Annotated in this window: 41 protein-coding genes and 1 tRNA gene; 22 read left to right on the forward strand and 20 right to left on the reverse strand. The window is 51.6% G+C overall.

The window, feature by feature from the left end; genetic code table 11:
* Both E1189_RS23960 and E1189_RS14845 read right to left on the reverse strand, forming a co-directional pair.
* Positions 1-392 (reverse strand): hypothetical protein (locus E1189_RS23960; protein ID WP_196221452.1); only part of this gene is annotated, 392 nt, incomplete at its 3' end.
* Positions 393-396: 4 nt separating this feature from the next.
* A complete protein-coding gene (locus E1189_RS14845) occupies positions 397-1,188 on the reverse strand; it encodes a methyltransferase domain-containing protein (protein ID WP_155161114.1) in 792 nt (263 codons plus the stop codon).
* A 148-nt stretch (positions 1,189-1,336) separates the two neighbouring features.
* Between E1189_RS14845 and E1189_RS14850 the strand changes: the two genes are divergently transcribed.
* The 10 genes from E1189_RS14850 (at position 1,337) to dnaE (ending at position 14,808) form a co-directional block, all read left to right on the forward strand.
* Positions 1,337-2,479 carry a protein kinase family protein gene (locus E1189_RS14850; RefSeq protein ID WP_155161115.1) on the forward strand — a complete coding sequence of 381 codons (1,143 nt, stop codon included), beginning with the start codon at positions 1,337-1,339 and terminating at the stop codon, positions 2,477-2,479.
* 142 nt (positions 2,480-2,621) lie between these two features.
* On the forward strand, positions 2,622-3,983 hold the full coding sequence (gene rseP / locus E1189_RS14855; protein WP_155161116.1) for a sigma E protease regulator RseP: 1,362 nt from the start codon (positions 2,622-2,624) through the stop codon (positions 3,981-3,983).
* Positions 3,984-4,027: 44 nt separating this feature from the next.
* The gene (bamA, locus tag E1189_RS14860; protein WP_155161117.1) at positions 4,028-6,358 is read left to right on the forward strand and encodes an outer membrane protein assembly factor BamA; all 2,331 of its coding nucleotides are present in this window, start codon (positions 4,028-4,030) and stop codon (positions 6,356-6,358) included.
* A 120-nt stretch (positions 6,359-6,478) separates the two neighbouring features.
* Positions 6,479-6,979 carry an OmpH/Skp family outer membrane protein gene (locus E1189_RS14865; protein ID WP_155161118.1) on the forward strand — a complete coding sequence of 167 codons (501 nt, stop codon included), beginning with the start codon at positions 6,479-6,481 and terminating at the stop codon, positions 6,977-6,979.
* A 3-nt stretch (positions 6,980-6,982) separates the two neighbouring features.
* On the forward strand, positions 6,983-8,050 hold the full coding sequence (lpxD, locus tag E1189_RS14870; protein WP_155161119.1) for a UDP-3-O-(3-hydroxymyristoyl)glucosamine N-acyltransferase: 1,068 nt from the start codon (positions 6,983-6,985) through the stop codon (positions 8,048-8,050).
* A gap of 108 nt (positions 8,051-8,158) precedes the next feature.
* The gene (gene fabZ, locus E1189_RS14875; RefSeq protein ID WP_456238842.1) at positions 8,159-8,617 is read left to right on the forward strand and encodes a 3-hydroxyacyl-ACP dehydratase FabZ; all 459 of its coding nucleotides are present in this window, start codon (positions 8,159-8,161) and stop codon (positions 8,615-8,617) included.
* A gap of 2 nt (positions 8,618-8,619) precedes the next feature.
* Positions 8,620-9,393, forward strand: coding sequence for an acyl-ACP--UDP-N-acetylglucosamine O-acyltransferase (gene lpxA / locus E1189_RS14880; protein ID WP_230460418.1), 774 nt, complete (start codon positions 8,620-8,622; stop codon positions 9,391-9,393).
* An 8-nt stretch (positions 9,394-9,401) separates the two neighbouring features.
* Positions 9,402-10,592, forward strand: a complete 1,191-nt coding sequence (gene lpxB / locus E1189_RS14885) for a lipid-A-disaccharide synthase (protein WP_155161120.1) — start codon at positions 9,402-9,404, stop codon at positions 10,590-10,592.
* Positions 10,589-11,203, forward strand: a complete 615-nt coding sequence (gene rnhB / locus E1189_RS14890) for a ribonuclease HII (protein WP_155161121.1) — start codon at positions 10,589-10,591, stop codon at positions 11,201-11,203. Before lpxB ends, rnhB begins: the two co-directional genes overlap by 4 nt.
* Positions 11,204-11,295: 92 nt before the next feature.
* Positions 11,296-14,808 (forward strand): DNA polymerase III subunit alpha, encoded by a 3,513-nt coding sequence (gene dnaE / locus E1189_RS14895; RefSeq protein ID WP_155161122.1) that lies wholly within the window; start codon positions 11,296-11,298, stop codon positions 14,806-14,808.
* A gap of 13 nt (positions 14,809-14,821) precedes the next feature.
* Here dnaE and E1189_RS14900 read toward each other — a convergent pair whose 3' ends face one another.
* A complete protein-coding gene (locus E1189_RS14900) occupies positions 14,822-14,986 on the reverse strand; it encodes a hypothetical protein (RefSeq protein WP_155161123.1) in 165 nt (54 codons plus the stop codon).
* Positions 14,987-15,364: 378 nt separating this feature from the next.
* On the opposite strand from E1189_RS14900, the gene E1189_RS14905 reads away from it, so the two are divergent.
* Positions 15,365-15,727, forward strand: coding sequence for a PilZ domain-containing protein (locus tag E1189_RS14905; RefSeq protein ID WP_230460419.1), 363 nt, complete (start codon positions 15,365-15,367; stop codon positions 15,725-15,727).
* Positions 15,728-15,807: 80 nt separating this feature from the next.
* Positions 15,808-17,259: an exodeoxyribonuclease I gene (gene sbcB, locus E1189_RS14910; RefSeq protein WP_329602057.1), complete on the forward strand. Its 1,452-nt coding sequence runs from the start codon at positions 15,808-15,810 to the stop codon at positions 17,257-17,259.
* Between the two features lie 25 nt (positions 17,260-17,284).
* On the opposite strand, the gene E1189_RS14915 is transcribed toward sbcB, so the two are convergent.
* The 12 genes from E1189_RS14915 to E1189_RS14970 form a co-directional block, all read right to left on the reverse strand.
* Positions 17,285-17,650: a response regulator gene (locus E1189_RS14915; RefSeq protein WP_155161125.1), complete on the reverse strand. Its 366-nt coding sequence runs from the start codon at positions 17,648-17,650 to the stop codon at positions 17,285-17,287.
* 277 nt (positions 17,651-17,927) lie between these two features.
* Positions 17,928-18,569: a response regulator transcription factor gene (locus E1189_RS14920; RefSeq protein WP_155161126.1), complete on the reverse strand. Its 642-nt coding sequence runs from the start codon at positions 18,567-18,569 to the stop codon at positions 17,928-17,930.
* 548 nt (positions 18,570-19,117) lie between these two features.
* The gene (gene sctU, locus E1189_RS14925; RefSeq protein ID WP_155161127.1) at positions 19,118-20,167 is read right to left on the reverse strand and encodes a type III secretion system export apparatus subunit SctU; all 1,050 of its coding nucleotides are present in this window, start codon (positions 20,165-20,167) and stop codon (positions 19,118-19,120) included.
* A gap of 27 nt (positions 20,168-20,194) precedes the next feature.
* Positions 20,195-20,989 (reverse strand): type III secretion system export apparatus subunit SctT, encoded by a 795-nt coding sequence (gene sctT, locus E1189_RS14930; RefSeq protein ID WP_155161128.1) that lies wholly within the window; start codon positions 20,987-20,989, stop codon positions 20,195-20,197.
* Position 20,990: 1 nt separating this feature from the next.
* Positions 20,991-21,254 carry a type III secretion system export apparatus subunit SctS gene (sctS, locus tag E1189_RS14935; protein ID WP_155161129.1) on the reverse strand — a complete coding sequence of 88 codons (264 nt, stop codon included), beginning with the start codon at positions 21,252-21,254 and terminating at the stop codon, positions 20,991-20,993.
* 13 nt (positions 21,255-21,267) lie between these two features.
* Positions 21,268-21,918 (reverse strand): type III secretion system export apparatus subunit SctR, encoded by a 651-nt coding sequence (gene sctR, locus E1189_RS14940; protein WP_155161130.1) that lies wholly within the window; start codon positions 21,916-21,918, stop codon positions 21,268-21,270.
* 43 nt (positions 21,919-21,961) lie between these two features.
* Entirely contained in the window at positions 21,962-23,101 is a 1,140-nt protein-coding gene (gene sctQ, locus E1189_RS14945) for a type III secretion system cytoplasmic ring protein SctQ (RefSeq protein ID WP_155161131.1), read from the reverse strand.
* Positions 23,102-23,119: 18 nt separating this feature from the next.
* Positions 23,120-23,833 carry a type III secretion HpaP family protein gene (locus tag E1189_RS14950; RefSeq protein ID WP_155161132.1) on the reverse strand — a complete coding sequence of 238 codons (714 nt, stop codon included), beginning with the start codon at positions 23,831-23,833 and terminating at the stop codon, positions 23,120-23,122.
* 15 nt (positions 23,834-23,848) lie between these two features.
* Positions 23,849-24,310 (reverse strand): type III secretion system stalk subunit SctO, encoded by a 462-nt coding sequence (gene sctO, locus E1189_RS14955; RefSeq protein WP_155161133.1) that lies wholly within the window; start codon positions 24,308-24,310, stop codon positions 23,849-23,851.
* A gap of 9 nt (positions 24,311-24,319) precedes the next feature.
* Positions 24,320-25,654, reverse strand: coding sequence for a type III secretion system ATPase SctN (gene sctN / locus E1189_RS14960; RefSeq protein ID WP_155161134.1), 1,335 nt, complete (start codon positions 25,652-25,654; stop codon positions 24,320-24,322).
* Positions 25,655-25,829: 175 nt separating this feature from the next.
* On the reverse strand, positions 25,830-26,348 hold the full coding sequence (locus tag E1189_RS14965) for a type III secretion system chaperone (RefSeq protein ID WP_155161135.1): 519 nt from the start codon (positions 26,346-26,348) through the stop codon (positions 25,830-25,832).
* A 212-nt stretch (positions 26,349-26,560) separates the two neighbouring features.
* Complete coding sequence (locus tag E1189_RS14970) at positions 26,561-27,859, reverse strand: acetyl-CoA C-acetyltransferase (RefSeq protein WP_155161136.1); 1,299 nt, start codon at positions 27,857-27,859, stop codon at positions 26,561-26,563.
* Positions 27,860-28,041: 182 nt separating this feature from the next.
* Here E1189_RS14970 and E1189_RS14975 point away from each other — a divergent pair, with 182 nt between their 5' ends.
* A complete protein-coding gene (locus tag E1189_RS14975; RefSeq protein ID WP_155161137.1) occupies positions 28,042-29,463 on the forward strand; it encodes a 3-oxoacyl-ACP reductase in 1,422 nt (473 codons plus the stop codon).
* Between the two features lie 42 nt (positions 29,464-29,505).
* On the opposite strand, the gene E1189_RS14980 is transcribed toward E1189_RS14975, so the two are convergent.
* Entirely contained in the window at positions 29,506-30,549 is a 1,044-nt protein-coding gene (locus E1189_RS14980) for an AraC family transcriptional regulator (RefSeq protein WP_155161138.1), read from the reverse strand.
* A 198-nt stretch (positions 30,550-30,747) separates the two neighbouring features.
* Between E1189_RS14980 and E1189_RS14985 the strand changes: the two genes are divergently transcribed.
* On the forward strand, positions 30,748-31,590 hold the full coding sequence (locus E1189_RS14985) for a MaoC family dehydratase (RefSeq protein ID WP_196221455.1): 843 nt from the start codon (positions 30,748-30,750) through the stop codon (positions 31,588-31,590).
* 75 nt (positions 31,591-31,665) lie between these two features.
* Complete coding sequence (tadA, locus tag E1189_RS14990) at positions 31,666-32,184, forward strand: tRNA adenosine(34) deaminase TadA (RefSeq protein ID WP_155161140.1); 519 nt, start codon at positions 31,666-31,668, stop codon at positions 32,182-32,184.
* Here tadA and E1189_RS14995 read toward each other — a convergent pair.
* Complete coding sequence (locus E1189_RS14995; protein WP_230460420.1) at positions 32,174-33,016, reverse strand: transglycosylase SLT domain-containing protein; 843 nt, start codon at positions 33,014-33,016, stop codon at positions 32,174-32,176. The two genes, tadA and E1189_RS14995, sit on opposite strands and share 11 nt — an antisense overlap.
* Before the next feature lie 244 nt (positions 33,017-33,260).
* On the opposite strand from E1189_RS14995, the gene purL reads away from it, so the two are divergent.
* From purL to E1189_RS15020, 5 genes are all read left to right on the forward strand, one after another.
* Positions 33,261-37,196, forward strand: a complete 3,936-nt coding sequence (purL, locus tag E1189_RS15000; protein ID WP_155161142.1) for a phosphoribosylformylglycinamidine synthase — start codon at positions 33,261-33,263, stop codon at positions 37,194-37,196.
* 416 nt (positions 37,197-37,612) lie between these two features.
* Positions 37,613-38,101: an outer membrane lipoprotein gene (locus E1189_RS15005; protein WP_230460421.1), complete on the forward strand. Its 489-nt coding sequence runs from the start codon at positions 37,613-37,615 to the stop codon at positions 38,099-38,101.
* A gap of 136 nt (positions 38,102-38,237) precedes the next feature.
* The gene (locus E1189_RS15010; protein WP_155161143.1) at positions 38,238-38,561 is read left to right on the forward strand and encodes a hypothetical protein; all 324 of its coding nucleotides are present in this window, start codon (positions 38,238-38,240) and stop codon (positions 38,559-38,561) included.
* Positions 38,562-38,646: 85 nt separating this feature from the next.
* Positions 38,647-39,486, forward strand: coding sequence for a sulfurtransferase (locus E1189_RS15015; RefSeq protein WP_155161144.1), 840 nt, complete (start codon positions 38,647-38,649; stop codon positions 39,484-39,486).
* Positions 39,487-39,567: 81 nt separating this feature from the next.
* Positions 39,568-40,056 (forward strand): YbjN domain-containing protein, encoded by a 489-nt coding sequence (locus E1189_RS15020; protein WP_155161145.1) that lies wholly within the window; start codon positions 39,568-39,570, stop codon positions 40,054-40,056.
* Here E1189_RS15020 and E1189_RS15025 read toward each other — a convergent pair.
* Positions 40,048-40,317 carry an ACT domain-containing protein gene (locus tag E1189_RS15025; RefSeq protein WP_155161146.1) on the reverse strand — a complete coding sequence of 90 codons (270 nt, stop codon included), beginning with the start codon at positions 40,315-40,317 and terminating at the stop codon, positions 40,048-40,050. The genes E1189_RS15020 and E1189_RS15025 overlap by 9 nt on opposite strands.
* 375 nt (positions 40,318-40,692) lie before the next feature.
* On the opposite strand from E1189_RS15025, the gene E1189_RS15030 reads away from it, so the two are divergent.
* Both E1189_RS15030 and E1189_RS15035 read left to right on the forward strand, forming a co-directional pair.
* Positions 40,693-42,054 (forward strand): class II 3-deoxy-7-phosphoheptulonate synthase, encoded by a 1,362-nt coding sequence (locus E1189_RS15030; protein WP_155161147.1) that lies wholly within the window; start codon positions 40,693-40,695, stop codon positions 42,052-42,054.
* A gap of 62 nt (positions 42,055-42,116) precedes the next feature.
* Positions 42,117-42,193 (forward strand) — tRNA-Pro (locus E1189_RS15035).
* A gap of 110 nt (positions 42,194-42,303) precedes the next feature.
* Here E1189_RS15035 and E1189_RS15040 read toward each other — a convergent pair.
* A complete protein-coding gene (locus E1189_RS15040) occupies positions 42,304-44,148 on the reverse strand; it encodes a hypothetical protein (protein ID WP_155161148.1) in 1,845 nt (614 codons plus the stop codon).
* Positions 44,106-44,418 (reverse strand): hypothetical protein (locus E1189_RS15045; protein WP_196221456.1); only part of this gene is annotated, 313 nt, incomplete at its 5' end. The genes E1189_RS15045 and E1189_RS15040, both read right to left, overlap by 43 nt.

Here is a 44,418-nt window from a genome sequence, read left to right on the forward strand (position 1 = left end):
GAAGAAGAGGAAGCTTTCTTCTTATCCGTAATTAATTGAGGGGGAGTATGGCTGCGTTTCGTGACTAAACCTGAATCAGAATTGCGTCTTCTTTTTTCCACGTCAAATGACGCTTTACTATCTGGAGATCTTTTCCTTGAAATAGAGTGAAATGGCTGCATTTTTGATAATCTCTTCGCTGTTTTCCCTGAATCACTGCAAATATCGACAGCACAAGCCATTTTGGGTTCCATACGTGAAATGGCAGTAGCCGAGGTTTGTGCGGCATCCAAAAAGACAGTCCAGAGAACGTGCAAAAACATGGACAATGCAGCTACTTGCAAACAAGCTTGTTGAGTTAAATGTTGTAGAAAGTATTTCAGGCACAGCAGTGTTGCACTGTTGGTACGCAATCAGTTAGAGCGGTTTCTGGCAGAGATAGTGGATATATCTCGCCATACTCTGATACGGCTCCTGTCGCCCATAAATACTTTCCGCTTCCAGAATATCTTCAAACTTGCTGCGTTTGAGATCGTGTGGGCGCATGTTGTCGTAAATACCTCGAATGCCTGTTCTGGCTTTAATCTCGAACCCTTCCTCGTTTAGCCAGCTCTCTACGTCTTCCGGGTTTTGTGGGTTATCGGGTGTGAGGGTTTTGCCATTGCCTTTCAGGCGTGCACCGGGGTTGTTGGTGTAAACAAAGTTACCCATCATCAGGTGCCGCCAGATAAGGGCGCGCTTGTTGTAAAACAACACAGAGAACCAGCCGCCGGGTTTTACGGTTTTGGCCAGTGTTTTCAATACCTGTTCAGGGTTCTCCAGCCATTCTATAACCGCGTGAAACAGTACCAGGTCACCGGTGCTGCCTGTGTGGTCGGGTAGTTCCTGTATTGGTATGTGGTGCACAGTGAGGTCTGTTGCCGGGCTAATGTCCTGAAAGTTTCTTTCTGCGCGATTGAGCATTTCTCGGGAGATATCACACAGGGTGACTTTATGGGGCTGGCCTTTTGTCAGCTGTGCGGAAAACAGCCCTGTACCGCCGCCTGCATCAATAATCTGGTATGGGGACGCATCAGGGGAGGTCAGCCAGCCGACCTGTGTCTCAATATCTTCGCGAATGAGCGTGGTGCGGATGCGGCCTTTATCGGTGCCGTATATCTGTCGCTCAAAACGCTCAGCGAGAGTGTCAAAGTTTCTGTCTGCGGACACTCGTGGGCTCCTGTTTATAAATGCTGCGCAAGTTTACCGTAATTTGTTTTAACCACTAAGAGTGGTAACAGGTTGCTTAGAGGGGCTGACACCTCTGTGAACGTAGTGACCTGTTCAAGGGTCTTTGGTCTGTTTGCAGGAGAATACTATGGCATCACCTCTTGATTTGTCCTCTCTCAATCTTGGTGGAGTGGGCTCCTCATCTGAAGCTTCCAGAAGAGAGTCTCTTGGGCAGTTTGGTCGAATGGTTTCATCTGTGCGGCGACTCCTGGGTTCCCGCGCGGCGAGTGAGGTTATGAATTCGGCTCCGCTTGCAGAAGGTTTGAAGCGTCAGGCTTTGGCTATTATGACAACCCGCCCGCAAGATTTTGAAGGTGGTTATGCCCGTATCTGGTTGGTAAAAAACGTGCCAGAGGGGGAAGTCGTATACGCAATAAAGGCTGCGAAAAAAGAGTCTGAGGGTACGCCATCCCATGAGATTATGCAGAACGAGCTGTTCCGCGAGGCGGTGGCACTTAAGTGTCTTAAACATCCTAATATTGTGGAGCTTCTGGGTACCTGTCAACACCCCTCCTTGGGGATTATTCTTGTTCAGGGGCTTATGGATGGCAGTTTACATGAGCTTTTTGAAGAGTTGGAGGGTATCCCTGTTACTACTGTTCATCACATAGGATGTGATGTCTCGGCGGGTTTGAGGTTTATTCATCACCAACATTTGACTCATGGCGATCTGCAGGAGGGAAATGTTCTGTACAGGAAGGAAGAAAAGGGTACATTCTCTTTCCGTATCGCTGACTTTGGCTCTAGCTCACGGGTAGGGGAGCGTCGGCCTCCGTCGGGCAATGTGTATTTGCCGCCAGAGGTTTCTTCATACTGGAAGAAGCAATTTTCTGCTCACTTTGTAAGCAAACCTTCTGCATGTACAGAGTCAGATGTGTGGGCTTTCGGTGCCATGATTTTGCGACTTTTACTGGTCGTCTCGCCTGCTGAACTTGGGTTATGGATAAGTCGTCTGGCAAGAATCTCTATAGAGGAAGAGCGTGAGACGGAGGCGCAATGTCTTGAACGCATGTCTGGCCTTGCTGTCAGGGAGCAAAAGCTTTGCCGGGAGCCTGTGCCTGACAATCTGAGGGATTGGGTTCACGGTGTTCTGAGAGCAATGTCGGGATGCCTGAGCCTCAGGCTGGAGAGTCGTCCAAGTATTGATGAGGTGAATCGCAGGCTTCAGGATATATCTCTGCGGATGGTCAGCCCGGGTAAGGACAGGGGGGGTAAACAGAAGGCGGAGTGATATCTTAGTTTCGCTATCGAAAACACTGCTAAGAATTACTACTCATCCGGTTTGCCAGTCCTGGGGTCTATGTGCGAGCATTATTTATCAGTATTTTTTATATTTAGTGTTTTTATAACGATACCAAAGAGATTTGCTCTACATGGATTCGATCCAGACAATTTTTGCTTTTATTGTGACGCTGGGGCTGCTTGTCAGTATTCACGAGTACGGTCATTTTTGGGTTGCTCGCCGCTGCGGTATCAAGGTTATTCGTTTCAGTGTCGGTTTTGGTAAGCCCTTACTCCGCTGGCATGACAAGCTGGGTACCGAATATGTGATTGCTCTGATTCCTCTCGGCGGCTATGTGAAAATGCTGGACGAGCGGGAAGACCCTGTTGCCGAACATGAACGGCATATGTCTTTTAACAGCAAGCCTGTCCTTTCCCGTATTGCCGTTGTAGCTGCCGGCCCTGTCGCTAACTTCCTGCTGGCCATCGTTGCCCTGTGGTTGATGTACATGATCGGGGTGAGGGCGGTCATTCCTGTTGTCGGAGATGTTCTTCCCGACTCTCCTGCGGCCCGTGCCGGGCTGATGGCCAATACCGAAATTACCTCTGTAGATGGGGATGACACCCGCAGCTGGAATGATGTCAATATGGCTTTGCTTAAATCCATCGGGGATACCAAAACCATTGATGTGGTTGTGCGGCCTTTTGATTATCCGGATGCTCCCCCTGAGCCCAAAGGGATTTCTGTGAGTAACTGGTTGACCGGTGATGAGCAACCCAGCCCGGTGCATGGTCTGGGTATTGTACCCTGGTCGCCTGATGTGCCGGCTGTGATTGGACAGATTGTTCCTGGCCAGGCTGCTGAGCGTGCGGGGTTACAGACAGGTGATAAAATTATTGCCATGAACGGTGCTGCAATTCCTAACTGGGAAGAGTGGGTGAAGGGAATTCGCAACAGCTTTGGCAAGACTCTTGATTTAACAGTGGAAAGAAATGGCCAAGGTATTAGTATTGATCTGATCCCCGGGGAAAAATCATTAGCCGATGGAACGAAAATTGGGTACATTGGTGCTGGATCAGGCTCGTTTACGTGGCCTGAAGATTATGTTCGGGAGATTCGCTTTGGTCCGGTTGCTGCGCTGGGAGTGGCAGCACAAGACACGGCGTCGTTATCTTATCTGATGGTGGATTCCCTCCGGAAGATGATAACCGGGCTGGTATCAGTCAGTAATCTGAGTGGACCCATAACCATCGCTCGGGCAGCCGGGGCTTCTATCAAGTCTGGTCTGGAAAGCTTCCTCAGTTTCCTGGCTATGTTGAGCGTAAGTCTTGGCGTTATTAATTTACTGCCTGTGCCGGTACTCGACGGTGGCCACCTGCTGTATCATTTTGTGGAATTGATCAGGGGAAAGCCTTTGTCGGAAAAGGCGCAGATGTTTGGCATGAAAATAGGCCTGGCACTGATACTTGGCGTAATGTTTGTCGCCATTTTTAACGACTTGAGTCGACTGTGACCCTCCCGGGGGATAAAAGACCATTACCTGGAAGAACGGATTCCATGAAGCGATTATTACTGCCACTCGTCGCCGGAAGCATGCTCGCCGGACAGGCCAGTGCTTTTGTAGTCAACGATATCCGTCTTGACGGCCTGCAGAGGGTGTCTGCGGGTACCGTATTCAATATTTTGCCAATTTCCATCGGCGATGATATCAACAGCAAATCCATTGCGGACTCTGCCAAGGCACTGTTCCGCACTGGCTATTTTCAGGATATTCAGCTGGGTCGCGATGGCGATGTGCTGGTTGTCACGATGGTGGAAAGACCCTCGATCAGTAAGATTGAGATTGAAGGCAACAAGGCGATCAAATCAGAAGACCTTCTCAACGGGCTGAAGCAATCCGGCCTTGCAGAAGGTGAAATTTTTCAGCAGGCAACCCTCGAAGCCATCCGTATGGAGCTGGAGCGACAGTATGTTGCTCAGGGCCGTTATGGCGCTCGCATTGAAGCTGAAGTGAAACCTCTGCCCCGTAACCGTGTGGCGATTACCATCAAGGTGCGTGAGGGCAAGGTTTCTACCATCAAGGATGTCAACATTGTTGGCGCTCATGTATTTAAGTCAGAAGAGCTGGCGGATCTGTTCGAGCTGAAACCTTCGAACTGGATGTCCTGGTACTCCAACGATGACAAATACTCCCGGGAAAAACTTTCCGGGGATATTGAGCGACTGCGGTCGTACTATCTGGATCGGGGCTACATCAACTTCAATATCGTCTCCACTCAGGTGTCCATAACGCCCGATAAGGAAGGCGTGTACATCACTCTCAACATTGATGAGGGTGAGAAGTACAAGGTGAATGAAGTTAAGCTGGCTGGTGATCTTGCTGTCGATAAGAAAGAAGTCGAAGCTCTGCTGCTGGTTAAGCCGGAGCAGACCTTCTCCCGCCAGATTATGACCACAACGGAAGATCTGATTACTCGCCGATTGGGTAACGAAGGTTACACATTCGCAAACGTTACAGGTATTCCAACGCCTAACCATGAAAACAACACCGTTGATATCACCTTCTTCGTAGATCCTGGTCGTCGTGCTTACGTTCGTCGCATCAACTTCTCCGGCAATCTGAAGACCGAAGATGAGGTGCTGCGTCGTGAAATGCGTCAGATGGAAGGGGCGTCTGCGAATACTGCCAAGATTGATCAGTCTAAGGCGCGCTTAGGCCGTCTGGGCTATTTCAAACAGGTAGATGTGGAAACCACTCCCGTGCCGGGTTCCGGTGATCTGGTGGATGTGAACTACACCGTGGAAGAGCAGCCTTCCGGTTCTATTACTGCAAGTCTTGGTTTCTCCCAGTCCGATGGTTTGATTCTGGGTGGCTCTATCACTCAGGACAACTTCCTGGGTTCTGGTAACCGGGTGTCCCTGTCTGCGAACTCCAGTAGAACCCGTAAGCTGTATAGCTTCTCGTTTAACGACCCGTACTTCACTGTTGATGGTGTAAGCCGTGGTTATAGCCTGTACTACAGCAAGACCAATTACTCCGACAGTGATATTACCAACTACAACGTTGATACGGTGGGTGGTGATGTCACCTTTGGTTATCCAATCTCTGAAATCACCAGCGTGCGTATTGGTGGTGGTGTTGAGAACAATAAACTGAGAATTGGTTCTGCACCGGCTCTACGAGTTAAAGAGTTTACTGACCGGGAAGGCAGTGACTTCACGAACTTTAAGGCAAATATCGGGCTGTATCAGTCCACTCTGAATAATGGCTTGCTGCCTACCCGTGGCTGGTCCCAGAGTGTGTCTGCGGATGTGGCGGTTCCCGGCAGTGATCTGACATTTTACAAACTGAACTACCGTGGTCAGTACTTCCAGCCTCTGAGCAGAACTTTGACTTTGCGTCTGGCGAGCCGTCTGGGGTATGGTGCCGCTTATGGCAGCACTTACGACCTGCCGTTCTTTGAGAACTACTACGGCGGCGGCTTCGGCTCCATTCGAGGCTACAGGGATAACTCCCTTGGTCCACGGACTCTGCAGAGTAACGGCCAGTACGACCCTATCGGTGGTGACGTGTTAATGGAAGGTACAGCGGAAGTGCTGTTCCCGCTGCCCTTTATCAAGGATCAGCGCCAGTTGAGAACCTCTGTGTTCTTTGATGCCGGTAACGTATTTGAGACCGGTTGTAAGAGCGGCAAAGATTCTAAGGGCAGAGATTACTCCAGTGGCTGCACCAAGCCCTCTTTGTCCGATCTTCGTTACAGTGTGGGTGTTGGTTTAACATGGATCACTCCGATGGGTCCTCTCACCTTCAGCCTTGCGAGAGCACTGAAGGAAGAAGATTTGGACGAAACCCAAGTGTTCCAGTTCTCTCTGGGGGCGCCTTTCTAAGAAAAGCGGTTCACAGGATGACAGATAAGGGGTAGGGCGTTAGTCTTACCCCTTCTCTTTTAGGTAAAGTAAACAAGGTAAATCAGGAGTACCAATACAGTGAATGCAGGAGTGAAAAGCTTGCGCAGTTTGAAAGTTATTGCCATGGCCGCTATTCTGGCCACCCCTCTGGCTCAGGCCAGTGGTATTGCCATTGTTAACTCCCAGAAGGCCTTGCAGGAATCAGCCCCTGCCAAGGCATTTGAGCAGAAGTCACAGGAAAAGTTTTCTGTTCAGGTAGAGAGTCTGAAGACGGCTGAGGCCAGTTTCAAAAAACAAGTCGCTGATTTTGAGCGTGATAAGGCGACAATGAGTGATGCTGAACAGTCTAAAATGCAGCTTGAGCTGAGGCGTAAGCAGGAAGACCTGCAGTATCAGGGCCGTGCTTTACAACAGGAAGTGGCTCAGGCTCAGCAAGCGGAAATCAACCGCCTGGCTCCTAAACTGGAGCAGGCTATCTCAGCTGTTGCTGAATCTGGCGGTTATGATGTGATTATTGAGCAGGCTACTGTTCGTTATGCCAAGCCTGGCCTGGATATCACCGGTAAGGTGATCGAAAAGTTGAACGCGCTGGCGAAGTAATTGATGCAAGTTGAGATAAAGTCTGTAAAACAGTATACGCTGGCCGAGCTGGCTGACGTTTTACGGTATGAGTTACAGGTTGATGTGAAAGGAGATGCCAGCTGTGTCATCAGCGGTATTTCTACTCTTCAGGATGCCGTGCCCGGCACCCTGTCTTTTCTGGCAAACCCTGCCTATGCAAAATATCTGGCGGATACCAAAGCTGATGCTGTGCTGCTAACTCCTGAAGTGGCAGCAGACTATTCCGGCAATGCTCTGGTGATGAAAAACCCTTACCTTGGTTTTGCCAGACTAAGTCGTTTGTTTGAACGAGGCGATGGTGAACAGGTGGGCGTGCATGCTGATGCCAGCGTGGACGAGTCTGCTGTTATTGCTCAAACCGCCTGGATTGGTCCTGGTGCTGTGATTGAGGCAGGTGCTCATGTCGAGGCGGGTGCGCGTGTTCTGGCCAATACTGTCGTCGGTCGCGATTGTGTAGTGGGTGAGGGTACGATCCTTAAAGCCAATGTGACCTTGTGTCACGGTGTAACCATCGGAAAGCGCTGCATCATTCACAATGGAGCTGTTTTGGGTGCTGATGGGTTTGGTTTTGCCAATGACGCTGGCAGTTGGGTGAAGATTGCCCAGCTAGGTGGTGTGATTGTGGGTGACGATGTGGAGATTGGTGCCAATACCACCATTGATCGTGGTGCGCTGGATAATACAATCATCCACGATGGTGTAAAACTGGATAACCTGGTTCAGATTGCCCATAACGTTGAGATCGGTCGTAACACGGCTATTGCGGCTTGCACCGGTATTTCTGGCAGTACGAAAATTGGCAGCGGCTGCACTATTGCGGGTGGCTCCGGCATCGCAGGTCACCTGGATATTGCCGACGGGGTGCATATTGCCGGTATGGCGATGGTGACAAAATCGATTACTGATAAGGGCGTCTGGTCCTCCGGTGGTATAGGCTGTATGCCAGTGAAAGAGTGGAGGCGCAATACTGTGCGTTTCCGCCAGCTGGATGATATGGCCAAGCGTATCCGCAGGTTGGAAAAACAGACAAGTAAGGGTCGTGCGGAGTAAGCGGTCGTGCTCTGATGGCTCTGTTACAAAACCGGCTTTTGCCGGTTTTGTTTTATCTGTCAGATCCCGGTATAAAAGAGTTGGGGATATGAGTGGGAGGGACTCTCTATGGATCAGCATGCTATGGAAATGAATGTTGAGGATATTCAGGCACTGTTGCCCCAGCGTTACCCTTTTTTGCTGGTGGACCGTGTCGTTGGCTTTGATCTCGAGAAAAGAACAATTGACTGTTACAAAAATGTCACCGCTAATGAAGAGTTTTTCAACGGACACTTTCCCGGGCATCCTGTTATGCCTGGTGTGTTGATTATCGAGGCCATGGCTCAGGCTGCAGGTATACTGGGTTGTAAAATGACCGATAGAAAGCCGGGAGAAAATTCGGTTTACTATTTTGCTGCAGCAGATAATGTACGTTTCAGACGAACGGTTGTACCCGGTGACAGGTTACAACTGACGGCTCAGTTTGTGGCAGAAAAAAGAGGGATATGGAAATTTTCCTGTCAGGCCCATGTTGATGGTACACTAGCGAGTTCTGCTGTTATTACTTGTGCGAAAAAGGAAATCTGACCTTGATCGACTCCCGTGCCATTATCCATCCATCCGCGCGGTTGGCCGATGATGTTGAGGTAGGACCATTCACCACCATTGGCCCAGATGTAGACATCGGCTCTGGTACGAAGATCCATTCCCATGTTGTCATCAAAGGCCCAACGACAATTGGTCGAAACAACACCATTTACCAGTTCTCATCTGTTGGTGAAGATTGCCAGGACAAAAAATTCCGTCCGGGCGAGCAGACTCGCCTGGAAATTGGTGACAACAACATCATTCGTGAAGGTTGTACTCTTCACCGCGGAACCATTCAGGACAACAGCCTGACCAGAATCGGTCATGGCAACCTGTTGATGGCCTACGTACATGTGGCTCACGATTGTATCGTGGGCGACAACTGCATTCTTGCCAATAACACCGCCCTGGCAGGTCACGTTGTTGTGGATGACAATGTTATTCTTGGCGGGTTTACCACGGTTCACCAGTTCTGCCGTATTGGTCAGGGCAGTATGTCTGGTGCTCAATCCGCAGTGTTCAAGGATATTCCGGCCTATGTGATGGTGAGCGGTAACCCAGCCAAACCTCACGGTATGAACTTCGAAGGTATGCGCCGCCGTGGCTGGAATGATACCAAGATTCGCTCTCTGCGAAATGCTTACAAGACGGTTTATCTGCGTAACCTGAAACTGGATCATGCGAAGGAAGAGCTGCAGGGGATGGCTGATCAAACCCCTGAAATCCAGATTCTTCTCGATAGTATTCAGACATCTACCCGCGGAATTGTGCGCTAAATCATTTTATGTCTGATACACGACAAACCAGAACATTTGCCATTGTTGCCGGAGAAGCCTCCGGCGATATTCTTGGTGCCGGCCTGATCCGCGAACTGAAGCATCGCAATCCGGATGCTCGTTTTGTGGGTATTGGTGGGCCGCTGATGATGGCGGAAGGTTTTGAAAGCTTGTTTCCCATGGATCGCCTGTCGGTGATGGGTTTGGTGGAAGTCCTTGGTCGTTTGAAAGAGCTGCTGGGTATTCGCAAATCCCTGCGTGATGGTTTTATTGCTGATCCGCCCTCTGTTTTTATTGGTATCGATGCGCCGGACTTTAACCTCCCTCTTGAGCGAAAGCTGCGAGATGCAGGTGTTGCCACCGTTCACTATGTCAGTCCGTCCGTATGGGCGTGGCGTCAGAAGCGAGTATTGAAGATCCGCGAAGCTGTGGATCACATGCTTTGCCTGTTGCCATTCGAAACCGAGGTTTACGAAAAGCACGGCGTACCTGCGACGTTTATCGGACACTCGCTGGCGGATCAGATTCCCATGGAAGAAGATTCTACCCCCGCTAGAAATGCGTTAGGCTACACCACCCACGACAGAGTGGTTGGTGTGCTTCCCGGCAGTCGTGGTGGTGAGGTCAAGAAGCTTGCGCCACTGTTTCTTGAGGCTGTAAAGCTGATGCTGGATGCTCACCCTGAGCTGAAGTTTGTTGTTCCCTGCGCTAATGCCTCTCGTCGCTCCCAGATAGAAGGGTTTTTGCTGGCGCGAGATGATAACCTTCCCGTCAAGCTTGTGGGTGGCCAATCCCATGAGGTGATGGCAGCTTCGGATGTATTGTTGATGGCCTCTGGGACCGCTGCCCTGGAAGGTCTGCTTCACAAAAAGCCGATGGTCATCAGCTATCGGGTGAATGGACTGACTTACTGGATTATGCGTCGTCTGGTGACTATTGATCGTTTCTCCCTGCCCAACCTTCTGGCAGGCAAAAACGAAGATGGTTCTCATAAGGATATTGTCCCTGAAATTATTCAGGATGATGCGACCCCTGAAGCGCTGGCTGAGGCCACTCTGACCTGGCTGGATAATGCTGATAAGAGTCAAGCTCTGGTAGAAGAGTATCGACGTATTCATGCCCTGCTCAAACAAGACGCCAGTGCCCGTGCTGCCGACACTGTGATGGGTGTTGTGGAAGCCAAAGAGGCAAGTTTATGAGTGAGTGGGTGCAAACCGGGCTGGATTTCTGCCAAGCTTCCGAGCAGGAAATTATTGCCGGTGTGGATGAAGTCGGCCGTGGCCCTCTGTGTGGGGCGGTTGTTACGGCAGCTGTGATTCTTGATCCAAACAAACCCATTGTTGGGTTGAATGACTCCAAAAAGCTCAGCGAAAAAAAGCGCGATGCACTCTTCGATGAAATTCGCGAGAAGGCCTTAGCATGGGCTATTGGCCGCTGCGAAGTGGAAGAGATTGATAAACTCAATATTCTTCAGGCCACTATGGTGGCTATGCATCGTGCGGTGAGCAGATTGTCTGTGAAGCCAACACTGGTGCTGGTGGATGGTAATCGTACCCCTGACTTCGGTATCCCTGCCCGCGCCGAGGTAAAAGGTGATGGTCGTATTGCTGAAATCTCTGCCGCTTCCATCCTCGCAAAAGTAGTACGAGATCGGGAAATGGTGGAGCTGGATAAACAGTATCCCGGCTATGGTATTGCTGGGCACAAGGGCTACCCTACCAAAGCTCATATGGAAGCTTTGAAAACCCTCGGCGTTACGCCTATTCATCGTCGTTCATTCAAACCTGTGCGTGAGTGTCTGGAAGTCTGAGTCTCTTTCCTCTCAGGTCTTGATACCCATACGCAAATTCAGTGTCTACTGGTATGATTGACGGAATTACTGTTAATCATTCCGAGACCTCAATGTCAGCCCATCCCTCCCAATTTGTTCACCTGCGTGTTCACAGTGAATTCTCACTGATTGACAGCCTCGTGCGCATTAAGCCTCTGATTAAAACCGTGGCCGAAATGGGAATGCCTGCCATAGCCATGACGGATCAGGCCAATATGTGTTCCCTTGTGCGCTTTTATCAAGGGATGCAGGGGGCTGGTATCAAGCCAATTTGTGGCTGTGATGTGTGGGTGGAAAATATTGTTCCCGAGGAACCACCCACCCAGCTGGTGCTGCTGTGCATGAACACCACAGGTTATAAGAACCTGCTGGAGCTGGTGTCTGATGGCTTTCAGAAGAACCAGCATCAGGGCAAATCCATTCTTAAGCGTGAGTGGATTCTGGAGCGCAATGAGGGTTTGATTGCGCTGTCCGGTGGCCGCCGGGGAGAGATTGGCCAGGTGTTGTTGGGTACTAATCCTCAGCTGGCCAACGATTTGATGGAGCAATGGCTCCAGGCGTTTGGGGATCGCTTTTATCTGGAGCTGCAGCGCACCAGCCGCCCTGGTGAGGAAGAGTATCTCCATGGGGCCGTTGATCTGGCTATTCGCATGGATGTGCCGGTTGTGGCTACCAATGATGTGATGTTCCTGTCCCAGTCGGACTTTGAGGCCCATGAGGCTCGGGTGTGCATTGGTGAGAGTCGGACGCTGGATGACCCCCGCCGCCCCAAAAATTATTCTGATCAGCAGTATCTCAAATCTGCTGATGAAATGTGTGAGCTGTTTGCGGATATTCCCGAAGCTGTTGCTAATACCGTTGAAATTGCCCGCCGCTGTAGTGTGGATGTGCCACTGGGTACTTACTACCTGCCTGATTTTCCTGTGCCTGAAGGCAAAACCATGGACGAGTTCTTCCGTGAGTTTTCTGCAAAAGGTCTGGAAGATCGTCTGAGATATATTCTTGACCCCAATGCTGACGACTATGAAGCGCGCCGGAAGGAGTATTACGACCGTCTGAACTTCGAGCTGGATATTATCCTGCAGATGGGGTTTCCCGGCTACTTCCTGATCGTAATGGACTTTATCCAGTGGGGTAAGGATAACGGCGTACCGGTCGGCCCAGGCCGTGGTTCCGGTGCCGGTTCTCTGGTGGCCTACGCCCAGAAAATCACCGACCTTGATCCACTCCAGTATGACTTGCTGTTCGAGCGATTCCTGAACCCGGAACGGGTCTCCATGCCCGACTTTGATATCGACTTCTGTATGGATGGTCGGGATCGGGTGATTGACTACGTAGGACAAACCTACGGCCGTAATGCGGTATCCCAGATCATCACCTTCGGTACTATGGCGGCCAAGGGTGTTGTGAAGGATGTCGCCCGTGTGCAGGGTAAATCCTACGGTATGGCGGATAAGCTCTCCAAGCTGATTCCCTTTGAAGTGGGGATGACGCTGGCCAAGGCTTTCGATCAGGAAGAGAACCTGCGGGAGTTTCTTGAAAACGATGAAGACGCCCGTGAAGTTTGGGAGATGGCTCTCAAACTGGAAGGTATTACCCGTAACGTAGGTAAGCACGCCGGTGGTGTGGTTATCGCCCCCACCAAACTCACCGATTTTGCGCCGCTCTACTGTGATGAGAGCGGTCAGGGCTTGGTTACCCAATACGATAAAAACGATGTGGAAACCGCGGGTCTGGTGAAGTTTGACTTTCTGGGTTTGCGCACGCTGACCATCATCGACTGGGCCTTGAAGATGATTAACCCCCGTCTTGAACGCGAGGGTAAGGAACTGGTGGATATTATGCAGATCGATCTGGAAGATCCGGCTTCCTATGATCTGCTTAAGGCGGCGGAAACCACGGCAGTGTTTCAGCTGGAATCCCGGGGTATGAAGGATTTGATCAAGCGCCTTCAACCTGACTGCTTCGAAGATATCATCGCACTTGTAGCCCTGTTCCGTCCTGGCCCTCTGCAGTCCGGCATGGTAGATAACTTTATCAACCGTAAGCACGGGCGGGAGAAGATTTCCTATCCCGATGTACAGTGGCAGCACGAGTGGCTACAGCCCATTCTTGAACCTACCTACGGCATCATCCTGTATCAGGAACAGGTTATGCAGATTGCTCAGGTGCTGGCGGGCTACACGCTGGGTGGTGCAGATATGCTGCGCCGGGCTATGGGTAAGAAGAAGCCTGAGGAGATGGCGAAACAGCGTGCCGGCTTTGAGGCCGGTGCCGTAGCTCAGGGGATTGATGGCGAGCTGGCCATGAAGATCTTTGACCTTGTGGAGAAATTCGCGGGTTACGGCTTTAACAAGTCTCACTCTGCTGCCTACGCACTGGTGTCCTACCAGACTCTGTGGCTGAAGAAACACTTCCCGGCAGAGTTTATGGCGGCGGTTATGTCTTCCGATATGCAGAACACCGATAAGGTAGTAACGTTTATCGAAGAGTGTCGGAACATGGAGCTGGAAGTGCTGCCGCCGGATGTGAACAGTGGTGACTACCTGTTCGATGTAAACCGTGAGGGGCGCATTGTTTATGGCTTGGGTGCTATTAAAGGTGTGGGTGAAGGCCCGATTGAAGCTATTGTTGAAGCCCGTAAGGCCGGTGGGTCATTTAAAGACTTGTTTGATTTCTGCCAGCGTATTGATACCAAGAAGGTGAACAAGCGCTGCCTGGAGGCTTTGATTCGTTCTGGTGCCTTTGATGCTCTGGGGCCTTGCACGGGTAAGAAAGAGCTAAACCGCAACCGTGCCGTTCTGGATGCCTCCATGGAGGAGGCTGTGAAGGCGGCGGATCAGTCGGCCCGCAGTGCGGCTGGTGGTCTGGGTGACCTGTTTGGTGGCCTCGCTCCTTCTGAGGATGAGAACGCTTACGATAAGTACATGCAGGCGCGGGAATGGCCAGATAAGGAACGCCTGAAAGGGGAGAAGGATACCCTTGGCCTGTACCTCACCGGTCACCCCATTGATGAGTATGAGAAAGAAATTCGCCATTTTGTGCGCAACCGTATCTCTGATCTGCAACCAGCCCGGGACAATATCAATATTGCCGGTCTGATTGTGAATATGCGGGTGATGAAGAACAAGCGCGGTGACAAGATGGGCTTTCTGACCCTGGATGACCGCTCTGGCCGCATTGAGGTGTCAGTCTTCTCCGATACCTTTGCCAAGCATCAGCATCTTCTGGTGAAGGATACGCTGGTGGTTGTGGAAGGTGAGGTAAGCTTTGATGACTATTCGGGTTCTATTAAGGCGAATGCCCGTCGGGTGATGAGTCTTGTTGAAGCACGCAGTCAGTATGTGAAGGAGCTGGAGGTTGGCATGGATGAAGCTGACTGTTCCGGTAACTTTATAACCGATCTTCAAAGGCTGCTGTCAGATCATGCTGGGCCTACGCCTGTGGTGATTCACTTTGAGAAGGAAGATGCCCGGGGGCGGATTCAGTTGGGCGATGGTTGGTGCATTTCTCCCGGTGATGAGCTCGTGCAGTTGCTTCGGGATCGTTATGGTAAGGAGCGAGTGAAGGTTCTTTACTCTTAGGTTGTTTGGGTACTTACCTGTTAAGTAACTTGCTTTTCAGATCTTCATAGCGGGCAAATTCACAGGTTCCCAGCTCTGCTACATAAGCTGGTGTGATGGCTGCACAGGCTGTCAGAAAAGTGCTGAGCAGCAGAATTATAGCTCGATCTGTTGAGCTGGTTTTCTGATTCGCTGGCATAGTCTCTCTGTTTCCTGCAAAGGGTAAGATGTTGCTATTTGTCGGGATGGTATCATCTTGCAGGGCGGTTAATCTGAGTGTACTGGGCGGTGAGTCATGATTATGAGTAATTTATTTTTCTGGAATGGATAACCACCTTTCTTATTCCTATTTCTAATTGCTTTCTACTTTCTGGAATGAATTCTCCATCATCTAGAAAAAACAGTTTTAAATGACTGGTTGGGGGCTGCTCTAATCTTCAGAGTGAAGTAACCGCAGTACCCCGCTTCCCGTGGGATGTTCGAGAGTCCCGGGAAGCTTTCAGGGGTGGTTGTATGGCCAGCACAACCACAAATCTGGTGGCGCAAATTGTCCGAATGCAGCAGGGATGTTTCGGTGATGTCAAAAAAAGCGTTCACACAGGCACCATTGCCTTTCCACAGTGACAACCTCAGCAGTTATCTGAAGGTGTATAACCGCCGTACGGGAAGGGAGCTGGGTTTTCTCGGTAATATCAGTCGCAATGGTTTGATGCTGATTACCCGCTGGCGCATGCAGACCGAAGCCGAATTCAATATGCGCATTATTTTGCCTGAACCGCTGTTAGGTAAAGAATATGTGGATTTTGATGCGCGATGCCAATGGTGTCGCCCGGATGTTGATGCGGAAAGTTTTGATTCCGGTTATATCGTTCTTACCAGTGGTGTGAACTATGACTTGCTCATCTCCGCTTTGCAGCACTACTTCTCTTTCTCTCAGTAGTGATTTCTCAATAGCTTTTTCTGATTAGCTTCTCCTGAAGTGATAAGCTGGAGTGGTTATCTTCCTGATGGTATTCCGCTGTGGCGCAAACTTTTTTCTGGTACGACTTCGAGACATTCGGCGTAAACCCCGCCAAAGACTGGCCCTGTCAGTTTGCCGGTATTCGTACAGATGCCAACTTCAATGAAATTGGTGAACCCATCAATATTTACTGTCGTCTTCCAAATGATCAGCTCCCCCACCCGGAGGCCTGCCTTGTGACAGGTATTCTGCCAGAGGAGGCGAATGAAAAAGGGGTGTGCGAGGCCGAATTTATTGATCGCATCAATCAGGAGTTTTCCGTTCCCAATACCTGTGTGTTGGGCTACAACACCCTTCGTTTTGATGATGAGGTAACCCGCCACAGCCTCTATCGCAATTTTCAGGACCCTTATGCCCGTGAGTGGCAGAACGGTTGTTCACGGTGGGATCTGATTGATGTTGTCAGGCTGTGCGCAGCTCTCAGGCCAGACGGCATTCACTGGCCTGAGCGTGAGGATGGTACTCGTAGCTTTAAGCTGGAAGAGCTGACCAAGGCGAATGGTATTGCCCATGAAGGCGCTCACGATGCTCTGTCTGATGTGCGGGCAACCATTGCCATGGCTCGCCTGCTGAGAGAAAAGCAGCCTCGCTTGTTTGATTATGTGTTGAATAACCGGCTGAAGTGGCAGGTGGCGAAGCAATTGGATACAGTCAGCTCGCGGCCCAAGCCAGTCATTCATATCTCGGGCAAATATCCGGCAGTCAAACACTGTCTGGCGATGGTGGCTCCTCTGGGGGCGCATCCGACCAATAAGAATGAAGTGGTTGTGTATGATCTCTCCGTTGATCCTCAGTCGCTTCTGGAGTCGTCAGCCGAAGATATCCGCTACCGTATGTTCACCTCATCTAAGACTTTGCAGGAAGAGGGGCTGGAGCGCATTCCTGTGAAAACCATTCGCCTGAACCGTTGCCCGATTATCGTGCCCTGGAAAACCGCTGGAGCAGAAGACTGCGAACGCATTGGGCTGGATCAACAGCTCTGGCAGAAACATTATAAGCAGCTGTTTCAGAGTGCAGAGCAAGTGGCACAGCTAAGGCAGAAAATGGCGGAAGTATTTCTGGGCGGGGAGCAGCGTGAGGGCAGTGATGATCCGGATCTGATGCTTTACAGTGGCGGCTTCTTTAGTAATGAAGATCGGGATCTAATTGGCCGAGTAAAAAATACTCACCCCGGTGAGCTGGCAGGGTTAAATCTGCCGTTTTCCGATGGGCGGCTGTCAGAAATGCTGTTTCGCTATCGCGGAAGAAACTGGCCCGACCTTCTTGCAGGGCAGGATGCACAGGATTGGCAGAGTTTTCGTAGAGAACGGCTTGTGGAAGGAGAGGGTTGGAATCTTCAGTTGTTCTTTGAACGCATCGAGCAGTTAGCCCAGGATGCGGATAACCCAAAGAACATCGAAATACTGAACCGTCTTGCGGATTACGGCAGGCGTCTTGCTGAGGATTTGTGAGCTGTGAAGGATTCTGCCTGAGGTCTCAGGCAGAAATGCTAGCAATATATTCAGCCAGTCGGCCGTGAATAACCGGTTTTTCAATATAATCAATGGCTCCAGCCTGGATGGAGGCGACGGCTCCGTTCAGGTCGTGCTGCTTGCCCAGTACAATAACAGGAATACCGACATTGGTGATGTGGGATACCTTCTCGCAGATAGACGAGCTGCACAGGGCATTCGACATAATCAGATAGCTGGGCTTGTGGCTATCCAGGCTGTTCTCCATATCTTCCCAAGACGAAAAACAGCGCAGAGTCAGCTGGCCCTTTTCGCAGAGGGACATGATGGCACTGGTTACGGCCTGATCGTTTTCCAGTAGGAAGACGCATGAGCCTTGTGCGTTGTTCATAGTGTATTCCTGAGTAATTAACAGCGGTCCGGAGGTAAGTGAACGTCCTGTTGTCTTGAATGCTCCAGAGAGTCCTTTATCACCGACGCGCTAATCATAGAGGCTGCTGCGGGCAGAGAACTATCGTTGTTTTTACCCAGCACCGTGCGATAAGCCGTTAAGATAATCAGGTAGGGGTGGAGTAGGCTGTTGAAGAACAGAAGAGCAACGCACCAGTACTGCAAAAAGGCAGTACTGGAAGCAGATCGGGACAGGTTTTCAGATAACCGCTTAAGTATTACTTAAAACGGAAATCCTCTTTCAGGTGATCTTTTACCTGCATAACCTGACGAACCAGATGAGCCAGAGACTTGGTGCCCATCTTTTCCATTACGCGGGAGCGGTGGATTTCAACAGTACGCTGACTCAGGTTGATGTCGGCCGCGATAACCTTATTGGCCTTACCTTCAACAACATGGTGCAGAACTTCACGCTCACGTTCAGTCAGAGTAGACAGGCGACGCAGGATTTCTTTGTGCTCCAGCAGTTCGGCACGCTGTTGAGTGTCCAGCTTCAGAGCGTCATTGATAAGGTCCAGCAGTTCCTGATCACGGAAAGGCTTCTGGATAAAGTTCATGGCACCGTCTTTGATGGCTTGAACAGCCATGGGAACGTCACCGTGACCAGTAATGAAGATGATAGGCAGAATGCAGTGCATATCGTTCAGCTTGCTCTGCAGTTCCAGGCCGCTCATGCCTGGCATTCTGATATCCAGCACGATGCAGCCAGGACGGTTTTCATCGTAAACTTCCAGGAAGTCGGCTGGAGAACCAAAGACTTCTACCTTCTGGCCTACAGAATTCATCAGCATTCTGAGAGAGTCGCGAACTGCTTCATCATCGTCAATGATAAATACAGTGGGGTCCTGTTGTTGTTGCATGATGGCTCCGGTCTGCTAACAGAAATGTAAGCGCTGAATTGTCAATAGGGATAATGAAGCCTCTGATAGCACTCACGTGCCTCTGGCGTTCTTCATCCCTTTTAAAAGTAAAGTGTCAGTTTTATAGCCGCTGGTTTCGAAATCGGCAAACTACTAACGAAGACTGCTGTGAACGCAGCGTAGTGTACTTTCGTGCAACAGCGGCTTTTCGTTAAACGACTAAGGTGTAGTGACTTCATACACCTGATTATCTTAAACAGCTACCTGGTAGGCTAAGACTGTCGTTTTTCAGTGTTTTGTCCAGTTTTCACTGTGTTTACAGAATCTTGATCCGTAAGGGGTGGAGAGAGTATAGGGAGTTAGGCAGGGTTTTAATCCGTAAAAGTACGTTGGTGCTAAGCTTTTTTACTCTTACTTATTTCAGAAAACTGTCTGTTGAATTTAGTAGTCAGCTGATGGGCTATCAGAACGATACTGTGCCTTATCTGATCAGTTGCTACAGAACATCAATCGCTAACCAGCTTTTGGGTACGTTATAAACGGGCTCGCTATTCAGGATCTTCATCCTGTTTCATCTGTTGTACCCAGCGGAACACTTCGGCTACCGGGCTGATGAGTTCGCTGGGGATATAGTCGAAAACTTCGGTCTGGCTGAACAGGGCATGAGCGAGGGGAACATTTTCCATCACAGGAATCCCATGGCGCTCGGCCGCCTTGATAATAAACTGTGCCTGATTGCGTTTGCCGAGGCAGGTGACCATAGGCAGTGGCGTCTTGGCCTTGTTATAGTGCAGGCCCACGGCGATATGGGTGGGGTTTTTTATCACCACATCGGATTGCGCCACATTGTCTTCTGAGTTCAGCAGCTCACGGTGCAGCTCCTTACGCTTACCCTTGATCTCCGGGTTACCTTCCATCTCCTTGTATTCCCGCTTGACCTCATCCTTGGTCATCTTTTGTTCTTTGGTGAACTGGTATTTCTCAAACATAAAGTCCAGTACCGAGATCACCATAAAGGCGACGATGGCAAACAGCATCAGCTTCTTCATCAGGGAGCCGAGCACCGGAAGGATGCAGTTGGTGCCGCAGTAGGGCAGGTTCATCAGCTCGCTCAAACTACCCTTGATTACGAAATACACCACCAGTGACAGGAACAGAATCTTGATGATGGACTTCACCAGTTCCACCACATTCTTAATAGAGAATATCTTTTTCGCTCCCTGAATGGGGTTGATCTTCTTGATATCCGGCTTGATCGGCTCAAAGGCCAGAAGAATGCCAAACTGCACAACATTGCCGGCAACCGCTGCAAAGGCGGAAGCGACAACCAGTGGTGCAATCATCAGCAGGGCCTTGGAGAGCAGGCCAAGGGTGATGGATTTGAGGGCATCGCGAAACTCCATTTCATAGAATTCTGCCGGATACAGCAGCAGCTCCTGAAACATCTGCACATACCAGTCGCTTAAGGCCCAGATAATGGCAACAACCGCAATAATGCCCGCCGTGGAAGAGATCTCTTTGCTTTTGGCAACCTGGCCTTTCTTACGAGCGTCACGAAGTTTTTTCGGTGTGGGTTGTTCAGTCTTTTCACCGCTCATGGCATCGGCTATTTATTTTGCGAAGGGTTACATTAAATATTGCCCAAGAATTCTCATAACGCTCGGGAATTCACTGGCGCGCTCTTTGGCGAGACTCATGACCGTCGACACGTACAGCACCAGGATGGCCACGGCCACGGCCGACTTGATGGGCATGGCTAGAATAAATACGTTGAGCTGAGGGGCAGAACGGCTGATCAGTGCGATACCCCACTCCGTAATAAACATGCAGATCATAATGGGAGCAGCAAGCCATACAGAGAGGGTGATTATCAGATCAAACTGCCCCAGAAAGAACAGCACGGCCGATTGATTTATTGTTGGCCAGAATTCAAATACCGGCCACGCGTGATAACTTTGGAACAGGCTGCCCAGCAGAATCAGAAACACACCGCTGATAAGGTAAATACAGGTAAACGCCTGAGCGAACATTAAACCCATAGGCGAGGTTTCTGACCCTGACATGGGGTTCATGGTACTCGCCATAGATGCACCACGCTGGTTATCAATAATAAAACCGGCAGCTTCCAGTGCCCAGAAAGGAATGGTGGCAATAAACCCGATAAACATGCCGATCATCACTTCTTTCAAAATAAGCGCCAGAATAATCAACATACCAGGCGTGGAATCTGGCTCCTGGGCCGACACCATGGGGTACAGAAAGATCGCCAGACTCCCCACAATACCATTACGAATCATGGCACCGCCCACTACCTGTTTATTTAGAATGGGCATGGTATTGAAGGCTGCAGCCATACGCACCATGGTCATAGAGTAGATGAAGAGAACGTGCTTGAGCTCTGCGACGGCCTCAGGAGGCATATCAGATATCCGGAATGAAGTTCATGATTGCCAGAGAGAAGTTGTACACTTCAATACCCATCCAGCGGGCGGTGGCGAAAATACTGATCACAACGGCAATCAGTTTGAACGCGAAGGGCAGGGTTTGTTCCTGTATCTGGGTCAGTGCCTGCACCAGACTCACCAGCAAACCGATACCTGCAGCAGCCACAATAGGTGGCATCGACAGAATCAGCGTCAGCATCAGGGCTTTGGCTGTCATTGTCAGAACTTCTGCTTCAACCATTCTGCCATTTCCTTTATTGATAACTGAGCACAAGGCCGTGGATCAGTCGTGTCCAGCCATCCAACAATACAAACAGTAGTAGTTTGAAGGGCAGAGAAATGGTCATAGGCGATACCATCATCATACCCATGGCCAAAAGGATGTTAGATACAATCAAATCGATAATGATAAACGGCAGATACAGTAAAAAGCCGACCTGAAAGGCTTTGGTCAGTTCACTGATGGCGAATGAAGGCACCAGTATCATAAGACTGTCCTGTGATAACTCTTCTTTGTAGCCGGGAGGCCAGAGTGCGGTAGCGGTTTTTAAAAAAAAACGGCGTTCTCTGTCGGTTGTGTTTTTCAGCAGGAATTTGCGATAGGGCACCACACCCGACTCAAACACCCCTCGCCAGGAATCATCCTTAATGCTGATTTGTTCATCTTTCACGATGTTGAACATCTCGATGCCTACGGGGGCCATGATGTAAATGGTGAGGATGATGGCCAGAGAGTTCAGGGCCATATTCGGAGGAATCTGCTGCAAACCAGTGGCGTTACGGAGTATGCCAAACACCACAACCAATTTGAGGAAGGACGTGCCCAGAATAGCGACAAACGGCACCAGCGACATCAGTGCCAGCGGCAGTATCAGGTAAAACGGTGATGAGAGATCAAACTCCATCGCAAATGTCCTTTTCCCGGTACTGCTCGGTGATTGAAATGCGTTACAACAGCTTGGTAATACGAGCGCCAATCTGGTTATTGATATTGACCAGCTCGCACTCGGCAAAGGCTTTTCCGTTGGCCTTCATGGTAACAGGGCTGGCGATACTGCGATTCAGCTCAAAGGTGTAGCCCGGGCCCAGACGACCCATCTCCCCAACTGTGAGCTCATGATGACCGACATCGAACACCAGTTTCACAGGCAGGCCCTGAACATCCTGATGATTCACATGCTGAGCTGGTGCTTGAGGCGCAACCTGCTGTTGAGGTGCCCGTGGCGCCGCCTGAGGGGCTGCTTGAGGGGCTGCTTGAGCAGCCGGGGCGTTAGTGAAGCCCAGATCATCATCAAAGTCATCACCGAGATCAAGGTCATCATCCAGATCATCAAAGTCATCGAATTCGTTGCTCATACCATTCTCCACCCGCTGTTTCAGCGTAACCTGAGAGCCGCTGATTTCTGCCAGAAAGCCGGAGCTTTCGGACATCCTGAGAAACACATGCTTGCCATTCCTGAACCAGGAACGATCAAGCAAAACGATGTCTCCAGAGGCCAGTTGTCGAAGCCGTGTATCCGAGAGAATCGTGTGGCCCACTTCAACGGCAAGGGGCATAGCTAAATGATCGGCTGGCATGAACTGAGCTGTACCCAGAGCGTTGCTGATCATGTTGTGAATCTGGTCATTGACCACCAGTAAACCACTGGCCGTGGTGCTTTGGTTCTGAAAGGTGATACCAAGGCAGGGCGTGCCTTCGGGAATATGATCGCTGCGGGATACACGGCTCAGGCGCATGTCCTTTTGTACTAAAGCCCGCAAATCCCCCAGCATGCGCTCAACGGCAAGCGATGCGCAACCAAGGCGCAAATCATCAGGAAGCTGCTCAAGCAGATCGGGAAGGGAGCTGCCGCCAATAGACATACCGCTGAACAGATCACGGGTAGCTAGAATGCGGACAGGCAGACCATCTACAGTGATCTGGAATTCAAGATCAAACTGGCGCGAGGCTATCACCGGCGTGAGTGATATTGCGCAGGGCTGGCCATTGATCTGGCTTTGAAGCTGACCCGTAAAGCCGCTGACGAGATTGTTCAGCAATGCCTGCTGGTGGGTCAGCGGTTTGTAAGGGAATGGCTGGATGGACATAGTCGTTCAGCGCCTCAGTTAGCTATCCCTGTCTTCATCATCTTCCGCAACATACTGCTCCCGGGAGCGGCCGTCACCGGTATCCTGATCAGCATTGCCACCCTGCATTTTGATATTCACTTCGATATCGCCACCCATCTTTTTGTTCAGAGTGTCCATTAATGCCTGTTCGCCTTTATTGAGAAAGTTGAAAGACTCAGCAGAGGTGGTCGTGAACTCGATAGTCATTTTCCCCGTGGTGGCATCCTTACGGATCATCATCTCGGTGCCGGGCAGCATATCGTTTTTGAAATCCACTTTGACGGCTTTTACATCACCGGCGCTGCTGACCATGATTTTGTCGACGATTTTATCGATCTTGTCGACCATCTGTTTGTTATCAACGGGCTGTACTTCGGCAGTTTTGCCCATACGGGCATCCATCACTTTGGCGGCATCGCCGTGGGCCAGAGCTTCGCCGTCTTCTTTGGTGTCTTTTTTCTTGGAGTGGAGTTTGCCGAACAGGTCTTCGAGGCCTTCTTTTTTTCCTTCTTTGCTCTGATTTTCGGCCAGTGCACCGCGATCGCCTTTCAGCCCTTTTTCATCCGGAGCTTTCTTTTTCATGGCCATATCGAACTCGCCGCTGTTGCGTTCGGCTTCTTTCTCGGAGGTGCGATCAGCTTTGCCCTGCTGATTAGCCTCGTTTGCGCCCGAAGGCTGTGGAGTGCTGGCAGGTCCCTGTACACTACTCATAGCGGCTTCCTTTCCTCAGTGACGATTACGGGGAGTAAACTCCTCCAGTTCCAGCTCTTCCAGGCGGGCCTTTTCCTTGGCCGCTTCCTGATCCAGTACATCTGTAAACTCTTCAAACTTTTGCACCGCCTGTGTGGCCTTTGCGTGGGCCTGGCGGGCTTCCTCAAGCTGCTGTTTGCACTCTTCGAGGTGCTTCTCGGCTTTGGTGATGGCCTCTTCCAGTACGAGGTCCTGTTCCCGGAGCTTAGCCACTTTCTGCTTGAGAATATCGAGGTCAAACTGTTTTACCGCGGTATTCATAATATTATCGTAAAGTCGCCGCTCTTCTTGATAACGCCACTCTTTATAGTCTTCCAGTTCCTTCTTTTTCTTCTCGATATCCTGAACGGCCACTTCCACCCGATAGCGACACTTTCGCACCTCGTCTTCGGCGGATTTCTCCCGAATCCGTTTGACCCGCAGCAAGTCATGCAACACAGGGCGAGCCTATCGAATCAGCTGGTGGAGTTGCTGAACCGTGGCGTCGAAGTCCGAAAGCTCATCGGTTCTCTGTTTCAGGAAATTGCGGATGGTTTCAATTCTGGCCAGTGCCTCATCGGCCACCGGGTCGGCTCCCTGTTTGTATTCACCCACTTTCACCAGCAGTTCGATCTCTTCGTACTTAGCCATCAGTTCCCGCACCCTGCCAGCGGAGCCAATGTGCTCCTTGTCCACAATGTTGTTCATAACCCGGCTGGCGGAGGCTAGAACATCAATGGCCGGGTAATGGTTTGCGGCCGCCAGTTTACGGGACAGAATAATGTGGCCGTCGAGAATAGATCGGGTTTCGTCCGCTACAGGCTCTGACATATCGTCACCTTCCACCAGAACGGTATACAGGGCGGTGATAGAACCCTTGTCCGACATACCGGCTCGTTCCATCAATTTGGGCAGGGTGGCGAACACGGACGGCGGGAAGCCTCGACGGGTGGGCGGCTCACCGGCAGCCAGGCCAATTTCCCGTTGGGCACGGGCGAAACGGGTAACGGAATCCATCAGCAACAGAACCCGCTTCCCCTGATCTCGGAAATATTCGGCAACCGCCGTGGCAGTGTAAGCGGCTTTGGCCCGTTCCATGGAGGATTTGTCGGAGGTGGCCACAATGGTGACGGATTTTTTAATGCCTTCCGGCCCGAGATCGTGCTCGAGAAATTCTCTGAGTTCCCGTCCCCGTTCACCAATCAGGGCGAGCACCGTGACATCCACTTCTGCGCCCTTCACCAGCATGGAGAGCAGGGTGGATTTACCACCACCGGCGGCCGCGAAGATACCCATCCGCTGGCCTTCGCCGCAGGTGAGTATGCCGTCCAGTACCCGCAGGCCCAGTGGCATGGGTTTATCGATGATCTTTCTCGTGAGTGGGTCGGGAGCATTGGCGTAAACCGGGTACCAGGCTTCCGGGTTCACCTGTTCGTCCGGGTCTTCGTGAAGTGGTCGGCCCATGCCATCGAGGACTTTGCCAAGCAAGTGAGATCCTACGGCAACATGGTGCACTCGTCCGGTCGGGATCACCTCGGTGTTGGAGGAAATGCCGAGCATATCTCCCAATGGCGTGAGTACGGCGTCATAGCCTTCAAAGCCCACGACTTCGGCGTAGTTCATATCGTCTTCGCCGGGGGTGAACAGTTCGCAGAGCTCACCAATTTTTACGCCGGGCACGGCGGCTTTGATGATCATGCCCTGAACTTCTGTGACCCGCCCGCGGATATCCACCAGACGGCTGCCATCTACGGCGTTTTGCAGGGCTTCTGTTAAGTAGTCGAGTGCATCACTATCGCTCAAGGTCAAACTCCCTCTGACCGTATTAATGGCTTTTGAAAGCAGTCGTTATTTGTCTGACTTTCAAGATCGAGTTTAGTCTCTCTATAGAGTCGGCTGGGGAGCGCGATAGATGAGGCAGGTGGGATTGTTAAAAAAAACGCCCCGAAGGGCGCTATGAGTGGGGGATTTTGTTCTTTTACACCATGATGCCCATGCTGCCGTCGGGCTGGGCGGGAGGTTGACTGCCTCCACCGGGCGTTGAACCACCACCTCCGGGAGGTTGTGGGGCTGTACCGTCGCTATCTGCGTTGCTGGCTTCCTGCACAACCCATTCGAGGGTGTTGACAAACTTTTCCAGATTCGACTCAAACGCACCGTAGTCAATAGCCGCGGTCATGGAACGAATCAGGAGAATTTCGGTTTTGTCATGGTTCAAGGAAATGTAGGCGCCCTGCATGCTGTGGTGCTGCAGGTTGATGAACAACAGTTTTTCCAGCAGTGCGATTTTGTCTTCGGGGGCAGCGTGAGCTTCAACAGGCTTAACGGCAGATACGAAAACCAGCGCTTCGTCTTCTTCCAAATATTCCATGTTAACGATGAGGGTGTCATCAAAACAGAGACCACAGGCTCCGTGCTCATTCAGCTTTAATTCACCAAGGCCAATACCCTCGGCAAAGCGCTGCAGGTTTTCTTCGACATTCTGCCGATGGGACATGGGTGAAATCCTCCATGATTTCGTTCTGAGAGTGCTACCTGGCAGCCACTCGAAATTCCTTATTAGCAGGTGCAGGTCTTAGTAGAAGTTAAGCATAAAAAAGGCGATCACAAGATCGCCTTTTTAAGGATGGGTATCATTCATTTGTGAATGACGGGAATTGGTGTTTTGTTCTATACCTTCCCGAACAAAGCCTAAGGGAGTGTCAGTTATCAGGGACGTTCGAGAATGGCTGTAATGCCCAGACCGCCGGCAGCACATACAGAGATCAGCCCGCGGCCAGCGCCTCTTTGCGCAAGCAGTTTGGCCAGCGTTGCAACTATACGACCACCTGTAGCGGCAAAAGGGTGACCTGTTGCCAGAGAACTGCCATTGACGTTCAGTTTGCTGCGATCAATAGAGCCTAAGGCTGTATCACGACCCAGCTTCTCTTTGCAGAACTCTTCACTTTCCCAGCATTGGAGGGTCGCCAGCACCTGCGCCGCAAAGGCTTCGTGGATTTCATAAAAGTCGAAGTCCTGTAGTGTCAGGCCAGCTTTATCCAGCATTTTGGGAACGGCATAAGCGGGGGCCAGCAGTAGCCCTTCTTTATGACTTGTCTCTTTGCCGAAGAAATCCACACCGGCAGTTTCGCAGAATGTCAGGTACGCCTGCACGGGCAGGTTGCGCTCTGCGGCCCACTCTTCACTGGCTAACAATACAACCGAAGCGCCATCAGTGAGATTGGAGCTGTTGGCAGCAGTCAGTGTTCCCTTGCCACTCTTTTTATCAAAAGCAGGCTTGAGGGAGGCGAGTTTTTCCAGAGCTGTGTCAGGACGCAGGGTGTTGTCGCGCTCCAGTCCGAGGTAAGGCGTTATCAGGTCATCAAAGAAACCATCGACATAGGCTTTGTTCAGATTCTGGTGGCTGGCCAGTGCCATTTGATCCTGTTCTTCCCGTGGAATATTCCACTCTTTGGCGGTGATTTCTGTGTGGCCGCCCATGGAAAGTCTGGTGCGTGGTTCGTTGCTGGAGGGCACCAGCGGAATCAGGTGGCGCAGACGCAGACGCCCAGCAACTTTCAACCGTTCGCCATTGGTTTTGCAGCGATTCAGGTCTAAAAGAATCCTGCGCAGACCTTCGCTCACGCCGATAGGGGCGTCGGAGGTTGTGTCGGAACCTCCGGCAATGCCGCACTCGATCTGGCCAAGAGCGATTTTGTTGGCGACGAGGATAGCCGCTTCCAAACCAGTGCCGCAGGCCTGTTGAATGTCATAAGCGGGCGTTTTCGGATCAAGGGCCGTGCTGAGTACAGACTCACGGGTGAGGTTGAAGTCCCGGGAGTGCTTGATAACAGCACCGGCAACCACTTCTCCCATTTGCTCACCTTGAAGGCTGAAACGGTTTACCAGACCATTGAGCGCTGCTGTCAGCATATCCTGGTTGCTGGCATGGGAGTAAACGCTGTTGGAGCGGGCAAAGGGAATACGATTGCCTCCAATGATTGCAACTCTTCTGATGGTCTGGCTCATGACTTGTCCTGCTACGCGGTTAATTTATTATGTTGGACGAAGTGTATAGTGCGAGATTGCGCTCACATTGGCTATTCTGACTTCTCAGCACTCGCGGTGTGTCAATCCACATGTAGTTCGCCTCTGCTGAAATAGCCGCAAGGTCTGTACACTTCGCAATATAATAAGGGAGTAAAACGACAATGTCCGATAGATATCAGAAGATAGCGACATCCCCATTTGGCAAAAGCCTGTTCAGCAGCCTGGGTTTGCCAACTCCTGTGGAGCTGGATCGCCAGAATCTGGCCGAAGCGGATTTTGTGAAGGGCAAGGTATTAGTAGGGGCGGCGGCCGGGTCGTCATTGCTGGCTGAGGTGATGAAAATACTGGCGAGTTCTTCTGCTGAAATTTGCTGTCAGGCCAGTGCTGCGACAGCCTCCGAGATTATGAAAGCTGCTGAACCTGTTGATAAAAAGGTGACACAAGTCAGCACCAGCCGTGAAGATGCAACCTCCTTTAAAGGGCTGGTTTTCGATGCAACGGGTATCAGCAATACCTCTGAGCTGCGCGCTCTCCATGAGTTTTTCAGCCCCGTTGTTCGTAAAGTCGGCAAATGCGGGCGTATCGTTGTACTGGGGCGTGCCATAGAAGACTGTGACAGTGTGTCTAAAGCGGCTTCCATGCGTGCTCTTGAGGGTTTTACCCGCAGCCTGGGAAAAGAAGTCGGTAAGAAAGGCACCACCGTTCAGCTGATTTATGTGAGCCACGGTGCCGAATCGCAATTGGAATCACCTCTGCGTTTCTGTCTCTCCCCTCGCTCTGCCTACGTGTCTGCTCAGGTTATTAATGTGTCTAACGGTACAGGCACGGTTACCGTGGACTGGACCCGCCCACTGGCTGGCAAGGTTGTGCTGGTAACAGGTGCTTCACGAGGGATTGGTAAATCCATTGCACAAGTGATGGCTCGTGATGGTGCCAGGGTGGTGTGTCTGGATGTGCCCCAGGCTCAGGCTGAGCTGGATAAAGTGGCGACCCGTTTGGATGGAGCCACCATTGCTGTCGATATTACCGCTGCTGATGCGCCGAGGATTATTGCAGATGCACTGGAAAAAGACTTTGGCGGCGTTGATGTGATTGTTCATAACGCAGGTGTGACGCGAGACAAAACCCTCGGCAATATGAAAGCGGAATGGTGGGATATGGTGATTGATATCAACCTGTCCTCCGAGGAACGTATCAACGATGAGCTGCTTGAGCGTGGCCTGCTGCGGGAAAATGGCCGTATTGTTTGTGTGTCTTCCATGAGCGGTATTGCCGGCAACTTCGGCCAGACCAACTATGCCGTCTCCAAAGCTGGTGTGATTGGTTATGTGCAGGCCATGGCTGCACAGCTGGCAGAAAAGAAAATGACTATCAATGCCGTAGCTCCCGGGTTTATTGAAACCCAGATGACAGCAGCTATTCCTTTGATGATGCGGGAGATGGGGCGTCGAATGAACTCTTTGTCCCAGGGCGGGCAACCTCAGGATGTGGCGGAAGCGATTGCCTTCTTCGCCAGCCCGGCTTCAACCGGTGTTAATGGTAATGTGATTCGGGTGTGCGGACAGTCTCTGTTGGGTGCCTGATCTTTTCAAGCCCTGAAGCAATAAGCCCGGTGATAGGCCGGGTTACACAGTGGACAGGGCATGACTTTGATGCTTTTTGCTCTTGCGGTATTCAATGGGTGTCATACTTGTCCAGCGTTTGAAGGCACGGTAAAACGTGCTGGGCTCTGAGAAGCCGGTTAGATAGACAATTTCATCAATGGATTCATCGGTGCGGGAGAGTAACTGTTTAGACAGGTTGCAGCGGTAGTTGGCCAGAATGTGGTTAAAGCTGGTACCAGCATCTGCAAGGCGGCTACGCAGGGAGCGTGCAGTTATATCCAGACGGTTGGAGACATTCTCCAGGCTGACTTCGCCGGAATCCAGCAGCTCACCGATAATTCGGCTGACATCCGTAATAATGTCCTGCTTCTCCAGACGTGCGATTTGTTTAATCGCTACTTGCTCGTGGGCTTTCATCAGCTCCGGCTCGGCATGCTGTGAAGGGAAGTGCAGAATATCAATACCAAACTCGATGATGTTTTGATCGCTATTGAATATCACCGGGCAACCGAAGACCTTGGCGTACTCGCTGTTCCTTCCTTCGTCATCGGCCAGTCCACCATGGGTTACGGCTACGGACAGCGGCTTAAAGTTATCCTGAGTCAGGTGGCAGAAAAACCGAATCGCACCTAATAAAATGGCATCGATAAGGTGGCGTATTTCATGGGTATTTTCATTGGTGGAGCCAATGCTGAACAGGCAGCGATCACCTTCCCGTGCCACTTTGGCGGTAACGGCATCACTTAACAATCGCTGGTAGTTCAGTGCGCGATTCAACCCCTCTTCAAAAGTCGGGCTGCTTAAAAACAGGTATTCAATAACCTGCCCACGGAACACAGGAATGTGCAGGCCAAGGTGCAGGCCAATGTATTTGTCGCCAGTTATCTCTTCACAGGCTTGCCAAAAGATGGTCTGGGCATCATGGGGGGTACGTACCTGCGGGTCTTCAATAAGGCGGCGGGTAATACCACAACGTTCATAAATCGTACTGGCATCAATACCTGCATTTATAAAGCCCTGATGAGCCATTTTTACAAGAATGCCTGCGTCTCTCAGCTCGCTCATACAATTCAGCCTTGCTGACTCTATTCTTTTATTATTCTTCTCTGGAAGGGCTATCTTAGAGGCGATTGACCCTTGTGACAATGTCATTCCTGTAAGGGTGTCACTGGCGATGAACCTCTCTACCGGTTGTCCCTTCTGCCAATGGCTGTGGAAGGGGGGAGAGTAATATGCGACGGAATAAATGAAAGGATGACCACAATGCAAACTCTGGTGCTTCAAAATCTCCCCTCCATGTTGTCTCTCTACGGGAAGGCAGCGGTTAAGAAAGGTTATTCCGGAGAACTGCCAGAACTCTCTGTTGCTGTGCCCGGTATTCGTGCAGACAAAGCCGTCGTCCGCAAATACGATAAAATCTGCCACTTCCCTGAAAGCCGGTTTCTGGCTCCAACCTACCTCCATGTCTTGTCATTCCCTCTGCATATGTGTTTGATGACAGACCCGTCTATGCCTCTCAAGCCTATGGGGCTGGTGCATGTGCGTAACAGAATTAAGCAATACCGGCAGGTGGAGCAGGGAGAGCTGCTTTATATCGAGTGTTCTGTAGGAGAATCCCGGGATGTGGATGCCGGTTTGGAGTTTGATATTGTGACCCGCATAGAAGCCTCCGGCGAGGAGGTGTACGAGGGCTTGAGCACAAACCTGAGTCGTCGCCCTTCCAAAACCTCAGGAGACAAGAAAAAGAGGCAGCCATCCGACCCCTTGGAGATTGTACAAACCTGGGCGCTGCCATCTGGCCTGGGTCGCAGCTACGGGGCTGTATCGGGTGATCGCAATCCTATCCACCTTTGGCCAGCTACCGCAAAGCTATTTGGCTTTGAACGGCATATCATCCACGGCATGTGGTCCAAGGCTCGGTGCCTGGCTGCACTGGGTGAACAGATTGCTGGTAAACCCTTTGAAATTGAGGTGAGCTTCAAAACCCCTGTATTCCTCCCTGCAAAAGTTGAATTCAGTTATACACAGCATCATGACTCGACTTCATTCCTGATGCGTTCACTCTCGGGTAAACCACATTTGAAAGGCTCCTTAAAGTTATTGTAACTACCCAAAGCAATGGCCCGGGTACTTACTGTATAATCCTTCGCCTTTGATAAGAAAGCGTGGGTCTGGAGCGGTATGCACGAACAGGACGAACAATGGATGCGGGAAGCACTGGCACTGGCACAGCTGGGAGCTGCTGTCGGTGAGGTTCCTGTAGGTGCTGTGGTTGTTCATGGGGACAAAATTATTGGCAGGGGGTACAACAGCCCAATTGGCAGAAATGATCCCTGTGCCCACGCTGAAATCCTCGCCCTGCGAGAGGCTGCTGCCCACATCGAAAACTACCGGCTGGTGGACTGCGATCTTTACGTTACACTCGAGCCTTGCGGTATGTGTACAGGGGCATTGGTACATAGTCGCATTCGGCGGCTTGTTTACGGAGCCACTGAGCCTAAGGCGGGAGTTGTGATAAGTCAGGATCAGATTCTGGAAAGCGATTATTTGAACCATACAGTGGCAGTGACTGGCGGAGTACTGGCTGACGAATGTTCCACCATTCTGTCTGACTTTTTCAAAAAGCGTCGCAAGAAAAAGAAAGAAGAGAAGCAACGCATGAAAGAGGCCGCAGCGACCATGGCTGTTATCAAAGGGTAGAGCGGTTACCTTCACTTTGAGCCATAACGGGAAGAGGCTTACGGGGCTGCCTGGCAAGAATATGCCGGTAGTAGCGCTGAATATTCTCCACATATTGAACCGACTCAGCTCCCCGCGCATAACCATAACGGGTCTGGTTATGCCATTGAGGGTCTTCCAGCTTTAACAGGAAATCACTCAGGTTGGTCCAAAGGTCAGGGTTTAAACCATGGCTACGTGCCAGAGTGCGGGCATCATACAAGTGACCAATCCCGACATTGTAAGCCGCCAGCGCTTGCCAGGTGCGATCGGGCTCCTGGATGGATTCTGGCAGGCGACCTTTTAATTGCTCCAGATAACGTACACCACCACGAACACTCTGCTCGGCATCCAAACGATTCCGGATGCCCATTTCCTTAGCAGTAGGCAGTGTCAGCATCATCATCCCCCGTACTCCGGTGGGAGATTTAGCCTTGGGGTACCAGTGGGATTCCTGATAGCTGATAGCTGCTACCAAATGCCAGTCTATCCGGTATTCACTGGCAACAATACGGAACAAGTCCTGATAGCGAGGCAGGCGGCGATGTATGTGATTGTCCAGACTGGCCGCCTCACCTGCGCTTAATTCTGTGGCAGGATAAACATTAACCTCCTTTGCCTTACTTTCCTCAAGGCTGGAGGAGAGAAAATATTCCCACTCCAGCAAGGTCAGGTGGCGAGATTCCACAGATAAGTGGGGGCACTCAGAAAACAGAGGAGTACGCAACAGCATTGTGGGTGTGCGGGGCTGCAACAGAACCACTGTCACGGCCAGAAGCAATACAGCCAGCAGTAAGGATCTGAGAGCAGCCATGGGGGGCGCCAGCTCCAAAACTACTATCTGCGCAACGGTGCTACCCATAGTTTCACCTCAGGAAAGGTCCAGAAACCTTATTTGACACGAAACTACAGAATGTGTCCTTCATACTTATGTCCGGGTTGAATTGTCACTGTAATGTCTTGAGCGGCAGGGCTTTGATGCTGGTGAGGTCAGTGTGAACCCTGTATTATACGCGCTGCTCGCTAAACTGACCTGACTTTCAAGGATCATGACTCTGATGGAGATTTTACGCGGCAGCCCCGCACTCTCCCCGTTCCGTGCTGCCAAGCTGTTGAACACCCTGAAACAGCAAGTGCCGGCCATTCGTAGTGTTTATGCAGAGTTTCTGCATTTTTCTGATCGCCAAGAGTCTTCTGACCCTGATAAGGAAACCCCTGAAAACAACTGGACCGAAAAGCACCAGAGAGTGCTGGACAGGCTTCTGGAGTACGGCCCTCGCCGGGTACGTCAGGAAGCAACCGGGCAGCTGTTTCTGGTCACTCCCCGCCCTGGCACGATTTCACCATGGTCCAGTAAAGCTACAGATATAGCCCATAATTGCGGGCTGTCTGCAATTCACCGCCTCGAACGGGGCATCGCTTACATAATCGATTCAACATCGCCACTCACCCCGGATGATGTGATTAAAATCGAAGCTTTCCTCCACGACCGCATGACCGAGGTCGTTCTCTCCTCCCCCGAAGATGCCAAAGCCCTGTTTACCGAAGCCGAACCAGTACCACTGGCCCGTGTTGCCGTTTTAGCGGAAGGTCGTACAGCGCTGGAAGAGGCCAACCAGAGTCTTGGCCTGGCACTGGCAGATGATGAGATTGATTACCTGCTGGAGAACTTCCGCAAGCTGGAGCGTGACCCCAGCGATGTAGAGCTGATGATGTTCGCCCAGGCCAACTCCGAGCACTGCCGTCACAAGATATTCAATGCCTCGTGGGATATTGATGGTGAAGCGCAGGAGAAATCCCTGTTCGCCATGATCCGCAATACCTACCAGATGAACTCCGAAGGCGTCCTGTCCGCTTATAAGGACAATGCTTCCGTGATCAAGGGTTGGAAGAGCGGACGCTTCTTCCCCAACCCTGAGAGCCGCAGCTACGGTTACACCGAAGAGGATATTCACATCCTCATGAAGGTGGAAACCCATAACCATCCCACTGCTATCGCCCCATGGCCTGGTGCGTCTACAGGTTCCGGTGGTGAAATTCGGGACGAAGGTGCGACCGGCCGTGGCGGCAAGCCCAAGGCTGGCCTGACCGGCTTCTCCGTATCCAACCTGAACATCCCCGGCTTTCAGCAGCCCTGGGAACACGGATACGGCAAGCCTGACCGGATCGTATCCGCCCTCGATATTATGATCGAAGGCCCTCTGGGTGGTGCCAGTTTTAACAACGAATTTGGCCGTCCGGCTTTGTGCGGTTACTTCCGTACTTTTGAGGAGGAGTCCAACGGCCCTGCAGGCCGCGAAATGCGCGGTTACCACAAGCCCATCATGATTGCCGGTGGTCTGGGTAATATCCGTGAGCAGCATATCGAGAAGGGTGAATATCCTGCTGGCTCCAAGCTGATTGTTCTGGGTGGCCCGGCCATGCAGATTGGTCTGGGTGGTGGTGCAGCCTCCTCTATGGCCTCCAGTACCGGTCAGGAGGATCTGGATTTTGCTTCCGTTCAGCGAGAAAACCCGGAGATGGAGCGCCGCTGTCAGGAAGTTATCGACCAGTGCTGGCAGCTGGGGGAGAAGAACCCCATGCTGTTTATCCACGATGTGGGTGCTGGAGGCCTGTCCAATGCTCTGCCTGAGCTGATCAGTGATGGTGGCCGTGGTGGTCAGTTTGAACTGCGCAAGGTACTGAATGACGAACCCGGCATGAGCCCGCTGGCGTTGTGGTGTAACGAATCTCAGGAACGTTACGTTCTGGCGGTTGCCCCACAGGATCTGGCAACCTTCGAGGCGATCTGTGCCCGTGAGCGCTGTCCTTACGCCGTTGTGGGTGAAGCCACCGAAGAATCCCATCTGCTGGTGAATGACGAGCATTTCGATAACCAGCCTGTGGATATGCCTCTGGACGTACTGCTGGGTAAACCACCCCGTATGCACCGCTCTGTCGAACGCAAGAGTTTTGAAATTGAGCCGTTTGAAGTGTCCTCCATCAATCTGGATGAGGCCGCTGAACGTGTTCTAAAGCTGCCTGCTGTGGCTAGCAAGAGCTTCCTGATCACCATTGGCGACCGCACCATTACCGGTCAGGTGAATCGCGATCAGATGGTCGGCCCCTGGCAGGTGCCTGTGGCGGATTGCGCAGTGACCACCAGTGGTTTCAATGCCACCACCGGTGAAGCCATGTCTATGGGGGAGCGCACACCGGTTGCTCTGCTGGATGCGCCAGCCTCAGGCCGTATGGCGGTGGGTGAGGCTCTGACCAATATCGCCTCTGCCCGCATCAACAAGCTTTCTGAAGTACGCCTGTCTGCAAACTGGATGGCAGCTGCGGGTCACCCCGGTGAAGATGAGCGCCTGTACGACACCGTAAAAGCGGTGGGTATGGAGCTGTGCCCAGAGTTGGGTATCACCATTCCTGTGGGTAAGGACTCCATGTCCATGCGCACCACCTGGAAAGATGGTGGAGAAGATAAGGCGGTGACTGCGCCTCTGTCTCTGGTGATTTCTGCCTTTGCTCCTGTTGCGGATGTACGACTGGGTGTCACTCCCCAGCTTCGTACTGATAAGGGGGACACAGATTTACTGCTGATCGACCTTGGCCGTGGCAAGAACCGCCTGGGTGGCTCTGCAGTGGCACAGGTTTACCGTGAATTGGGTGCTGAACCTGCGGATCTGGATGAGCCTCAGGATATGAAAGCCTTCTTCCAGGGTGTGCAGCATCTGCTGAGCGAAGAGAAGATTCTGGCTTACCACGACCGCTCCGATGGAGGCCTGTTCACCACGCTGATGGAAATGGCCTTTGCCGGTCATACGGGCATCCGTGTGGCACTGGACAAGCTGGCTGGCAACAAAGGTGAGCTGGCCGCAGCTCTGTTCAACGAAGAGCTGGGTGCTGTGATTCAGGTGCGCAAGCAGGATAAGGGCACGGTGAAGGACTGTCTGGCCAGCTTTGGCCTGTCTGGCTGTGTGCACACCATCGGTGAGCTTGCGGTCGGCCAGAAGGTGAGCTTTACCTTCAAGGGTAAGCCAGTTCTGAAAGGCAATCGTATCCGCTACCAGCGTATGTGGTCGGAAACCAGCTACCAGATTCAGAAACTGCGGGATAACGCTGAGTGCGCCCAGCATGAATTTGATAACCTGCTGGATGACAAAGACCCCGGCCTGCATGCGTCTATTTCCTGGAATCCTGAGAAGGATATTGCTGCGCCTTTCATTGCCACCGGTGTTCGCCCCAGAATTGCGATTCTCCGTGAGCAGGGCGTAAACGGCCATGTGGAAATGGCGGCTGCCTTTGACCGTGCCGGCTTCGAAGCCGTTGATGTGCACATGAGTGACCTGATCAGCGGCAACCGTGAGCTTGGGGACTTTCGGGGGCTGGTGGCCTGTGGTGGCTTCTCTTATGGCGACGTTCTCGGCGCTGGCGGTGGCTGGGCCAAGTCCATCCTGTTCCACGATCGTGTCCGTGAAGGCTTTGCAGGCTTCTTTGATCGTCGTGATACCTTTGCCCTGGGTGTGTGCAACGGCTGTCAGATGCTATCTACCATCCATGAGCTGATTCCGGGCACCGAACACTGGCCGCGCTTTGTGCGCAACCGCTCTGAACAGTTTGAGGCCCGTGTGGCGATGGTGGAGGTGCAGAAGAGTGCGTCCATCTTCCTGCAGGGCATGGAAAAGGCGCGTATGCCGATTGCTGTAGCACATGGTGAAGGTCTGGCAGAGTTTGCCCATGATTCTGATCCGGCGGCTCTCACAGCTGCTGGGCAGGTGGCGCTGCGCTATGTGGATAACCATGGTCGCACTACTGAGCGTTATCCGTTTAACCCCAATGGCTCTGTTGATGGGATCACTGGTCTGACCAGCAGGGATGGCCGTGTCACTATTATGATGCCTCACCCTGAGCGGGTCTTCCGTACGGTTCAAAACTCCTGGCATCCCGATGAGTGGCAGGATGATGCACCGTGGATGCGGATGTTCCGCAATGCGCGGGTTTGGGCGGACTGATCTGTCCTTGCCAGAGACATAAAAAACCGAGGAGTTTGCTTCGGTTTTTTATGCTTAAAACTCTGCCGGGTCCCCTAGATATTGATAAACAATATCCATCCCGAGGCAGTAAGCGTTAGCATTGAGAGGGTGAGGAGAGCAATCTCTCTCTTACTCAGTCGGTCATCCATGGGTAGATTCCTCTGTATTCATTGTTGCTTCCCACTAGAGCTAGGCTCTGACACCTTGGTTAGGTGGGATTGTACGGTGACCCTCTGTGAAAATAATGTCATCTTGTTTTGAAGAGTGAGTTTTTTCCGCAATCTTTTACAGTCAAGTAAACAAAGGTGGCAGAGGTTTCACGGGAAATTGAACCTACACTGAGGGAGAGCGTCCAAGGTAGGACGCAGGTTTCTCGATATGGAGGTTCTCACACCATGAAATTGTTACCCTTGGGGCTGAAGCGCCTCCTCTCTTTAGTCAGCGTGGCCACTTTCTCTCTTTTTCTTACGGGCTGTATGACAGATTTGACTGGTAGTAATTACGATCGTGGTGAAGCCCGTAGTCTGCAAACGGTTCAGTTTGGTGAAATTGTTGAAATGGAAACTGTAAAGCTGGACGGTACTCAGTCTGGACTTGGTGCTGTTGCCGGTGCTGCGACTGGTGGTATTGCCGGCTCTACTATTGGTGGCGGCAAAGGCAAGAGTCTTGCAACCATAGCTGGTGCTGTAGCAGGTGGCGTACTGGGCAACTATACGGAACGTAAGGTGACAGAATCCAATGGTTTTAACCTGACGATTCGTTTGGACAACGGTAATTATGTCTCTGTTGTTCAGCAGCTGGAACAAGGCAACAGCCTGCAGGTTGGCGATCGGGTGAAGGTCCTCAGCAATGGCCGCAACAGTCGGGTTGTTCGCACCCGTTGATTTTTCCAATATGTCAGAGCTGCAGTGTCGGCTCTGGCATGTTTTCCCTCTCTTTTCCTTCCTTCTAATTTCCTTGCTGCTGTTGTGGTACTGGCCTTACACTGCCCACCATAGATCTCTTTGGGGGGAATAACTTATGAATAGAGAAACACAACTGGCCGTTGGTATTGTGGGTGGTGTGTTGCTTCTGGTTGCCGCTGGTTTTTGGCTGTTTTCTGGCTCAGATGATGAGCGGGTGCAGGCTCTTAAAGCGCCTGCCTATGAAGAGCCTGTGGCTCCGGCGTATCAGGAATACAATGACGACGAAGGCAAAGCATTGACGGATTCCGATGAAATGGCTGGAGATATGACCCGTATTATTATTCACGATTCTGCTTCCTCAGGAGAGGTTGGTCAGGCGCTGACGGGTAAAGTGATTATTGATGATCAGGTGGTTCAGCAGCCTGCCTCTGGACGCTAGGTCATTGCCGCGCCGATGTGCCGTCCCTGGCCTGCGGCGCTTGCTTTTGCGTTTCGTGCGATTTTCTTTTTGGAGTTTCGACTTTATGGATGTGTTAATTGATGCAGCCACGCTTGCTCAATGGTTGGGTGAGACGGATGAGAAACTGGTGGTTTTCGATGTTCGCTACAGTTTGCAAGATGGCGAGGCTGGTCAGCGTGCTTATGATCAGGGGCATATTGCTGGTGCCCAATACATAAGCCTTAGCCATGATCTTTCCAGTGATGTGATTCCCGACAAGACCAGTCGCCATCCTTTGCCCACGCCGGAAGCTTTTATTGCCCGGGTGCAGAGTTGGGGGATAACAGAGGGCTGCCGTGTTGTGCTGTATGATGCTGGCGATCAATTTATCGCACCGCGCATGTGGTGGATGTTGAGCCAGTGGTTTGGGCTGACGAATGTTTTTATTCTCCATGGTGGTGTACGTGCGTGGGAGCAGGGTGGCTTTGAACTGGTGACGGATGTTCCTGTTGTCGAGGCTTCAAGCTTCACTCCATCGGTGAATGACGGTGTATTGGTTCAGGCCGGTGGGGTTCTACCGTTTGTGGAAAAGGGAGGTACGTTGCTGGATGCCCGTGCCCTTGAGCGTTTTGCCGGTGAGGTGGAACCACTTGATTCGGTAGGCGGACATATTCCCGGAGCACACTGTCAGCCTTGCTCTAAAAATGTTGATGATAACGGTTTGTTTCTTTCATCGACCCAACTGCAACGCTTGTATGGGGTTTATGAAGGAAGGGATGTCGTGTGTTACTGCGGTTCAGGTGTGTCGGCCTGTCAGAATATTCTGGCCATGACGCTTGCAGGTTTACCTGCGCCACGATTATACGCAGGCTCCTGGAGTGAGTGGGTAACTGACCCATCACGCCCTATCGCAAAAGGGCGGTAAACACGAACGGAACACTATCGCTATTAATACCGGTTTCCAGTACAGTTCTGCTTTTGCTATTTTCCCCTGAGAATTCCTATTATGCACGACTTGCTGGTTCCGGATGTTGCACTTCTTGAGAAGTGGCTGGCTGATACCGGGTATGAATCTTATATCTGTGATCAGTGCAGCGGCCTGCATTTGTCTGCGCTACAGAGTATGGATGGAATACTCGACAGCCGCCTGTTTGTTGAGCCTTGGGGCATCATGTTCACTACTGAACTGGATATTCGCAACGCAGCGATCCTGCCGCTATCTGCCGATTTGATGCGTCTGAATATAGGCTATCCCACCTTAAAGCTTTTTTTAAATACGCCAGATGATGCAGGCCCTATGTTGGTAGCATCTTCTGCAATCCTGTCCAGTCAGGGTATGACAGTGGCCCAGTTTAACGAATTCTTTGCCGTTAACCTGGAGACTGTGAAGCAATTGCTGCAAGAATGTCAGCAGCTTCAATACCTGTTCCAGAGCGATGATGAACGCATGATGTTCCCGGAAGCTATTGATGGTATGAAGCCATCTTTACATTGATGGCGTTCGCTCTCTTTTCTCCAGCGATTTGCGGCAGGGGGTGAGTGAACGTACATCACTCTCCTGCAGTAGTGCCATAATCAGGGTATTTTGACTGTTCCCGCCGGATACATGCAGATCAATATCATATTGATTCCGTCGTGGGCACAGGGATGCTGTAAAGGTGTCCACATCAAAGCCGCCGCTGCGGCTGTTGTTCAAAACCCGTTCGAGGCATCCGGGTGTATTGGATGCAATAAGTTTTAGTCTGTAGCGATTCACTGGCCTTTCTCCTGCCGTGTAAAAAAGCCCCCGAACCTTTCGGTGCGGGGGCTTTTTTGGTTTTTGCTTTTCCTAGAGTGCAACCAACCCCCGGCGAATGATCATCATAATCATACCGGTCATACCTTTCTTTCCATTGAGGGGGAAGGTGTGGGTCATGGTGCGAAACCTATAGTTAAGAGCTTTGCGTAAAAATAATTGTGCGAATAGTATGCTCCACTTAGGAAATCCACAAGGAAAATACTTATATTGATAGGTATTTTGAGTGAAGTTGTTAGGAGTTTGTATAGGGTGGCTTTACTGACTGTTATCTGGTGGTAAGGTAGCGTAACGCGTTAAGCGTAAATGAATACAGATTAGTGGGAGTGTGAGCCGATGTCCCTGTGGACGCCTGAGAGCTGGAAAAATCATACAGCTCTGCAAATGCCTGAGTACCCTGATGCCGCTAAGCTGCGACAGGTAGAAGAGAGTCTGAGCAAACAGCCACCACTGGTATTTGCTGGTGAAGTACGTGCTCTCACCGACCAGCTGGCCAGCGTAGCCGAAGGGAAAGCCTTTTTGCTGCAGGGCGGAGACTGTGCAGAGAGTTTTGCAGAGTTTAGCGCGGTGAATATTCGGGATACTTTTAAGGTGTTAATGCAGATGGCAGTGGTGCTCACGTTTGGTGCCAGTTGCCCGGTTGTAAAGGTGGGACGCCTGGCTGGCCAGTTTGCCAAACCGCGTTCCAATCCTACTGAAACCCGCGATGGTATCGAACTGCCTACTTATCGCGGTGATATCGTTAATAGTAATGAATTCACTGAAGCCGCTCGCATTCCTGACCCTGAGCGAATGATGGCGGTGTATCATCAGGCGGCTTCTACCCTGAATCTGCTGCGTGCGTTTGCCCAGGGTGGGTTGGCTTCCCTTGAGCAGATTCATGCCTGGAACCTGGATTTTGTGAATGCCACCCCAGAGGCCAGACATTTCCAGAAGATGGCAGCACGTATTGATGAAACCCTCGCCTTTATGAAGGCGTGTGGCATGACTGCAGAGAACAGCGCAGCGATCCGTGAAACCAGCTTCTATACCTCTCACGAGGCACTGCTGTTGCCTTACGAGCAGGCGCTGACCCGCAAAGACAGTCTCACCAATGACTGGTACGACTGTTCCGCCCATATGCTCTGGATTGGGGATCGTACCCGCCAGCCCGACGGTGCACATGTGGAATTCGTGCGTGGTGTTCACAACCCTGTCGGTATCAAAGCTGGGCCAACCCTGCCGCCGGATGATCTGATTCGCCTGCTGGATATTGTGAATCCTGAAAATATTCCAGGGCGTGCGACCATTATCGTGCGTATGGGAGCCGATAAGGTTGAGGCTGGCCTGCCGGCTCTGATCAAGGCTGTTGAGCGTGAAGGCCGCAAGGTGGTGTGGAGCTGTGACCCCATGCACGGTAACACCATCACTGCTGGTGATTACAAGACCCGTGACGTGAGTTCAGTACTCCGTGAAGTGCGCCAGTTTTTCTCTGTTCACCGTGCAGAAGGTACTTACGCTGGTGGCGTGCACTTTGAGATGACTGGCCAGAACGTGACCGAGTGCATTGGTGGTGCTCACAAGGTGACGGAAGAAACCTTGAAAGAGCGTTATCGTACACACTGCGACCCACGTATGAATGCCAGCCAGTCTTTGGAAATGGCGTTTCTGATTGCCGATACGCTCAAGGAGTGCCGCAAGGACTTACGGGGCGAGTAAGCTGCACAAGTCAGGGACTTTCTTGAAAAAAGCGGCACTGGTTTGTAGTATCAGTGCCGTCTCGGCGAGTGGCGCAGCCTGGTAGCGCACAGCATTCGGGTTGCTGGGGTCGTAGGTTCAAATCCTATCTCGCCGACCAAATAAGGCCGCGTAATCCTTGGATTGCGTGGCCTTTTCAATGTTTACCCTCATATTGGTAAGGGCTACATACTCCGATAACTGTCAGGGTAAAGAGGTTGAGGTATTCTTTCATACCGAGCCGGTTGATAGAGTGAGAGGAGGTTCACTATAAGTGTGGGAAACGGTAGAAATACGAGCCAATAGCTGTCGTTCCTTTTTCCTCCAGAGGTCATCTTTCTTCAGTTCACGTCGATGGGGTTCAAGGTCACTGGCCAGCTCAAAGAGTAAGTCCGATTTATGCTTGAACTCTTGCTCCTGCTTCTCCTCGATACCCAGGGTTTTCAACATGGGTTTTGGCCAGGCTGACAACATGCGGTAGCAATGAGCCAGTTGACTGACACAGGATGCACTCGTGCCTCCACTACTTTCCACAGCAAGAACAGCCCACTTAAACGCGTTCCCCAAAAGCGTTAAATGTGCAGGCAGTATATCCTCAACTTCTGTTAATTCCCGGAAGTTACGAATACTAAAGCATAAACAGGCTTCGTATCCTGAAAAGAAAAGCTTTTCGAGTTGCAGCTCATCAAACTGCGCCCACGATCCGGTATCAACGAAAATGGCTGCCAGACACAGTTCGATCTCCTTGTCATCACAGGGAGTGTTCGCCAGTCCCCCGGCCGCCTGGGTACGCAGCCGGGTATAAATGTCCAGGGCCGTTTTCAGGTTGTCCTCACCCCCTATTATCTGAAGATGTCTACCCAGTGTTAACTCGATATCCTTGTCATCGCAGGGCGTGCTCACTTGTCCCTTGGCTGCCCGGGTGCGCAGTCGGGTAAAGATGTCCAGAGCCGCTTTCAGGTTGTCATCACCCCCCATGATTTGGAGATGTCTGCCCAGAGCCAGTTCGATTTCCTTGTCCTCGCAGGGGGTGTTTGCCTTTCCCCCGGCCGCCTGGGTGCGTAGCTGGGTAAAAATATCCAGACCCGCTTTCAGGTTATCCATACCTCCCATGGTCTGAAGATGTCTGCCTAGTGTTAACTCGATCTCCTTGTCATCACAGGGAGTATTCGTCTGCCCTCCGGTCGCCTGGGTGCGCAGCTGGGTATAAATGTCCAGGGCCGTTCCCAAGTTATTTTTGCCCCCCATAGTCTGGTGTAGTATGCCCAGAGCCAGTTCGATATCCTTATCATCACAACGGGTATTCGGTTTCCCACCGGCCGCCCGGGTGCGCAGTCGGGTGAATATGTTCAGGGCCGCTCTCAGGTTGTCTGGCCCCCCCATGAGCTGGAGATGTCTGCCCAGTGTTAACTCGATGTCCTTGTCATCACAGGGGGTGTCCGGCTGTCCTCCGGCTGCTTGGGTGCGTAGCCGGGTAAAGATGTCCAGAGCTGTTTTCAGGTTGTCTGTACCTCCCATGCTCTGAAGATGTCTGCCCAGAGCCAGTTCGATATCCTTGTCATCACAGGGGATGTTCGGCTGCCCTCTGGCCGCCTGGGTACGCAGCCGGGTAAAGATGTCCAGAGCCGCTCTCAGATTGTCCATGCCTCCCATGATCTGAAGATGTCTACCCAGCGTTAACTCGATATCTTTGTCCCCGCAGGGGGTGTTTATCTGCCCCATGGCCGCCCGGGTGCGTAGATGGGTGAAGATGCCCAGAGCCGTTTTCAGGTTGTCCATGCCCCCCATAAGCTGAAGATGTCTTCCCAGTGTTAACTCGATATCCTTGTCATCACAGGGGGTGTCCATTTGTCCTTTGGCCATCCGGGTGCGCAGCTGGGTAAAAATGTCCAGTGCCGCTATCAGGTTATCATCACCTCCCATGATCTGAAGATGTCTGCCAAGAGCCAGTTCAATCTCCTTATCATCACAAGGGGTATTCGGCTGCCCGGCTGCCCGGGTGCGTAGTTGGGTAAAGATGTCCAGAGCCGCTTTCATGTTGTCCATGCCCCCCATGATCTGGAGATGTCTGCCCATGTTAACTCGATCTCTTTGTCATCACAGGGGGTGCTCACCTGTCCACCGGCTGCCTGGGTGCGTAGCTGGGTATAGATATCCAGGGCTATTTTCATGTTGTCCATGCCCCCCATGATCTGGAGTAGTCTGCCCAGTGTTAACTCGATATCCTTGTCATCACAGGGGGTATTCACCTGTCCACCGGCTGCCCGGGTACGCAGCTGGGTATAGATCTCCAGGGCCCTTTTCATGTTGTTCATGCCCCCCATGAGCTGGAGATGTCTGCCCAGT

It is taken from the genome of Parendozoicomonas verongulae (genome assembly GCF_009711465.1).
GTDB classification, from domain to species: Bacteria; Pseudomonadota; Gammaproteobacteria; order Pseudomonadales; family Endozoicomonadaceae; genus Sansalvadorimonas; species Sansalvadorimonas verongulae.

Excerpts from the sequence above, each read along its gene's own strand:
- sctT (WP_155161128.1), bottom strand. The coding sequence starts at position 20,989 with ATGCCTCCTGAGGCCGTCGCAGAGCTCAAGCACGTTCTCTTCATCTAC.
- purL (WP_155161142.1), top strand. The coding sequence starts at position 33,261 with ATGGAGATTTTACGCGGCAGCCCCGCACTCTCCCCGTTCCGTGCTGCC.
- E1189_RS15010 (WP_155161143.1), top strand. The coding sequence starts at position 38,238 with ATGAATAGAGAAACACAACTGGCCGTTGGTATTGTGGGTGGTGTGTTG.
- sctQ (WP_155161131.1), bottom strand. The coding sequence starts at position 23,101 with ATGTCCATCCAGCCATTCCCTTACAAACCGCTGACCCACCAGCAGGCA.
- rnhB (WP_155161121.1), top strand. The coding sequence starts at position 10,589 with ATGAGTGAGTGGGTGCAAACCGGGCTGGATTTCTGCCAAGCTTCCGAG.
- E1189_RS14915 (WP_155161125.1), bottom strand. The coding sequence starts at position 17,650 with ATGAACAACGCACAAGGCTCATGCGTCTTCCTACTGGAAAACGATCAG.
- E1189_RS15020 (WP_155161145.1), top strand. The coding sequence starts at position 39,568 with ATGCACGACTTGCTGGTTCCGGATGTTGCACTTCTTGAGAAGTGGCTG.
- E1189_RS15005 (WP_230460421.1), top strand. The coding sequence starts at position 37,613 with ATGAAATTGTTACCCTTGGGGCTGAAGCGCCTCCTCTCTTTAGTCAGC.
- E1189_RS14995 (WP_230460420.1), bottom strand. The coding sequence starts at position 33,016 with ATGGCTGCTCTCAGATCCTTACTGCTGGCTGTATTGCTTCTGGCCGTG.
- sctS (WP_155161129.1), bottom strand. The coding sequence starts at position 21,254 with ATGGTTGAAGCAGAAGTTCTGACAATGACAGCCAAAGCCCTGATGCTG.
- E1189_RS15040 (WP_155161148.1), bottom strand. The coding sequence starts at position 44,148 with ATGGGCAGACATCTCCAGATCATGGGGGGCATGGACAACATGAAAGCG.
- lpxD (WP_155161119.1), top strand. The coding sequence starts at position 6,983 with ATGCAAGTTGAGATAAAGTCTGTAAAACAGTATACGCTGGCCGAGCTG.
- E1189_RS15015 (WP_155161144.1), top strand. The coding sequence starts at position 38,647 with ATGGATGTGTTAATTGATGCAGCCACGCTTGCTCAATGGTTGGGTGAG.
- sctR (WP_155161130.1), bottom strand. The coding sequence starts at position 21,918 with ATGGAGTTTGATCTCTCATCACCGTTTTACCTGATACTGCCGCTGGCA.
- E1189_RS14905 (WP_230460419.1), top strand. The coding sequence starts at position 15,365 with ATGTCAAAAAAAGCGTTCACACAGGCACCATTGCCTTTCCACAGTGAC.
- E1189_RS14975 (WP_155161137.1), top strand. The coding sequence starts at position 28,042 with ATGTCCGATAGATATCAGAAGATAGCGACATCCCCATTTGGCAAAAGC.
- fabZ (WP_456238842.1), top strand. The coding sequence starts at position 8,159 with ATGGATCAGCATGCTATGGAAATGAATGTTGAGGATATTCAGGCACTG.
- E1189_RS14965 (WP_155161135.1), bottom strand. The coding sequence starts at position 26,348 with ATGTCCCATCGGCAGAATGTCGAAGAAAACCTGCAGCGCTTTGCCGAG.
- E1189_RS15030 (WP_155161147.1), top strand. The coding sequence starts at position 40,693 with ATGTCCCTGTGGACGCCTGAGAGCTGGAAAAATCATACAGCTCTGCAA.
- bamA (WP_155161117.1), top strand. The coding sequence starts at position 4,028 with ATGAAGCGATTATTACTGCCACTCGTCGCCGGAAGCATGCTCGCCGGA.
- tadA (WP_155161140.1), top strand. The coding sequence starts at position 31,666 with ATGCACGAACAGGACGAACAATGGATGCGGGAAGCACTGGCACTGGCA.
- sctU (WP_155161127.1), bottom strand. The coding sequence starts at position 20,167 with ATGAGCGGTGAAAAGACTGAACAACCCACACCGAAAAAACTTCGTGAC.
- dnaE (WP_155161122.1), top strand. The coding sequence starts at position 11,296 with ATGTCAGCCCATCCCTCCCAATTTGTTCACCTGCGTGTTCACAGTGAA.
- E1189_RS14970 (WP_155161136.1), bottom strand. The coding sequence starts at position 27,859 with ATGAGCCAGACCATCAGAAGAGTTGCAATCATTGGAGGCAATCGTATT.
- E1189_RS14850 (WP_155161115.1), top strand. The coding sequence starts at position 1,337 with ATGGCATCACCTCTTGATTTGTCCTCTCTCAATCTTGGTGGAGTGGGC.
- E1189_RS14920 (WP_155161126.1), bottom strand. The coding sequence starts at position 18,569 with ATGCAACAACAACAGGACCCCACTGTATTTATCATTGACGATGATGAA.
- E1189_RS14985 (WP_196221455.1), top strand. The coding sequence starts at position 30,748 with ATGCAAACTCTGGTGCTTCAAAATCTCCCCTCCATGTTGTCTCTCTAC.
- E1189_RS14950 (WP_155161132.1), bottom strand. The coding sequence starts at position 23,833 with ATGAGTAGTGTACAGGGACCTGCCAGCACTCCACAGCCTTCGGGCGCA.
- lpxB (WP_155161120.1), top strand. The coding sequence starts at position 9,402 with ATGTCTGATACACGACAAACCAGAACATTTGCCATTGTTGCCGGAGAA.
- E1189_RS14980 (WP_155161138.1), bottom strand. The coding sequence starts at position 30,549 with ATGAGCGAGCTGAGAGACGCAGGCATTCTTGTAAAAATGGCTCATCAG.
- rseP (WP_155161116.1), top strand. The coding sequence starts at position 2,622 with ATGGATTCGATCCAGACAATTTTTGCTTTTATTGTGACGCTGGGGCTG.
- E1189_RS14900 (WP_155161123.1), bottom strand. The coding sequence starts at position 14,986 with ATGCCAGCGAATCAGAAAACCAGCTCAACAGATCGAGCTATAATTCTG.